Annotated in this window: 51 protein-coding genes (2 of these 51 only partly in view); 17 read left to right on the top strand and 34 right to left on the bottom strand. The window is 65.3% G+C overall.

Annotation, left to right across the window (positions count from 1 at the left end):
- From BRSPCE3_RS32300 to murJ, 13 genes are all read right to left on the bottom strand, one after another.
- On the bottom strand, positions 1 to 225 hold the start of the coding sequence (locus BRSPCE3_RS32300) for a hemolysin family protein (RefSeq protein ID WP_244070602.1). 891 nt of this gene lie to the left of the window's left edge; only the first 225 of its 1,116 coding nucleotides appear in the window; the start codon lies at positions 223 to 225; its stop codon lies beyond the left edge, outside the window.
- 1 nt (position 226) lies between these two features.
- Complete coding sequence (gene ybeY, locus BRSPCE3_RS32295) at positions 227 to 724, bottom strand: rRNA maturation RNase YbeY (protein ID WP_244070600.1); 498 nt, start codon at positions 722 to 724, stop codon at positions 227 to 229.
- A gap of 68 nt (positions 725 to 792) precedes the next feature.
- On the bottom strand, positions 793 to 1,788 hold the full coding sequence (locus BRSPCE3_RS32290; protein ID WP_244070598.1) for a PhoH family protein: 996 nt from the start codon (positions 1,786 to 1,788) through the stop codon (positions 793 to 795).
- A 65-nt stretch (positions 1,789 to 1,853) separates the two neighbouring features.
- The gene (gene miaB / locus BRSPCE3_RS32285) at positions 1,854 to 3,242 is read right to left on the bottom strand and encodes a tRNA (N6-isopentenyl adenosine(37)-C2)-methylthiotransferase MiaB (RefSeq protein WP_244070596.1); all 1,389 of its coding nucleotides are present in this window, start codon (positions 3,240 to 3,242) and stop codon (positions 1,854 to 1,856) included.
- A gap of 59 nt (positions 3,243 to 3,301) precedes the next feature.
- Entirely contained in the window at positions 3,302 to 4,000 is a 699-nt protein-coding gene (locus BRSPCE3_RS32280) for an HAD family hydrolase (protein WP_244070594.1), read from the bottom strand.
- Positions 4,001 to 4,022: 22 nt separating this feature from the next.
- Complete coding sequence (locus tag BRSPCE3_RS32275) at positions 4,023 to 4,475, bottom strand: Fur family transcriptional regulator (protein WP_029082423.1); 453 nt, start codon at positions 4,473 to 4,475, stop codon at positions 4,023 to 4,025.
- A gap of 68 nt (positions 4,476 to 4,543) precedes the next feature.
- Positions 4,544 to 5,029 (bottom strand): ribosomal protein S18-alanine N-acetyltransferase, encoded by a 486-nt coding sequence (rimI, locus tag BRSPCE3_RS32270; RefSeq protein ID WP_244070592.1) that lies wholly within the window; start codon positions 5,027 to 5,029, stop codon positions 4,544 to 4,546.
- Complete coding sequence (gene tsaB, locus BRSPCE3_RS32265; RefSeq protein ID WP_244070589.1) at positions 5,026 to 5,721, bottom strand: tRNA (adenosine(37)-N6)-threonylcarbamoyltransferase complex dimerization subunit type 1 TsaB; 696 nt, start codon at positions 5,719 to 5,721, stop codon at positions 5,026 to 5,028. Before tsaB ends, rimI begins: the two co-directional genes overlap by 4 nt.
- A gap of 88 nt (positions 5,722 to 5,809) precedes the next feature.
- On the bottom strand, positions 5,810 to 6,379 hold the full coding sequence (locus BRSPCE3_RS32260; RefSeq protein ID WP_212019428.1) for a NifU family protein: 570 nt from the start codon (positions 6,377 to 6,379) through the stop codon (positions 5,810 to 5,812).
- A 144-nt stretch (positions 6,380 to 6,523) separates the two neighbouring features.
- Positions 6,524 to 7,018 (bottom strand): universal stress protein, encoded by a 495-nt coding sequence (locus tag BRSPCE3_RS32255; RefSeq protein WP_244070587.1) that lies wholly within the window; start codon positions 7,016 to 7,018, stop codon positions 6,524 to 6,526.
- An 86-nt stretch (positions 7,019 to 7,104) separates the two neighbouring features.
- Positions 7,105 to 7,500 (bottom strand): hypothetical protein, encoded by a 396-nt coding sequence (locus tag BRSPCE3_RS32250; RefSeq protein ID WP_244070585.1) that lies wholly within the window; start codon positions 7,498 to 7,500, stop codon positions 7,105 to 7,107.
- A 12-nt stretch (positions 7,501 to 7,512) separates the two neighbouring features.
- Positions 7,513 to 8,565 (bottom strand): tryptophan--tRNA ligase, encoded by a 1,053-nt coding sequence (trpS, locus tag BRSPCE3_RS32245; RefSeq protein ID WP_244070583.1) that lies wholly within the window; start codon positions 8,563 to 8,565, stop codon positions 7,513 to 7,515.
- A gap of 169 nt (positions 8,566 to 8,734) precedes the next feature.
- Positions 8,735 to 10,273 carry a murein biosynthesis integral membrane protein MurJ gene (gene murJ, locus BRSPCE3_RS32240; RefSeq protein ID WP_244070581.1) on the bottom strand — a complete coding sequence of 513 codons (1,539 nt, stop codon included), beginning with the start codon at positions 10,271 to 10,273 and terminating at the stop codon, positions 8,735 to 8,737.
- A 238-nt stretch (positions 10,274 to 10,511) separates the two neighbouring features.
- Between murJ and BRSPCE3_RS32235 the strand changes: the two genes are divergently transcribed.
- On the top strand, positions 10,512 to 11,513 hold the full coding sequence (locus BRSPCE3_RS32235; protein ID WP_244070579.1) for an adenosine kinase: 1,002 nt from the start codon (positions 10,512 to 10,514) through the stop codon (positions 11,511 to 11,513).
- 162 nt (positions 11,514 to 11,675) lie between these two features.
- Here the strand turns inward: BRSPCE3_RS32235 and BRSPCE3_RS32230 are convergent, their stop codons facing one another.
- Together BRSPCE3_RS32230 and BRSPCE3_RS32225 are read right to left on the bottom strand one after the other, a co-directional pair.
- On the bottom strand, positions 11,676 to 13,388 hold the full coding sequence (locus tag BRSPCE3_RS32230) for an AMP-binding protein (protein WP_244070577.1): 1,713 nt from the start codon (positions 13,386 to 13,388) through the stop codon (positions 11,676 to 11,678).
- A 148-nt stretch (positions 13,389 to 13,536) separates the two neighbouring features.
- Entirely contained in the window at positions 13,537 to 14,730 is a 1,194-nt protein-coding gene (locus tag BRSPCE3_RS32225; protein ID WP_244070576.1) for a serine hydrolase, read from the bottom strand.
- Positions 14,731 to 15,076: 346 nt separating this feature from the next.
- Between BRSPCE3_RS32225 and BRSPCE3_RS32220 the strand changes: the two genes are divergently transcribed.
- On the top strand, positions 15,077 to 15,400 hold the full coding sequence (locus BRSPCE3_RS32220; RefSeq protein ID WP_244070574.1) for a hypothetical protein: 324 nt from the start codon (positions 15,077 to 15,079) through the stop codon (positions 15,398 to 15,400).
- Positions 15,401 to 15,550: 150 nt separating this feature from the next.
- Positions 15,551 to 17,047 carry an NAD-dependent succinate-semialdehyde dehydrogenase gene (locus BRSPCE3_RS32215; protein ID WP_244070572.1) on the top strand — a complete coding sequence of 499 codons (1,497 nt, stop codon included), beginning with the start codon at positions 15,551 to 15,553 and terminating at the stop codon, positions 17,045 to 17,047.
- A 68-nt stretch (positions 17,048 to 17,115) separates the two neighbouring features.
- On the opposite strand, the gene BRSPCE3_RS32210 is transcribed toward BRSPCE3_RS32215, so the two are convergent.
- Complete coding sequence (locus BRSPCE3_RS32210; RefSeq protein WP_244070570.1) at positions 17,116 to 18,015, bottom strand: amino acid ABC transporter substrate-binding protein; 900 nt, start codon at positions 18,013 to 18,015, stop codon at positions 17,116 to 17,118.
- A 137-nt stretch (positions 18,016 to 18,152) separates the two neighbouring features.
- On the opposite strand from BRSPCE3_RS32210, the gene BRSPCE3_RS32205 reads away from it, so the two are divergent.
- Together BRSPCE3_RS32205 and BRSPCE3_RS32200 are read left to right on the top strand one after the other, a co-directional pair.
- Complete coding sequence (locus tag BRSPCE3_RS32205; protein ID WP_244070568.1) at positions 18,153 to 18,854, top strand: GntR family transcriptional regulator; 702 nt, start codon at positions 18,153 to 18,155, stop codon at positions 18,852 to 18,854.
- 58 nt (positions 18,855 to 18,912) lie between these two features.
- The gene (locus tag BRSPCE3_RS32200; RefSeq protein ID WP_244070567.1) at positions 18,913 to 20,283 is read left to right on the top strand and encodes an FAD-binding oxidoreductase; all 1,371 of its coding nucleotides are present in this window, start codon (positions 18,913 to 18,915) and stop codon (positions 20,281 to 20,283) included.
- Between the two features lie 113 nt (positions 20,284 to 20,396).
- Here the strand turns inward: BRSPCE3_RS32200 and BRSPCE3_RS32195 are convergent, their stop codons facing one another.
- The 5 genes from BRSPCE3_RS32195 to BRSPCE3_RS32175 form a co-directional block, all read right to left on the bottom strand.
- Positions 20,397 to 21,635 carry a hypothetical protein gene (locus BRSPCE3_RS32195; protein WP_244070564.1) on the bottom strand — a complete coding sequence of 413 codons (1,239 nt, stop codon included), beginning with the start codon at positions 21,633 to 21,635 and terminating at the stop codon, positions 20,397 to 20,399.
- Between the two features lie 135 nt (positions 21,636 to 21,770).
- On the bottom strand, positions 21,771 to 22,586 hold the full coding sequence (locus BRSPCE3_RS32190) for a hypothetical protein (protein ID WP_244070562.1): 816 nt from the start codon (positions 22,584 to 22,586) through the stop codon (positions 21,771 to 21,773).
- A 240-nt stretch (positions 22,587 to 22,826) separates the two neighbouring features.
- Positions 22,827 to 23,621: a crotonase/enoyl-CoA hydratase family protein gene (locus BRSPCE3_RS32185; RefSeq protein ID WP_244070560.1), complete on the bottom strand. Its 795-nt coding sequence runs from the start codon at positions 23,619 to 23,621 to the stop codon at positions 22,827 to 22,829.
- Between the two features lie 238 nt (positions 23,622 to 23,859).
- Positions 23,860 to 24,774: a phosphoribosylaminoimidazolesuccinocarboxamide synthase gene (locus tag BRSPCE3_RS32180; protein WP_244070558.1), complete on the bottom strand. Its 915-nt coding sequence runs from the start codon at positions 24,772 to 24,774 to the stop codon at positions 23,860 to 23,862.
- 81 nt (positions 24,775 to 24,855) lie between these two features.
- Positions 24,856 to 25,773, bottom strand: coding sequence for a pirin family protein (locus tag BRSPCE3_RS32175; protein ID WP_244070556.1), 918 nt, complete (start codon positions 25,771 to 25,773; stop codon positions 24,856 to 24,858).
- Positions 25,774 to 26,009: 236 nt separating this feature from the next.
- On the opposite strand from BRSPCE3_RS32175, the gene BRSPCE3_RS32170 reads away from it, so the two are divergent.
- From BRSPCE3_RS32170 to BRSPCE3_RS32155, 4 genes are all read left to right on the top strand, one after another.
- A complete protein-coding gene (locus BRSPCE3_RS32170) occupies positions 26,010 to 26,585 on the top strand; it encodes a GNAT family N-acetyltransferase (RefSeq protein WP_244070555.1) in 576 nt (191 codons plus the stop codon).
- 31 nt (positions 26,586 to 26,616) lie between these two features.
- Positions 26,617 to 27,690, top strand: coding sequence for a helix-turn-helix domain-containing protein (locus BRSPCE3_RS32165; protein WP_244070553.1), 1,074 nt, complete (start codon positions 26,617 to 26,619; stop codon positions 27,688 to 27,690).
- 305 nt (positions 27,691 to 27,995) lie between these two features.
- Positions 27,996 to 29,423 (top strand): serine hydrolase, encoded by a 1,428-nt coding sequence (locus BRSPCE3_RS32160; RefSeq protein ID WP_244070551.1) that lies wholly within the window; start codon positions 27,996 to 27,998, stop codon positions 29,421 to 29,423.
- 128 nt (positions 29,424 to 29,551) lie between these two features.
- Positions 29,552 to 29,842: a DUF1330 domain-containing protein gene (locus tag BRSPCE3_RS32155; protein WP_244070549.1), complete on the top strand. Its 291-nt coding sequence runs from the start codon at positions 29,552 to 29,554 to the stop codon at positions 29,840 to 29,842.
- 363 nt (positions 29,843 to 30,205) lie between these two features.
- Here the strand turns inward: BRSPCE3_RS32155 and BRSPCE3_RS32150 are convergent, their stop codons facing one another.
- Positions 30,206 to 31,576, bottom strand: coding sequence for an MmgE/PrpD family protein (locus tag BRSPCE3_RS32150; protein WP_244070547.1), 1,371 nt, complete (start codon positions 31,574 to 31,576; stop codon positions 30,206 to 30,208).
- Between the two features lie 147 nt (positions 31,577 to 31,723).
- On the opposite strand from BRSPCE3_RS32150, the gene BRSPCE3_RS32145 reads away from it, so the two are divergent.
- Positions 31,724 to 32,863, top strand: coding sequence for an aromatic acid exporter family protein (locus BRSPCE3_RS32145; RefSeq protein ID WP_244070544.1), 1,140 nt, complete (start codon positions 31,724 to 31,726; stop codon positions 32,861 to 32,863).
- A gap of 7 nt (positions 32,864 to 32,870) precedes the next feature.
- Here BRSPCE3_RS32145 and BRSPCE3_RS32140 read toward each other — a convergent pair whose 3' ends face one another.
- From BRSPCE3_RS32140 to rpsT, 8 genes are all read right to left on the bottom strand, one after another.
- Positions 32,871 to 33,527, bottom strand: coding sequence for a 2-hydroxychromene-2-carboxylate isomerase (locus BRSPCE3_RS32140; protein WP_244070542.1), 657 nt, complete (start codon positions 33,525 to 33,527; stop codon positions 32,871 to 32,873).
- Between the two features lie 35 nt (positions 33,528 to 33,562).
- Entirely contained in the window at positions 33,563 to 34,960 is a 1,398-nt protein-coding gene (locus tag BRSPCE3_RS32135) for an MATE family efflux transporter (RefSeq protein WP_244070540.1), read from the bottom strand.
- Between the two features lie 150 nt (positions 34,961 to 35,110).
- A complete protein-coding gene (gene murA, locus BRSPCE3_RS32130; RefSeq protein WP_244070537.1) occupies positions 35,111 to 36,403 on the bottom strand; it encodes a UDP-N-acetylglucosamine 1-carboxyvinyltransferase in 1,293 nt (430 codons plus the stop codon).
- Between the two features lie 215 nt (positions 36,404 to 36,618).
- Positions 36,619 to 39,054, bottom strand: coding sequence for a DNA topoisomerase (ATP-hydrolyzing) subunit B (gene gyrB, locus BRSPCE3_RS32125; protein ID WP_244070535.1), 2,436 nt, complete (start codon positions 39,052 to 39,054; stop codon positions 36,619 to 36,621).
- A 547-nt stretch (positions 39,055 to 39,601) separates the two neighbouring features.
- Positions 39,602 to 40,738: a DNA replication/repair protein RecF gene (recF, locus tag BRSPCE3_RS32120; protein WP_244070531.1), complete on the bottom strand. Its 1,137-nt coding sequence runs from the start codon at positions 40,736 to 40,738 to the stop codon at positions 39,602 to 39,604.
- Positions 40,739 to 40,813: 75 nt separating this feature from the next.
- A complete protein-coding gene (dnaN, locus tag BRSPCE3_RS32115; RefSeq protein WP_244070529.1) occupies positions 40,814 to 41,932 on the bottom strand; it encodes a DNA polymerase III subunit beta in 1,119 nt (372 codons plus the stop codon).
- Positions 41,933 to 42,211: 279 nt separating this feature from the next.
- Positions 42,212 to 43,642, bottom strand: a complete 1,431-nt coding sequence (gene dnaA, locus BRSPCE3_RS32110; RefSeq protein WP_244070527.1) for a chromosomal replication initiator protein DnaA — start codon at positions 43,640 to 43,642, stop codon at positions 42,212 to 42,214.
- A 1,239-nt stretch (positions 43,643 to 44,881) separates the two neighbouring features.
- Positions 44,882 to 45,148, bottom strand: coding sequence for a 30S ribosomal protein S20 (gene rpsT, locus BRSPCE3_RS32105; protein ID WP_029079417.1), 267 nt, complete (start codon positions 45,146 to 45,148; stop codon positions 44,882 to 44,884).
- Positions 45,149 to 45,521: 373 nt separating this feature from the next.
- Here rpsT and BRSPCE3_RS32100 point away from each other — a divergent pair, with 373 nt between their 5' ends.
- From BRSPCE3_RS32100 to BRSPCE3_RS32090, 3 genes are all read left to right on the top strand, one after another.
- Complete coding sequence (locus BRSPCE3_RS32100; protein WP_244070525.1) at positions 45,522 to 45,839, top strand: hypothetical protein; 318 nt, start codon at positions 45,522 to 45,524, stop codon at positions 45,837 to 45,839.
- A gap of 116 nt (positions 45,840 to 45,955) precedes the next feature.
- Complete coding sequence (gene msrA / locus BRSPCE3_RS32095) at positions 45,956 to 46,615, top strand: peptide-methionine (S)-S-oxide reductase MsrA (protein WP_244070524.1); 660 nt, start codon at positions 45,956 to 45,958, stop codon at positions 46,613 to 46,615.
- Positions 46,616 to 46,731: 116 nt separating this feature from the next.
- Positions 46,732 to 47,475, top strand: a complete 744-nt coding sequence (locus BRSPCE3_RS32090; protein WP_244070522.1) for a polysaccharide biosynthesis/export family protein — start codon at positions 46,732 to 46,734, stop codon at positions 47,473 to 47,475.
- 71 nt (positions 47,476 to 47,546) lie between these two features.
- Here the strand turns inward: BRSPCE3_RS32090 and BRSPCE3_RS32085 are convergent, their stop codons facing one another.
- Genes BRSPCE3_RS32085 through BRSPCE3_RS32075 form a run of 3 tightly spaced genes read right to left on the bottom strand, consistent with a single transcriptional unit; the run spans position 47,547 to position 49,401 of the window.
- Complete coding sequence (locus BRSPCE3_RS32085; RefSeq protein ID WP_244070520.1) at positions 47,547 to 48,221, bottom strand: dienelactone hydrolase family protein; 675 nt, start codon at positions 48,219 to 48,221, stop codon at positions 47,547 to 47,549.
- 48 nt (positions 48,222 to 48,269) lie between these two features.
- The gene (locus tag BRSPCE3_RS32080) at positions 48,270 to 48,605 is read right to left on the bottom strand and encodes a hypothetical protein (protein ID WP_244070518.1); all 336 of its coding nucleotides are present in this window, start codon (positions 48,603 to 48,605) and stop codon (positions 48,270 to 48,272) included.
- Between the two features lie 10 nt (positions 48,606 to 48,615).
- Positions 48,616 to 49,401 (bottom strand): alpha/beta fold hydrolase, encoded by a 786-nt coding sequence (locus BRSPCE3_RS32075; RefSeq protein ID WP_244070516.1) that lies wholly within the window; start codon positions 49,399 to 49,401, stop codon positions 48,616 to 48,618.
- Between the two features lie 287 nt (positions 49,402 to 49,688).
- Here BRSPCE3_RS32075 and BRSPCE3_RS32070 point away from each other — a divergent pair, with 287 nt between their 5' ends.
- The 4 genes from BRSPCE3_RS32070 (at position 49,689) to BRSPCE3_RS32055 (ending at position 55,282) form a co-directional block, all read left to right on the top strand.
- A complete protein-coding gene (locus BRSPCE3_RS32070; RefSeq protein WP_244070515.1) occupies positions 49,689 to 50,180 on the top strand; it encodes a (2Fe-2S)-binding protein in 492 nt (163 codons plus the stop codon).
- Positions 50,177 to 52,462 carry a molybdopterin cofactor-binding domain-containing protein gene (locus tag BRSPCE3_RS32065; protein WP_244070513.1) on the top strand — a complete coding sequence of 762 codons (2,286 nt, stop codon included), beginning with the start codon at positions 50,177 to 50,179 and terminating at the stop codon, positions 52,460 to 52,462. The genes BRSPCE3_RS32070 and BRSPCE3_RS32065 overlap by 4 nt, the downstream gene beginning before the upstream one ends.
- Positions 52,463 to 52,731: 269 nt before the next feature.
- Positions 52,732 to 53,829, top strand: a complete 1,098-nt coding sequence (locus BRSPCE3_RS32060) for an HD-GYP domain-containing protein (RefSeq protein WP_244070511.1) — start codon at positions 52,732 to 52,734, stop codon at positions 53,827 to 53,829.
- Positions 53,830 to 53,992: 163 nt separating this feature from the next.
- Positions 53,993 to 55,282, top strand: a complete 1,290-nt coding sequence (locus BRSPCE3_RS32055; protein ID WP_244070509.1) for a cytochrome P450 — start codon at positions 53,993 to 53,995, stop codon at positions 55,280 to 55,282.
- Positions 55,283 to 55,297: 15 nt separating this feature from the next.
- Here the strand turns inward: BRSPCE3_RS32055 and BRSPCE3_RS32050 are convergent, their stop codons facing one another.
- A protein-coding gene (locus tag BRSPCE3_RS32050) for an AMP-binding protein (RefSeq protein WP_244070507.1) crosses the window boundary here: on the bottom strand, positions 55,298 to 56,226 show its 3' portion. It continues 652 nt past the right edge of the window; 929 of the gene's 1,581 nt are visible here — the last part of the coding sequence; its start codon lies beyond the right edge, outside the window — the gene reads right to left on this strand; its stop codon occupies positions 55,298 to 55,300.

Below are 56,226 nucleotides of genomic sequence, written 5' to 3'. Positions count from 1 at the left end.
GGTGCGCTCGATCGCCGAGAAGCCGACATCGTCGGGGGTCGAGGCGTCGAGCACCACCTGCAGATCGTCGCGCACCGAGCCGGCCTTCCAGCCGAACAGCGTGCGGATCGCGCGCACCAGCCAGCCTTCGGCGGCGGCCGGGCGCTGCACCTCGCCTTCGTGCACCACGGCGGGCAGGTTGCTCACGTTGCGCGGATTGTCATGGGTTGGTTCGGAATCCGGCATGTCAGGCGGTCCGATCCGCATAGGGGTCGGGAATGCCGAGGGCGGAGAGGATCTCGCGCTCGAGCGCCTCCATGTCCTCGGCATCGTCGTCGTTCTCGTGATCGTAACCGATCAGGTGCAGGAAGCCGTGCACCGCGAGATGGCTCAAATGATGGTCGAACGGTTTCTGCTCTTCATCCGCTTCCCGCCGCGTCGTCTGATAGGCGATCGCGATATCGCCGAGCATGCGCGGGGCATCATCGGGTCCGCCGCCGCCTTCCGGCTGCAGCGCCGGAAACGACAGCACGTTGGTCGGCTTGTCGATGCTGCGCCAGTTGGCGTTGAGGGTGCGAATGCCGGAATCGTCGGTCAGCATCACCGCAAGTTCGGCGTCGGCGACATCGGCATCGGCGATCTCCGCGGCAGCCTCGATCGCGCGATGAATCACCGCGTCGGCGTTGGGCTCGGCCTGCCAGCAGTCGGCGGTGACGAGAACCTCGGTTGCAGGAAAAGCGGACACCTTCGTTTCAAAATCTGCGTTAGGGCCGGAACTCGCATCGCGCGGGCCCGCGGCCGAAGCTATTGGTCTCAAGATCTGGCGTTTGCCGGCTTTTGCGGCAATCCCTCATAGGCGGCCACGATGCGCGCCACCAATTCATGGCGAATGACGTCCTCGGCCTTGAAATGCACCTGTGCGATGCCCTCGACGCCGTCGAGCAGCTTCACGGCTTCGGTGAGCCCCGAGGCCTGGCCGTGCGGCAGGTCGACCTGCGACGGGTCGCCGGTGACGATCATCCGGCTGTTCTCGCCGAGACGCGTCAGGAACATCTTCATCTGCATCGTCGTGGTGTTCTGCGCCTCGTCGAGGATGATGGCGGCATTGGTCAGGGTGCGGCCGCGCATGAAGGCGAGCGGCGCGATCTCGATCTCGTTGCCCTGCAGCGCGCGCTCGACGACGCGGGCATCCATCAGATCGTACAGCGCATCATAGATCGGGCGCAGATACGGATCGACCTTCTCCTTGAGATCGCCGGGCAGGAAGCCGAGCCGCTCGCCGGCCTCGACCGCGGGCCGCGTCAGGATGATCTTGTCGACCTCCTTGCGCTCGAACAGCTGTGCCGCGTGCGCGACCGCGAGCCAGGTCTTGCCGGTGCCGGCCGGGCCGATGCCGAACACCAATTCATGCCGCTTCAGCGCGCGGATATAGGAATCCTGCGCCGCGGTGCGGGCGCGCACCGGACGTTTGCGCAGATTGATGGTTTCAAAGGTCGACTTGGCGGTCTTGTTGTCGAATTCGAACAGCGAGCCCTGCGCGAGCACGGCGCGGATCGCGCCCTCGACTTCGCCCTGGTCGAGATCATGTCCGGCGACGGCCTGGGCATAGAGTGTCTCGAGCACCCGCCGCGCCGCGTCGCAGCCGTCACGGGAGCCTGCGATGCTGACGTGGTTGCCGCGGGAATCGACCACGACACCGAGCCGCCGCTCGATCAGCGCCAAGTTCTGTCCGTAGGGGCCGACCAGCGCGGATGCGGCACGGTTGTCGTCGAAATCGATGACGACCTGAGTCTCAGGTGGCATTTGCATGTCGCGGTCGGGTTTGCGGCTGGGAGCGAGCGAAGACGAATCCGATGCGCTTTTGGGCAAGGATTTCAGGCTCCAATGGTCTGCGAAATGAGGCCGGGCGTTACGGGCGTCGCAAGCTCGCCGATCAGGCTGTAGCGCTCAAGGCTGTTGATCCGCACCGAGCGGACCTGGCCGATGATGTCGGGCGACGCCATCACATGGGCGGGCTGCAGATAGGCGGTGCGGCCGACGATCTGGCCTGGATTGCGCGCGGCGCGCTCGAACAGCACGTCGACCGTTGTGCCGATCGCAGCACGGTTGAAGGCCGATTGCTGGCTGTCGATCAATTCCTGAAGCCGCCCCAAGCGCTCGTCCATCTCGGCTGCTGACACCGTCTCCCGCATCTCCGCCGCCGGCGTGCCCGGCCGTGGCGAATATTTGAATGAATACGCCGCAGCGTACCCGATTTGCGTGACAAGCGCGAGGGTGGCGGAAAATTCTTCCGCGGTCTCCCCGGGGAAGCCCACGATAAAATCTGATGAAAAAGCAATGTCTTGCCGCGCAGCACGGAACCGGTCGATGACGCGCCGGTAGTCATCGGCGGTATGCTTGCGGTTCATGGCGGCCAGGATCCGGTCCGCCCCCGATTGCACCGGCAGGTGCACGAACGGCATCAGTCCGGGCAGATCGCGATGCGCCGCGATCAGGTCGTCATCCACATCGCGCGGATGGCTGGTGGAATAACGCAGCCGGATGACGCCGGGGATGGCGGCGAGCCGCTGCAACAATTTGCCGAGCGACCAGACGCGGCCGTCGGGGCCTTCGCCGTGATAGGCGTTGACGTTCTGTCCGATCAGCGTGAACTCGCGCACGCCGTTGTCGGCGAGCTGCTTCACATCGTCGATGATTTTCGCGACCGGACGCGAGACTTCGGCGCCGCGCGTATAGGGCACCACGCAGAAGGTGCAGAACTTGTCGCAGCCTTCCTGCACCGTGACGAAGGCGGAGATGCCGCGAGCGCGGATCGCATCGGGCTTCGGCTGCGGCAGGAAGCCGAACTTGTCCTCGACCGGAAACTCGGTTTCGAGCGCGCGGCCGTTTTCCCTGGCGCGCTTCAGCAGCTCCGGCAGGTGATGGTAGCTCTGCGGCCCGACCACGATATCGACGGTCGGTGCACGCTGGATGATCTCGGCGCCTTCGGCCTGCGCAACACAGCCGGCGACCGCGATCTTCATCTCGCGGCCGGCCCGCGCGGCCTCGTCCTTGGCGACGCGCAGCCGGCCGAGTTCGGAGTAGACCTTTTCCGACGCCTTCTCGCGGATGTGGCAGGTGTTGAGGATGACGAGGTCGGCGTCTTCGGCGCTCGCGGTCTCGACAAAGCCCTCGCCGGCCAGCGTGTCCACCATGCGCTGTGCATCGTAGACATTCATCTGGCAGCCATAGGACTTGATGTGCAGCTTGCGCGGCGTCGTCATGGAACCCTGAATGCGGAAATGGAAACGGCGCCATCGGGGCGCCGGGGTTCAAATATAGCTTAAATCGCGGAAAATCCAGCGATCGACCGGTGTTTTTGGCCGGCCTGGGCGATCAAATCGGGCAATTGGCGCATATCGGCGAAGGTTACGGCCGCGCCGGCCTGCCGCAGCATGCCCTCGTGTTCCGCGGTGCAGTGGCCGCCGCCGTAAAACCCGAGCACGGTCATTCCGGCGGCGCACCCGCCGGTGACGCCGGCCACGCTGTCCTCGATCACGACGCAGCGCGAAGGGTTCGCGCCCATCTGTCCGGCCGCGAACAGGAACAGATCGGGCGCCGGCTTGCCGCGCTGGACCTGCGTCGCGGAGAAAATATGCGGCGCCAGCTGGTCGTAGAGCCCGGCGCAGGTCAGGCCGTGATGGATCTTCTCCGGCGTGCCGCTGGAGGCCACGCATTTCGGCAAGCCAAGCGCTGATATCGCCGCGCCGACATGGGCGATCGCGTTGAGATCGTCGGCATAGAAACTGAGCGTCGCGTGCTTGACCTCGGCCTCGAAAGTCTCGGGCAGCGCGCGGCCGATCTCGCTCTCGACGATGCGCCGCGCCTCGCGGTCCGACACGCCGAGGAAGCGCTTCAGCACACCGTCGGGCGTGATCGGAAAGCCGTGCCGGGTCAGCGTGTCCGCATGCGCGCGACAGGAGATCACCTCGCTGTCAACCAGCACACCGTCGCAATCGAAGATGACGAGATCGAAGCTCATGGTTCGGCGCTGCGTTGCACGCCTACGACTTGCTGTCTTCGTCGAGCGGGACGCAATAGAGCTCGAGCCGGTGATCGACCAGCTTGTAGCCGAGCTTGCGCGCGATCTCGGCCTGCAGCTTCTCGATCTCCTCGGAGGTGAACTCGATCACCTTGCCGTCGCGCAGATTGATCAGGTGGTCGTGATGGCTCTCGGGCATCTGCTCGTAGCGCGCGCGGCCTTCGCGGAAGTCGTGACGTTCGATGATCCCGGCATCCTCGAACAGCTTGACGGTGCGATAGACCGTCGAGATCGAGATCTTGTCGTCGACTGCGACGCAGCGGCGGTAGAGCTCCTCGACATCCGGATGATCCATGGCCTCCGCCAGCACCCGCGCGATCACGCGGCGCTGTTCGGTCATGCGCATGCCCGTCGCGGCGCAGCGCGCCTCGATGCCGGTATTCTTATGCGCAGGCGGGATTTTCACCGTGGTCATGGGTCTCAGGCCGTATTCTTCAAACCTTGGTTGGCGGAGCAGGGCGCTGTTCTGCCATCGCGGCGATGTTACGACAAGTCGCGCCGCATCAGAAGCGCGTTCAAATGTTCCCCACCGGGCTGCTTGTAATAACGTTCGCGGCGGCCGATCACGCCGAACCCGGCCCTTTCATAAAGCCGCCGCGCCGGCGCATTGTTCTCTTCCACCTCGAGGAAGATGGTGCGGATGCCGCGGCCGGCAAGATGGCCGAGATGGGTCAGCAGCAGGTCGCGCGACAGGCCGCGCCCGCGCTGATTGGAATCGATCGCGATCGACAGGATTTCGGCTTCATCCGCCGCCATCCGCGACACCGCAAAGCCGATCACCCTGCGACCCTGCCGCAGCCGGTGCACCAGCGTGTTGCGCTCGGTCAGCATCGTCTCGAACTCGCCTTCGCCCCAGCCGCGGTGAAACGACGCGCCGTGCAATTGCGCGAGCCGCGCCGCGTCGCGCACCGATGCGGGCTCGACCGCGGGCGGACCGCCGCTCCACCATCGTGACAGCCAACGGGTCATGTCGACGGCGGCGCGCTGATTTCGAGCCGATCCTTCGGCGGCTTTGCGTCGGGCGCGCGCAGATAAAATGGACGCGGCGGCGCGGTTTCGGGATCGACGGCGGCGCCGACCCAGGCGACCCAGATGATGTCGGGCGCGGGCTGCCGGTCGACCTTCACCGGCGGCGCGGCGTCGGCGGGCCAGCGCTCGGCCAGGATGTTTGCGGCGTTGCCGACCAGATGCAGCGCGCCGTGTTGAGAGGCCGCGAGCGCTTCTTCGATCGGCGCCACTTTTGGCTTGATGACGGGACTGCCGTCGCCGCCGACCAGCTGGAAATAGACATGATCGTGGCGTGCATCGATCGCCGACAGGATGGCAGTCTGGCCATTCTCGGCAACCACCGGCGCGGCGTAGGCGGCGAGCGTGGACAGGCCGACGACCGGCTTCGATGCGGATAGCGCGATGCCGCGCGCCGCCGAAAGGCCGACGCGGAGCCCGGTGAAACTGCCGGGGCCGGTGGTGACTGCGATGCGGTCAAGCGCGGCAAAGCCGATGCCGCTCGCCCTCATCACGCGTCCGATCAGCGGCATCAGCGCCTCGGCATGGCCGCGCTGCATCGCCTGCGATTCGATCGCAAGCGTCTTGCCGGTGTCGGTGTCGAGCACCGCCGCGGAGCAGGCGTCGAGCGCCGTATCGATCGCGAGAATGATCATGGGAGGGCGAATAGCGAATAGGGAATGGCGAATTGGCAATTACGGGAAAACGCGACTTGCCATCCGCCACGCGCCATTCGCCGCTCCATCACATCGGCCGGACTTCTTGCACGTCGGGCACGAAGTGCCGGAGCAGGTTCTGGATGCCGTGTTGCAAGGTGGCGGTCGATGACGGGCAGCCGGCGCAGGAGCCCTTCATGTTGAGATAGACGATGCCGTCCTTGAAGCCGCGGAAGGTGATGTCGCCGCCGTCATTGGCAACCGCCGGGCGCACCCGGGTCTCGATCAGATCCTTGATCTGCTCGACCGTCTCGGCATCGGCCTCGTCGAAGAACTCGTCTTCCTCGTCGCGCGCATCATCGCTGCCTGCGGTGCCGTCGGCGAGCAGCGGCGCGCCGGACATGTAGTGCTCCATGATCGCGCCGAGGATCGCGGGCTTGAGGTGCTGCCAGTCGCCGTCCGCCTTGGTCACGGTGATGAAATCGGCGCCGTAGAACACGCCGGTGACGCCGGACACGGCGAACAGCCGTTCGGCGAGCGGCGAGCGCGCGGCGGATTCGGCCGAGGAGAATTCCATGGTGCCGGTGTCGAGCACCAGGCGGCCCGGGATGAATTTCAGGGTGGCGGGATTCGGTGTAGCTTCGGTCTGAATGAACATTTGCTGTCTCCGGCGTCGCCGGTTCAAGGCCGGCGCGTTGGGTTCCCCCATCAAATGGCAACTAAAAAGCCCGCGATCAAGCCGCAAAACAGCGGTTCCAGGCCTGCATCCATGCTCTGGAGCCGGTTTCGGGGCCAATAAGGCTTACGACAGCGCGTCGATCTCGGCGTCGGTCAGGCCGCCCGGCACGATGGTCACCGGGATCGGGAACGCGCCCATGGTCTTGGCCATGGTTGTGATGATCGGCCCGGGGCCCTCGGCGCCCGGATTGGCAGCCAGCACCAGCATGGCGATATCGACGTCCTTGTCGATCACGTCGAGGATCTGCTCGGTCGGGTCGCCCTCGCGAATCACCCGTTCCGGGGTGATGGCGGCAATCCCGTTGGCGCGGCCGGCGGCGCGGTCGAGCGCCTCATTGGCGGCTTCCTCGGCCTCCGCGCGCATGATGTCGGCGACCCCGAGCCATTGCTGGTTCTGGTCCTCCGTCTCGATCACCCGCAGCATCAGGACGCCGCCGCCGACCCGGATCGCCCAGCGGCTGGCGTAATAGACCGCGCGGTCCCATTCCGCGGTGTCGTCAACGATGACGAGGCATTTCGGCTTGTGACCTTGCTCGTAGCTGCGTCGCTGGGCGGTCATGCATGTCCCGGTGCTGAACCAAACCAACCCATGGTGCCACGGCGCGGCTGTTTCCTTCAAGCGGCGTCGACAGGCCGGGGCGCATGCTAGCTTGAACGATCCCAGGGAATGGGGACGGGCGCCTTCGCAAGTGCGATGCTTTTCTCATCGCTCTTCTCGACCGCGATGATGTGCCGGTATTCGAACGGCAATTCGGTTCCGCTCCAAAGCTGATCGTTTTCCGCGATCGAGTGGGGCTCATTGTCCAGGATGCCGATGTAGCCGCCCGGAATGCGTTCACGGACGATCACCCACATTCGCTCGACGGCGACGGCGTCGTCATCCTCGACGTCAATCATGAAGATCAGCTTGGCGAGATCGCCGGGCTGGAGAAAGGACCGCGCCGCCCGATCCGGGATATGAAACGTCGCCGGAGCGGCGCGATGCCTCTCCTCGCCATCATCGAGGCACCATCCATCCCTGTCGAAGTCCGGCGCCCGCATGAGACGCCGTCCCTAGCGCGGGCGGATGAAGCCCACGATGTCCTTGGTCATCCGCATGGTCTCGTCGGCGATGATCCGTGCGCGGTTGGCGCCGTCGGCCAGGATCGCATCGACATGGCCGGGATCGGCGACCAGCCGCTTCATCTCGCCGGCGATCGGTGCCAGTTTCGCGACGCAAAGCTCGACCAGCGCGTTCTTGAAGCTGGAGAACTGCCCGCCGCCGAACTGGTTGAGCACCTCCTGCTTGGAGATGTCGGCGAGCGCCGCGTAGATGCCGACCAGATTGTCGGCCTCGGGACGGGTCTCCAGGCCCTTTTCCTCCGACGGCAGCGGTTCCGGATCGGTCTTCGCCTTGCGGATCTTCTGCGCGATGGTCTCGGCGTCGTCGGTGAGGTTGATGCGCGAATTGTCCGACGCATCCGACTTCGACATCTTCTTGGTGCCGTCGCGCAGGCTCATCACCCGCGTCGCGGGGCCCGTGATGAACGGCTCCGGCTGCGGAAAGTAGAGGCCTTCGTTGAAGCCGTGGCCGCGGATCGAATCGCCGAAGTCGTTGTTGAACTTCTGCGCGATGTCGCGGGACAGCTCGAGATGCTGCTTCTGGTCCTCGCCGACCGGCACATGGGTCGCGCGATAGAGAAGAATGTCGGCCGCCATCAGCACCGGATAGTCGTAGAGGCCGACCGACGCGTTCTCGCGGTCCTTGCCCGCCTTCTCCTTGAACTGGGTCATCCGGCTGAGCCAGCCGACACGGGCCACGCAGTTGAAGATCCAGGTCAGCTCGGCATGGCCGGCAACCTGGCTCTGGTTGAACACGATATGCTTGTTCGGATCGATGCCGGCGGCGATGAAGGCCGCGGTGACCTCGCGGGTGTTGCGCGCGAGCTCGGCCGGGCCGCCCCAGACGTCGACGCCTTGCGTGATCGCATGCATGTCGACGACGCAATAGATGCAGTTGTGGGTCTGCTGCATCTTCACGAAGTTGACGATAGCGCCGAGGTAATTGCCGAGGTGCAGATTGCCCGTCGGCTGGACGCCTGAGAAAACCCGTTCAACGAACGCCATGGTCTAATTCCCGGAAATGGCCGCTTTCAGAAGCGTTTTCGAGCGAAGTGGACACCGGTTCGCGTGAAGAAAACACGTCAAAACTAGAGTCCGGAGCCCCGTTCCGATTCCATCGGAACGGAAAGGGCTCTGGCGCGCTCGTTTGCCACTTAAGCCCCGCGCGCGCAAGTCAGGCGGGGTGTCTTTGCCTCACGGCGTTAACCGCGTCGCGCCACCCGGTGACGCCGAAAGCCTGCAAAAGTAGCCCATAACCCGCGATGCCGGCCGCGATCAGTACGAGAAGGGCCACCGCCTGCACGAAACCGTGGCTGCCCGCCGCCGGCAGGACGCCCTCCGCGAGCCAGAGCAGCGCGCCCATCGCGAGCGCGGCGGCGAGGATACGCGGCAGCCGGCGGCGCGCCGCGGCGTCGATCGAAAAACCGAAGGTCGTGGCACCCTTGCGGATCAGCGCCAGCGCATTGCTCCAGGCGCCGAGCGCAATGCCTGCGGCAATTCCGCTCGCGCCGAACAGATGGCCGAGCAGGAAGGCCGCCGCGATCGCCACCACGATGGCCTTCAGCGTCGCGAGTAATGGCGTCAGCGTGTCCTCGCGGGCGAAGAACGCCGGCGACAGCGCCTTCACCAGCACATGCGCCGGCAGAGCCAGCGTCAGCCAGATCAGGGCCTGCGCGGTCGCCACGGCATCCTCCGCGGTGAATGCACCATGCTCGAACAGCATCCGCACGATCGGTCCGCTCAGCACCATCAGCCCGAGCGTTGCGGGCAAGGCGAGTCCGACCGCGAGCTCGAGGCCGCGCGATTCCGCATGCGCGATCGCGGCCGGCTCGCCGCTGCGCACCGCGCGCGTCATCTCCGGAATCAGCACCGTGCCCATCGCGACGCCGACGATGCCGAGCGGCAGCTCGAGCAGGCGGTTAGCGAAATAGAGCCAGGACACCGCCGACGGCGAGGTCGATGCGATCACCGCGCCTGCCACCATGAGCCATTGCGGCGCGCTGCTCGCGACCATGCCGGGAACCGCGCGGCCGAGAAAGCCGCGCATCTCAGGGTCGAAGGAGACGCGGAGCGGCGCGGCGAGTTTTGCGCCGCGCAGCGCCAGCATCGACAGCTGCAGGAAGCCGGCGACGCCGATCGTGGCCGCCATCACCAGCGCGGCCTGCACCGGATCCTGCCGACGGACCAGCAGCACGGCCATCACCGATATCAGCGCGATGTTGAACAGCAGCGGCGAGAACGCCGTCAGCGCGAAGCGCCCCTGCGCGTTGAGCAGCGCCATCATCACGGTGACGGGGCCGGCGAAGGCGAGATAGGGCAGCATCAGCCGCGCATTGTCGACGGCGAATTGCAGCGTGTCGCGGCCGACGAAGCCTGGCGCGATCGCCGCGATCACCAGCGGCATCAGCGCGCCGATCACCAGCGCGGCGGCGATCACGGCGGCACTGACCGTGCCGAGCACGCGGCCGGCAAACGCTCGCGCCGCCGCTTCACCCTCGCTATCGCGAACCTTGAGCCATGCCGGCACCAAAGCGGCATTCAATCCGCCCTCGGACAACAGCCGCCGCACCACGTTCACAAGCTGAAATGCCGCCAGGAAGGCATCCGCCACCGGTCCCGCGCCGAGCAGCGCCGCGATCACGGAATCGCGCACGAATCCGAGCAGTCGCGAGGCCAGCGTTCCCGTGGAGACCGTGAGGAAGGAGCGGAACATGGGGCTTGTATAGCAGCCACGAGCCCTGCTGCCAGCAGAGCAGCGCGGCACGCGCGTCTCGAAGGGTCGACGGCCACCAGCCGGGCCGTGCATCCTTCGAGACGCGCTACGCGCTCTTCAGGACGACGGGTTAACAGGCGAGATGACGGAACAAGCAGCAGCGGCTTCCCTTGCTGCCCCGAGGCCTAACGTGATAGGTCGCGGCTCTTGTTGGGTGGCGTTAACACAGGGCAGGTCTATGGCTGACGCAAAATATGACGTTCTCGGGATCGGCAACGCGATCTTCGACGTGCTGGTGCAGACCGACGAGGCATTCCTTGCCCGTCACGGCATGACCAAGGGCTCGATGCAGCTGATCGATGAGGCGCGCGCCACCGCGATCTACAGCGACATGGGCGTCGCAACCGAGATATCGGGCGGCTCGGCCGCGAACACCATCGTCGGCGTCGGCAGTCTCGGCGCCCGCGCCGCCTATGTCGGCAAGGTCAAGGACGACCAGATCGGCAAGCTCTACGTCCACGACATCCGCGCCGCCGGCGTGGCGTTCGATACCGCGCCGGCCAAGACTGGCCCGGCCACCGGCTGCTCCTACATCCTGGTGACGCCGGACGGCGAGCGTACCATGAACACCTATCTCGGCGCCGCGCAGGACCTGACGCCCGACGACATCGATCCGGCGCAGATCGCGGCCGCCAGCATCATCTATCTCGAGGGCTATCTCTGGGATCCGAAGAACGCCAAGGACGCGTTCGTGAAGGCGGCCGATATCGCGCATGGCGCCGGCCGCCGGGTCGCGCTGACGCTGTCGGATTCGTTCTGCGTCGATCGCTACCGCGACGAATTCCTTGCGTTGATGCGCAAGGGCACGGTCGATCTCGTGTTCGCCAACGAGTCCGAGCTGCACTCGCTGTACCAGACCTCGGATTTCGACACCGCGCTGAAGCAGTTCGGCAAGGACACCAGGCTCGGCGTCGTCACCCGCAGCGAGAAGGGTTGCGTCGTGATCTCAGGAGAGAGCGTCGTATCGGCACCCGCTTCGCCGATCGACAAGCTCGTCGACACCACAGGCGCCGGCGATCTGTTCGCCGCCGGCTTCCTGGTCGGCCTCGTCCGCAATGTCGGCCATGAGAATGCCGGCCGTCTCGGCGCGCTCGCCGCCGCCGAGGTGATCCAGCACATCGGCGCCCGGCCGCTGGTGTCGCTGAAGGATCTGGCGAAGCAGCAGGGGCTGCTGGTTTAGGCGCCTCTTACCTCGCCCCGCTTGCGGGGAGAGGTCGGAACGCATCGTGAGATGCGTTCCGGGTGAGGGGGAGTCTCCGCACACTCATCTCTATCGCATTCGTGGAGATAGCCCCTCACCCCGACCCTCTCCCCGTAAGAACGGGGCGAGGGGGAAGAAAGATCACGCCGTCTTCGCCGCCTTCAGCCCGAGCCGCTGCTCCACCGCGTCGCGCATCACGAATTTCTGGATCTTGCCGGTCACCGTCATCGGGAATTCCTCGACGAACTCGACATAGCGCGGGATCTTGTTGTGGGCGATCTGGCCCTGGCAGAAGGCGCGCACCTCGTCAGCGGTGAGCGTTTCACCGGGGCGCACGCGAACCCAGGCGCACAGCTCCTCGCCATAGCGCTGGTCGGCGACGCCGAAGATCTGCACATCCTGGATCTTCGGATGACGGTAGAGGAATTCCTCGATCTCGCGCGGATACAGATTCTCGCCGCCGCGGATCACCAAATCCTTGATGCGGCCGACGATGTTGCAATAGCCCTCGTCGTCGATCACGGCGAGGTCGCCGGTGTGCATCCAGCCATTGGCGTCGAGCACCTCGCCGGTCTTTTCCTTCTCGTCCCAATAGCCTGACATCACGCTGTAGCCGCGGGTGCACAGCTCGCCGCGTTCGCCGCGCGGCACTATCTTGCCGTCGAGATCGACGACCTTGACCTCGACATGCGGATGGATGCGGCCGACAGTGGAGACGCGTCGCTCCAGCGGATCGTCGGTCGCGCTCTGGAAGCTCACCGGGCTGGTTTCGGTCATGCCGTAGGCGATCGTCACCTCGCGCATGTTCATCTCGGTGTTGACGCGCTTCATCACCTCGATCGGGCAGGGCGCGCCGGCCATGATGCCGGTGCGCAGCGACGACAGGTCGAAGCGGGAAAACTCCGGATGATCGAGCTCGGCGATGAACATGGTCGGCACGCCGTACAGCGTCGTGCATTTCTCCTGCGCGACCGTGGTCAGCGTCGCCAGCGGTTCGAAACCTTCGCCGGGATAGACCATGGTGGTGCCGAGCGTGACCGAGGCAAGGTTGCCCATCACCATGCCGAAGCAGTGATAGAGCGGCACCGGAATGCAGATACGGTCCTGCTCGGTCAGGCGCATGGCGCGGCCGGTGAAGTAGCCGTTGTTGAGGATGTTGTGGTGGGTCAGCGTCACGCCCTTGGGCGAGCCGGTGGTGCCGCTGGTGAATTGGATATTGACGGGATCGTCGAACTGCAGGCTGTCGCCGAGCGTCGCAAGCTGCTCGCGGTGGCGCTCGCCGCCCATCTGCGCGACCTGATCGAACGCAATGGTCCCCGGTGCCGCAGGTCCGCCGATCTGGATCACGGCGCGCAGTTGCGGCAGCCGCGCTGATCGCAATTGGCCGGGCTCCGAGCTCGCCAGCTCCGGCAGCAGCGTGTTGATCATCTCCATATAGGCCGAGGTCTTGAACGCGGTCGCGGTGACGATTGCGGCGCAGCCGACCTTGCGGAGCGCGAATTCGAGCTCGCTCAGCCGATAGGCCGGGTTGATGGTGACGAGGATCAGTCCCGCCTTGGCGACGGCGAATTGCGTCAGCGTCCATTCCGGCCGGTTCAGCGACCAGATCCCGATCCGCTCGCCGCGTTGCAGGCCGAGCGCGAGGAAGCCGGCGGCCAACGCCTCGACCCGCTCGGCGAATTCGTTCCAGGTCCAGCGCACATTGTGGCTCGGCGAGACCAGCGCCTCGCGCTCGCCCCAGCGCGCACGTGCGCGGTCGAGGCTGCGGCCGATGGTTTCACCGAGCAGCGGCGTATCGGAAACTCCGCAGACATAGCTGTCTGCCTTGCTATCTCCCTTGGGTGTGGCTGCCAAGATCGTCCTCCTCCTGGTCGTGCTCGTGTCGCGGCGCTTTTTTGCGCGATCTTAGTCGTTTGGCGCCGACGGGACAGGCCCGACCTATGGCCGGCATGAAAAATCCCTCCCCGCGAGGGGAGGGATTTCTCGGTGCATGATCGGAACCTCAGGCCGCGCGCTGTCCGCTGCCGGCGTCGAGGCCGGCATAGATGCCCTTCTCGAAGCCTGCGAAGGCTTCCAGGCTGTGCTTGTCGGCGAACGGCAGCAGCTGGGTCAGGATCACGCCGCAGACGTCGCGCGACGGGTCGATCCAGTAATAGGTGTTGGCAAGGCCGGCCCAGGCGAGGCTGCCGGCGCTGCGGCCTTCCGGCGTCTTGGCGGTGTTGATCAGGAAGCTGAGGCCCCACTTCTTGACGATGTCCGGCCAGAGATCGACGTCGTTGGTGTACATCGGCGCCGCGGTGGTCATCTTGTCGACGGTGAGCTCGCCGATGTGGTTCTGCCCCATCGTGGCAACGGTCTCGGCCTTCAGCACCTGGTTGCCGTTGCCTTTGCCCTTGTTGAGGATCATCTGGCAGAACTTGAGGTAGTCGGCCGCGGTCGAATACAGGCCGCCGCCACCCATGTGGAATTCAGGGTTCTGCTCGAGCTCGAACGGGATCGCGGCCAGCGTGCCGTCCTCGCCGCGGGCATGCATGCCGACCAGCCGCTTGCGCATATTGTCCGAGATCTTGAAGGCGGTGTCGTTCATGCCGAGCGGCGCGAACATGTTGTCGCGCAGATAGGCATCGAGCTTCTTGCCGCTCGCCGCCTCCACCGCCTTGCCGACGAAATCGATATTGGTGCCGTATTCCCAGCGGGTGCCGGGATCGGTCATGATCGGCGTCTTCAGCGCGGCGTTCAGGCAAGTGATGATGCCGGGGGTGCCGGTCTTCTCCAGATATTTGCCGAGATTGGCGTCCCACATGTCGTAGGCGAAGCCGGCGGTGTGGGTCATCAGCTGGCGCAGCGTGATCGGCTTCTTCGCCGGCCGCAGCTGCGGCTCGCCCTTGGCGTCGAAGCCGTCGAGCACCTGCACCGCGGCAAGATCCGGCAGCAGCTTGCCGATCGGCTCATCGAGCGACAGCTTGCCCTGCTCGACAAGCTGCATCGCGCCCGCCGACGTTACCGCCTTGGTCATCGAGGCGATCCAGAACACGCTGTCGGCCGTCATCGGATCGCTCTTCGAGAGGTCGCGCTTGCCGAACGCGCCTTCGTAGATCACGTCCTTGCCGGTGGCCGCGACGGCGACCACGCCGGGAATCTCCTTTGCCTCGCTCTTCTGCCGCAATACCTGATCGATCTGAGCCTTGCTCTGCATTGGGGGCGTCCTCCGGTGGGGTTTATTGTTTTGAAGTGGGCGGATCATCCTCCCGCTTTTCCGCTCCCGCAAGGCGGGCGCGACGCGATGGTGTCGCGATGTCGTGAAGGCGGGGCCGGTAGGAACGACCGCGCTCAACAGGTGTTCACCACGCGCGCAGATTTTGCGGTGGACTCCGCACCGGCCCCGGTGACCTCGGAGGGCAGCCACGGTAACGTGATCAAGGAATGATTTTCGCACCTGATTATTTGCATTAACGCATTCAGATCGCTGCATAAACGGTGCGGCGAATTGGGATGGATTTGACGAAAAGATTCGTCATTTCGCGCCTCGCGGGGACGCAGCAATGATTTCGACATGGAGTGAATGGAAGCGCTATCCGCGGCCGGGCCGCGGCGAGAATATCGAGGCGCCGATCAGCCCTGGTCTCTACGAAGTTCGCTACGCAGGTACCGGTGCGCTGCACTCGTTCGAGGCAGTCGAGAATGTCGCGCAGGCGCTGGCGCTGCTGCAGACCGGCGCCAAGTCCTGGTTCGGCCGCCGCGATGCGCGGGCGCAGGCCGACCTCGAATACCGGACGTGCGCGACCTCGACCAAGGCGGATGCCAAGGCTGCGGCCGAGCGGATGATCGGCCGTCGTGAAACCTACATGTCCGGCGGGGCGATCTGAGCGCCGACCTGCGCCGGCGCATCAGGAAAGTTCGTGCGCCAGCCCTCAATATTGCTTGAAGCAGGGTCGCGCCGGCCGCCGGTGCATCGCGCCGGCTTTCCGCTTATATAGGCGGCGAACATCTCCCAAAGAAATCCCAGGAGTAACGCCATGACCCCGCCCGTTGCCGCACGCGCCACGCCATCCGCAGCATCCTCCCTGCAAAGCCGCCTGAAGGATCCGTCGCTGCTGCGCGACCGCTGCTACATCGATGGCGCCTGGGTCGGCACCCCCGAATTTGCCGTCAACAATCCGGCGACCGGCGTCGAGCTGATCAAGATCCCGCAGCTCGGCGCCGACGACGCCACCAAAGCCGTCGAGGCCGCCCAGCGCGCGTTTCCGGCCTGGGCCAAGCTGACCGCCAAGCAGCGCTCCAACATTTTGCGCAAATGGTTCGACCTGATCATCGCCAATCGCGAGGACCTCGCGCTGATCCTGACCTCCGAGCAGGGCAAGCCGCTGGCGGAAGCGCTCGGCGAAGTCGATATCGGCGCCGCCTATGTCGAGTTCTTTGCCGAAGAAGCGCGCCGGGTCTATGGCGAGACGATTCCGACCCAGCGTCCGGATGCGCGCCTGCTCGCGATCCGGCAGCCGATCGGCGTCTGCGGCGCCATCACGCCGTGGAATTTCCCGAATTCGATGATCACGCGCAAAGTGTCGCCGGCGCTGGCCGCCGGCTGCACCGTGGTGCTGAAGCCCGCCAACGAGACGCCGCTGTCCGCGCTCGCGCTGGCGGTGCTGGCCGAAAAGGCCGGCGTGCCGAAGGGCGTGCTCAACATCATCACCGGTGACGCGCCGCCGATCGGCAAGGTGCTGTGCGAACATCCGGCGGTGCGCTTCGTCGGCTTCACCGGTTCGACCAATGTCGGCAAGATCCTGTACCGGCAAGCCTCGGTCGGCGTGAAGAAGCTCGGCCTCGAGCTCGGCGGCAATGCGCCCTTCGTGGTGTTCGACGATGCCGATATCGACGCTGCGGTCGAAGGCGCGATCGTCTCCAAGTACCGCAACATGGGCCAGACCTGCGTCTGCGCCAACCGTCTCTACGCGCAGGACAAGATCTACGACCAGTTCGTGCAGAAGCTGTCGAAGAAGGTCGCCGAGATGAAGATCGGCGACGGTACCGAGCAAGGCGTGACCCAGGGCCCGCTGATCAACTTGAAGGCGGTGGAGAAGGTCGAGCGGCACATCGCCGACGCCGTGAAGGGCGGCGCCAAGGTCGTGACCGGCGGCAAGCGCTCGGCGCTCGGCCGCAGCTTCTTCGAGCCGACCGTGCTGTCGGATGTGCGGCCCGACGCGCTGGTGGCGCAGGAGGAAACCTTCGGCCCGCTCGCGCCGGTGATCCGCTTCAAGGACGAGGCCGACGTGATCGCGATGTGCAACGCCTCGCCGTTCGGCCTCGCCTCCTACTTCTATTCGCGTGACATCGGCCGCGTCTGGCGCGTTGCCGAGGCGTTGGAGTCGGGCATGGTCGGCGTCAACTCCGGCCTGATCACGACCGAGGTCGCACCGTTCGGCGGCGTCAAGGAATCGGGCCTCGGCCGCGAAGGCTCGCGCCACGGCATGGATGAATACGTCGAGATCAAATATGTGATGATGGCCGGCGTCTGATCGCCGCAGAGTATCGCCTAGTCCCGGAGCCCGGTTCTGATCAAATCAGAGCCGGGCTTTTTACTTGATTACACGCCCTTGTCGTTCGGATTGGCGACGGCGTCCTGCAGCGGCGGCGTCATCGGGAAGTTCAGGTTGACGTTCTTCGGCGGGATCGGCCGCGTGAACCATTTGGCATAGAGCTGCTGGAATTCGTTGCTCTTCATCATGGCGATCAGCGTGCTGTCGACCAGCGCCTTGAACTCCGGATCGCCCTTGCGGATGATCAGCCCGTAGGGCTCGGTGCGCAGGCTGTCGTCGATGATGCGCCAGTCGGACGGATTGGGGCTGCCGGCGATCAGGCTGGCGAGCAGGATGTCGTCCATCACGAAGGCCTCGCTGCGCCCGGTGGTCAGCGCCAGGAACGAGGCGGCATGATCCGGGGTGAGGATGTTCTTGGTCTGAAAGTTCTTCGCCTGGGCGCGCGCGCTCAACAGCCCGATCGAGGTCGAGCCCGAAGTCAGTGAGACCGGCCTGCCGCCGAGATCCTCGAAGGTCCTGATCGGCGCGTCCTTCTGCACCACCGCGCGGATGCTCGACACGAAGATCGTGGTGCTGAACGCGACGACCTTCTGCCGCTCCAGCGTGTTGGTGGCGGGACCGCAGACGATGTCGATGGTGCCGTTCTCGATCAGCGGTATCTGAGTAGAGAGTTGGATCGGCTGCAGCCGGGTCTGCAGCGCCGGCAGCTTGAGCTCGCGCTTCACCGCGTCGACGATCCGACCGCAGAGGTCCATCGCGAAGCCGACCGGCTTCTGGTTGTCGTCGAGATAGGAGAACGGTACCGAGACGTCGCGATGGCCGAGCCGGATCTCGCCGGCGTCGCGGATCTTGGCCAGCGTGCCGCCGGGCGATTGGGCTTGTCCCGGCGCGGATGCCGCCGTCGCAAGAAAGACAAGATAGATCAATCGCTTGAGTGATTTATTCATCAGGTGCTCGCGGCCGTCGGAAAGATTGGATACGATAGACAAAGATTTTATACACAGGATTGCATAATCAGCAATCCGATTTTATACAATAGTGGCCCGGCCGGATATATTGGCCCGATTGACCAGAGAGATCTCGGATGGAACCCGCACCCGCCACCAGCCAACGAGCGGCCGGACCCCACGGCTCCGCGCCGGACGCCGTGCGCGAGGCGCTGCGGGCGGCGATCAGCTCGGGCGAGCTTGCGCCCGGATTGCAGCTGCGCCAGGACGAGCTTGCCGCCCGGTTCGGCACCAGCCGCATCCCGGTGCGAGAGGCGCTGCGCCAGCTCGAAGCCGAGGGTTTTGTCACCTTCCTGCCCAACCGCGGCGCGGTCGTCTCCGACCTGTCGATCGACGAGGTGATCGAGCTGCTCGAGATCCGCATCGCGCTCGAATGCCACGCGTTGCGATTGGCGATCCCTGCGATGGGCGAGATCGATCTCGAAGCGGCGACGAAGATCCTGCGCGCCTATGATGCCGAACCCGATCCGGCGCAATGGGGCGCGTTCAACTGGAAATTCCACGCCACGCTCTACGCGGCATGCAACCGCCCGCGTCTGCTCGGCATGATCGAGGCGAATTACGGTCACGTCGGCCGCTTCACCCGGGCGCTGGTGTCGCAGGCGACCGGCAAGGAGCGTCCGCAGCGCGAGCATTACCGGTTGCTCGAATTCTGCCGCGACGGCGAGGTCAAGAAGGCCGTCCGCCTGCTGCGCGATCATATCGAGGAGACGCAGAAGACACTGCGCTCGGCGCAGCGCCAGGCATTGCGCGATGCGGGCCCCGAGCGGCCGGCCTGATCGACATGAGACAGCTTGAACCCTCGCAGGCTCCATGCGGGCCTTTGGGAGATTGCGCGTGAAGACCAACGACGTCGAAATTTTGGTGATCGGTGCGGGTATCGTCGGCATCGCCACGGCCTATTACCTCGCGACCCGGCATGGGCGCTCACGCTTGCTGATCGTCGACGAAGGCCAGCCGATGGCGCTGACCTCGGCACAGTCCGGCGAGAACTATCGCAACTGGTGGCCGCATCCGACGATGGCGGACTTCACCAATCACTCCACCGACCTGATGGAAGAGATCGCGCGCCGCAGCGAAAACCGCATCCACATGACGCGGCGCGGCTATCTGCTGATCACGCGCGAGGCGAAGCCCGAAGAGCTGCTGCAGCAACTTTACGCCGGCTATGGCGCGCAGGCGGACAAGCTGATCCGCCTGCATGACGGCACCAGCCGCGGCTACCTGCCGCCGCACTCGGCCGACTGGCAGAGTGCGCCCGACGGTGTCGACGTCCTGCTCGGCCGCGACCTGATCCAGGCGCACTACCCGACCTTCGACAAGGAGGTCGCAACCGCGCTGCATATCCGACGGGCGGGCGACATCAGCGGCCAGCAGCTCGGCCAGTACATGCTGGAGACCATGCGGCCGCTGGGCGCGCAGTTTCAGCGGGCGACGGTGCTCGGCATCGCGAAGACCGATCGCTTCGCCGTCGACGTGCTGGCCGATGGCGCGCGGCAAACCATCAAGGCCGACATCATCGTCAATGCCGCCGGCCCGTTCGCCGCGCATGTCGCGGCGCTGCATGGCGAGCAGCTGCCGATCGTCAACGTGCTGCAGCAGAAGATCGCGTTCGCCGATCGCAACCGCGCGGTCGATCGCAAGATGCCGTTTGCGATCGATCTCGACGGCCAGACCTTGGCTTGGTCCGACGACGAGCGCGAGGCGCTGTCAGCGGCGCCGGAATTTTCGCGCCTGCTGGCGCCGATGCCGGGCAGCATCCATTGCCGGCCCGACGGCGGCGATCACGGCGAATGGATCAAGCTCGGCTGGGCCTTCAACGCCGAGCAGACCACGGAGCCGGTGCGCGAGCCGGAGCTGAACCCTTATTTTCCCGAGGTGGTGCTGCGCGCCGCGAGCCGGCTGCAGCCCCGCCTCGCGCAATATCTCGGTGCGCTGCCGCGCGATCGTGTGCATTACGGCGGCTACTATCCGATGACGAAGGAGAACTGGCCGCTGATCGGCGCCGCGAAAACGCCGGGCGTGTTTCTTGCGACCGCGTTGTCGGGCTACGGCACGATGGGCGCCTGCGCCACCGGCGATCTCTGCGCCCGCGCCGTCGTCGGCGCGCCGGCACCCGCATTCGCCCGCAGCCTTTCGCTGGCGCGCTATCAGGACCAAGCGCTGATGGACGAGCTCGCGGCAAGCGAAAGCCGCGGATTGCTGTAGTTCAGCCGTAGCCTCGCATCACCGCGTCTATCGGGTACGAAACGATCTTCGGCAAGCCAATGACCGGACTCCGACGTTTCCGGGGCGCGTCGTGCGCGCAGTCAACCTGGCCGTCATTGCCGATAGCGCGCTTTGATGCGCCTGGCCGAGGGGCCGAGCAGAGCCGACAAGGGCGTCCTCACCTTTTCCGGCACCAAAAGCCAGAGGTCGCGCGCCCTGCCGGTGAGAAGGCGAGGTGGCGGCGGTGGCGGACGGAGCGCGATCGGCGCGGTGAGAGGCAATTGCGGGGTCACCGCCGACCAGCTGTCCTGTTGTGCATCGACACGCACCAGCGCGAACGTCGGCCGTCTCTCGCGGGGCGGACCAAGCGTCCTGGCTTGCTCGATCGCCTCATCGATGTCGCTGACAAACCGGTGGTAGCCATACGCGCCTCCCAGAATGACGTCGTGATAGGCACGATCGACCATTTTCTGCAGGCTGGGCACGTCGGCGAGCCGCTTCAGGACGTCATCCAGATTCCTGTAGTCCTTGCGGAGCGGAATGTAGTGCTCGTCGGGCTTGATCACATTGGAGTAGGAACCTTCGAACAATACCAGCCCGGTCTTCAGTGCAAGCGCTTCGAAGAATTTCGGGCTCATTTGGCCCATGCTGACGTTGTTCTCGTGCGGAGCCACGACGCGCGCGTAGATCTCATCGTCGCTGAGGTCTGGATGCGCCCTTACCGTCGCCTCAACACTGCCGCGAATATCACCCCACGCGTCCATGATATTGGCGCCGCTCTCGGTCCCGAGCATCGCTCTCGTATCTGTCATGAAGGTGAACCAGGCGGAGCCGTTGACCCGCTTGTCTTCCTCCCATTCGATGTCGTGGGGGACATTGCGGGCGGCGCATTCAGCCTTCATCCGCTGCGCGATGGTGGATTTTTCGAATCCCAATTGCCCGTACCAGATCGGCAGCTTTCTTCCACGGTAAGCGAGCCAGAGCCGTCGTTCCGCCAGCGGCCTGGCCAACTCGAACGGCAGTTCGTCGGGGACATAGCCGGTCAGGCAGGATCTGAACGTCACGTTCGGGAGTTCGTCGGGCGGATAGAACTTTTCGACGAACGGTTTTGGCACGGTCGTGAAGACCGTGTCGACGCCGAGCTTCCTGATCAAGGCGCATGCCTTCCGCGGCATGTCGTATTCGTCCTGGATCAGCAACACCTTGGGGCCGCTGAAGTTGGACACGAGCTCCACGAACGAGGGCGACATCGTTCCGAACGGCATGCGCACCGAGAAATGAATGACGAGCGCATCGAACAATTCAAGTGGGAAGTCGGCCTTGCAATCGAACGTCGCGGCGGCATAGGCCACGTCATGCCTCGAATGGCGCTGGATCGCCATCAGATGCTGACGGACGAATTCGGTCGCCAGTGCATTCGGGTCGTAGAGAACGAGAATGCTGCGCGATCTGGTCTGAATCACGTTATGCATCGGCCAGCGGCTACCTCAACGATCTCCGGAATGCCGGTCGCGCAGGATGGAAATGGCCGGCGTCGGCCAATCGAACGGATTGCCGTACCGTGTGAGATAGTCCTCGACGGTCGGGAAATAGTACAGGAGATCGGACGGTCGGAATTGCCCCTCCAGCAGCGCGGTGATGAACACAACCCGCGAAGCGCTGAGTTGTTCCGTCGCGCCGATGCTCGCGATCGCATCAGGCGGAACCGGCTTCCCCGATGCGATGTCGTCAAAGCTCGCGATGCAGGCGATGCCGAGGGTCGGATCGATTGCGAGGTGCGGCGTCTTGCCACGCTCGCTCACGAACAGCATCTGGTGATTCCCGACGGCGCCTCCGTCCCAGCCGACAAAGGAGAGCGGCTTGCGATCGGCTTCGCTGAGAAGATGGCGCGAGAAGTAGTAGGTCAGGAGGCCGTAGTTCGAGCAGTCGAGATGCTGCGAGCGCAGCAGCTCGCTGTAGTCTTGCGACGGACAGCCTCTGCCATAGGGCTTGAGATTATGCGCTGCAGTTGAGGCAAATACGTATAAAAGATCCGTGCGGCTCAGGCTCGACCAGGATTGCGGCAAGCATCGCTGCAGGTGTTTCAGCGCCGCCGCTGAAACATCCTGGAGAACATCCGATCGCTCGGACATCGCATCGCCGGTGATTGCGCCGAGGCGCGGCAGTTCGACGATCTTGATCTGGGATAGTGCGCGCGTAGTCCGTAGCGAAGATATTTTCTTTGTGAAACGGAGAAACATTTTGAAATTGAAGGCTGGCGAAAATATTTCGCTCCGCCTTCTTAGCTCAAGTAGCCGCTCCATGACAGTCGCCGCCCCGGGATTGTGTCATCTGAAGATGCAATTCGGCGAGCGCGTTGTCAGGTTAAAAATCGGCAAAGCCTCTCATGGCAGCGCGCGTTCTTCTTCGGTCGGCACGTCACACTTCTCACGTGCGCGGCGCAACGTGCTGATCGCTCGACTGAATCGACGTCACGCCCACGACAGGCGCTGCGGCCCCTGCTGTGCAGAGAGGCCGCCTCGCATGTTTGGGCGCAGATGATCCTATTCCTTGCCGAAGCTGCCGTGACGGCCGATGCCCGAGGCAAAGCGCGTCGCGCCCGCCAGCGTTTCGCCCGAGGCGATCACATCGAGGCCGCCGCGCATCTCGTTCCTGATCGCCTCCTCCTCGTCGAGGTCCCATTGCCGCAGCGCCGACAGCCGATCGGCGCGCATGCAGGTCTGCGGGAATTTCGCGATGTCCCTGGCGAGCGCGACCGCGTGCGCGCGGGTCTCGCCCTTCGGCACCAGGCGGTTGGCGAGCCCCATGCGATGGGCCTCGGCGCCGCCGACCGGGCGTCCGGTGAGGATCAGGTCGATCGCCTGCGAATGGCCGATCAGCCGCGGCAGGCGGATGGTGCCGAGATCAATCAGCGGCACGCCGAAGCGGCGGCAGAACACGCCGAAGGTCGCGTCCTCGGCGACGACACGCATATCGGCCCACAGCGCAAGCTCCATGCCGCCGGCGACCGCAAAGCCCTCGATCGCGGCGATGACGGGCTTGGAGAGCCGCAGCCGGCTCGGCCCCATCGGCGCGATCGTGTTGTGGCCGCCGACCTCGCGCTTCTTCTCGGGATCGCCCGCCGCCACCGCCTTCAAATCGGCGCCGGCGCAGAAATATCCGCCGGTGCCGGTGAATACCGCGACCGACGCGTTCGCATCGGCGTCGAAGGCGAGAAACGCGTCATATAGTTTGCGCGCGGTGGCGCCATCGACGGCGTTGCGGTTATGCGGACGGTTGATCGAGATGATGGTGATGGGACCATCGCGCTCGACGAGCACGGTATCGGCATCGGACATGAGTCGCTCCCTGGGCTGTTCTTGTTGTGCCCGGAGAGTGGCATCAGTGGATGCAATCTCGCAACGGAAAGCGCAATTCCGCAGGATGGGCAAAGCGAGGCGCGTGCCCATATTTCCCCGTCATCCTGTGGAGCCGCGCAGCGGCGCTGCGCGCTCCTCCAGCGACAAAGGCGGAGCCTTTGCGCGGGGGTGACGGTGATAGTGCGAATGCGAGGCGGCAGTCCCGCAAAGCAGCCGGCTAGACCTTCAGCTCGCTTCCCGTCACGCGGCGATACGCCTCGAGATAGCGCTTGCTGGTGGCATCCACCACGCTCTCTGGCAGCGGTGGGGCGGGGGCGTCGCCGTTCCAGCGGCCGGCGTGGCGCTCGACGTCGAGATAGTCGCGCAGCGGCTGCTTGTCGAAGCTCGGTTGCGGCTGGCCGGGCGTGTAGGCGTCGACCGCCCAGAACCGCGACGAATCCGGCGTCATCACCTCGTCGATCAGGATGATGCGGCCGTCTTTGTCGCGGCCGAACTCGAACTTGGTGTCGGCGATGATGATGCCGCGGGCGCGGCTGGTCTGCTCGCCATAGCCATAGACATCGCGCGCCATCTTCTCCAGCGTCGCTGCGGTTTCCGCGCCGACGATCTCGCGTACGCGCGCCACCGTGATGTTCTCGTCATGACCGGCCTCGGCCTTGGTCGCCGGGCTGAAGATCGCGGGCTCGAGCTTCTGGCTCTCGACCAGGCCGGCCGCGAGCTTCTCGCCGGCCAGGGTGCCGTCGGCGGCATATTCCTTCCAGGCCGAGCCGGAAATGTAGCCGCGGATCACGCATTCGATCGGGAACACGGTGGTGCGCCTGCACAGCATCGCGCGGCCGAGAATGTCGGCGCGATGGTCCTTCAACTCCGGCACCGCGCGGATGATCTCGTCGGCATCGGCGCTGATCATGTGATGCGGCACGGTGCCTTCGAGCTGCCGGAACCACCAGGCGCTGATCTGGGTCAGCACCGCGCCCTTCATCGGAATGGTTTCCGCCATCACCACGTCGAACGCCGAGATGCGGTCGGTGGTGAGCAGCAGCACCCGGTCATCGCCGACGGCGTAGATATCGCGCACCTTGCCGCGGCCGATCCGGGGCAGGGGCAAATCGCTGGATAGCATCGCGGTCATGGGCGTGGTCTTTCGAAAGAAAGGCGCCCGCACGAGGTGTGCGGGCTGCCGGGGGTCTCAAGAGATAGCACAGGAATTAGCTCACTCCGGCAGCGGAATGAACTCGTGTTCGTGCGGAACCTGCGCGAAACGCCCGGTTTTCCAGTCCTGTTTGGCCTGCTCGATCCGCTCCTTCGACGAGGAGACGAAATTCCACCAGATATGGCGCGGCCCTTCCAGGGCGTCGCCGCCCAAAAACATCATGCGGGTCGGCCGCAGCGTCTTCACGGTGATGCGGTCGCCGGGCCGGAAGATCAGCAGCCGCGGCCCCTCGTGGCGGTCGCCCGCGATCTCGACCTCGCCGTCGACGATGTAGATCGCGCGCTCCTCATGATCGGGGTCGAGCGGCAGGCTGGTGCCGGCCTGCGCCGTGACCTCGGTATAGAACCACGGCGAGACCATGCTGACTGGCGAGCTGATGCCGAACGCCGAGCCCGCGATGATACGCGCGGTGAAGTCGCGCTCGGAGATCATCGGCAGATCGCCGGCGCCATAATGCTGGAACGAGGGCGCGATCTCCTCCTTGCCTGCCGGCAGCGCGATCCAGCTTTGCAGGCCGAGCATCTTCTGGCCATCGCGGCGCTGCACGTCGGGGGTGCGCTCGGAATGCGAGATGCCGCGGCCCGCGGTCATCAAATTCATCGCGCCGGGCTGGATCTCCTGGATGTTGCCCTCGCTGTCGCGGTGCATGATGCTGCCGTCGAACAGATAGGTGACGGTGGCGAGCCCGATATGCGGATGCGGCCGCACGTCCATGCCCTTGCCGGCAAGATATTGCACCGGGCCGAAATGGTCGAAGAAGATGAAGGGCCCGACCATCTGCCGCTTGCCATGCGGCAGCGCGCGCCGCACCGCAAAGCCGTCGCCGAGATCGCGGGTGCGCGGCACGATGATCAGATCCAGCGCGTCGCAGGTCTGGGGATCGCCGAGTTCGGGATCGGTCGAGGGCTGCCAGCTCATGGTAATACTCCTTTGTACTTTACTCCGATCATACCCCAATCGTCGTCCCGGCCAAGCGAAGCGCGAGCCGGGACCCATAACCACCGATGCCTATGTTGCGAAGGCTGCGGCCCCAGCCCTACTCACCAAGTGATATCGGTGGTTATGGGTCCCTGCTTTCGCAGGGACGACGAGTTTATTTTGGTCTGCACCTGTTCTCGACAGCAGCAGTACAATCTTAGAAACTGGAGACGGTCATGGTTTCTCTGATCAAGCCTGGCGCAAGGCTGCTGCAGGTCGATGGGCCCGTGATCGAGACGGCGCGGCTCGTCCTGCGGCCATGGCGCGCATCCGACATCGCTGAGAACACGAAAATGCTGTCCGATCCCGGGACGGCGCGCTTCATCACGCCGGATCATCAGCCCGTCACCTCCGAGCTGAAGGGCTGGCGCAATGCCGCGGTCATCTCCGGTCATTGGGCGCTGTACGGCTTCGGCATGTTCGCGGTCGAGGAGAGATCGTCCGGCCGCTACATCGGCCGCGTCGGTCCATATTATCCGCCGGAATGGCCGGGCTTCGAGGTCGGCTGGGGCATTGCCAAGGAGTGTCGTGGCAAGGGCTATGCGGTGGAGGCGGCGCGCGCCGCGATCGACTTTGTGTTCGAGAACTTCACCGTCGACCGCGTCATCCATTGCATCGATCCGGCCAACGGCGCCTCGCAGGCCGTGGCGCTGCGGCTCGGCGCTGTCAATGAGGGCCCGGGCGAGCTCGAGGGCGATGTCGTCGATATCTGGGTGACGTCGCGTCAACGCTGGCAGCGCGGGCCATCTTGAAAAACCACGTCCAACCGACGATTGTTCGGCCATGACATCGGCTGCTTCAGATTGGGCCGCACTCGAACTCTGCCTGCGCAGCGCCAGCGTGGCGCTGCTGCTGGTGCTTGCCGCCTTGCTGCTCACTGATTTCCGCAAGGCCCTTTCGGGCCGGCTTGCGGCCGCCTTCGCGCTCGGCGCGGTCGCGCATGCGGTGACCGCGTCGATCGGCGCCGGGCCGCCGGTCTCGGACTGGCATGCGCCGCTGATCGCGCTCTCGACCGGCGATATCGTGGTGTTCTGGCTGTTCACGCGCGCGCTGTTCGACGACGCGTTTGTGCTGCGCTGGTGGCACGGCCTGATCTGGGCCGCGGTCGTGGCCTACAGCTTCGTCAGTTGCATGTGGATTGCGCCCGCCGGTCACGCGCGGATCGCGATCACCATGGTCAATTCGCTCACGCTCGTCTTCATCGCGCTTGCGGTGGTACAGACCATCAGCTCGTGGTCGGCAGATCTGGTCGAGCGCCGCCGCCGCGTCCGCGTCTTCATCGTTGCCGCGTCTGCGCTGTACGGCGGAATGAACGCGCTGCTGCAGATCGGCTATGCCGGCAGCCGCGTGACGGTGGAATGGGCCAATCTGGTGAACGCGGCCGTGCTCACCGCCATCGTGGCCGCGATCACCTGGGCGATGATGCGCGTCGACGGCGCCGACCTGTTCACGGTGCCGGCCGAGCCCGTCGTGCTGTTGAAGCCGGCTGCGGTGGAGGAGGCGGCGGACCAGAGACTGGTCGACGCGCTGATGCGGCTGATGGCGGATGAGCGCATCTATCGCCACGACAACGTCACGATCGGCACGCTGGCGACCCGGCTGAAAATCCCGGAATACCGGCTGCGGCGGCTGATCAACCAGCGGCTCGGCTACCGTAACTTCAATGTCTTCCTCAACAACCACCGGATCGAGGAAGCCAAGGCGGCGCTCGCCGATCCCACGCAGGCCGAGGTTCCGGTCATCACCATCGCGATGGATGCCGGCTTCCAGTCGCTCGGCCCCTTCAACCGCGCCTTCAAGGCGACGACAGGCGTCACCCCGACGGAGTATCGGAAGCTGAAGGTGGGTGTGGCGTGAGACGCTGCCGCGGGCTCCGCTGCACCCTCTCCCCTTGTGGGAGAGGGTGGCGCCGAAGGCGCCGGGTGAGGGGTCTGTCTCCGCGGATGGAGACCCCTCATCCGGCGCGGATTGCATCCGCGCCACCTTCTCCCACAAGGGGAGAAGGGAAGGGGCGTCTCCGCAGCTATCTGTAATCCCTAGCTAATTCCAGAATCGGCCAGCCCTCCCTAATCCTCGGCTAGCCCGATTTCCAAATCCGGCGAGCGCCCTCGCGTCCGCTGCGGCCTGATCCCGGCCACGCACCCATTGCGCCGGAGGATCCCGTGACCCGTCGAAAGCTCGTTCTCATTCTCATTGCCAGCACCGCGTTCGGCGCGCTGGCGCTGTCCGCCGCCCGCGCCCGCGATGTGCCCAGGGTTGCGACCGGCTTTGTCGCCAATGTGGTCTGCTCGGAGACCTTCGTCAGCGGGCTCGACCCCAGGCGAAACCTGAGGGAGACCACCGACGCGATGCCCGGCACCGGCCTGATCACCTGGGCGATGGACACCGAGGTCGATCTCGACCGCAAGGACGTCACCGTGACGCTGTTCGGGCTCGGCCGCAGCCACGCGGTCTATCGCGAGGGGGTGGGCTGCACGCTCGAACATGGCGAGGCGTTGGCGAAAATTCCGCTGCCGCCCGCCAAGCCAGAGGCCGCGCTGCTGCCCGAGATCGCCGGTCCCGCGCTCGTCGCGCCGCAGAGCCCGCAGCTTGCGGCCGCGCTGGATCGCGCCTTCGCGGAGCCGGCCGAGCCGCCGTTCCGCCGCACCCGCGCGGTCGTCGTGATGAAGGACGGCCGCATCGTCGCCGAACGCTACGCGGACGGCATCGGCACCGACACCCCGCTGCTCGGCTTCTCCGCCACCAAATCGGTGATCTCGGCCCTGATCGGAATCCTGGTGCGCGACGGCAAGCTCGCGGTCGACAAGCCAGTGCCGATCGCGGCCTGGCAGGACCCGAACGATCCGCGCCACGCCATCACGGTCGATCAGCTCTTGCGCCACACGGCTGGGCTTGCGCTCGGCAGCTCGCTGCAGGCCTCGCTGGCATCCGTGCTCGAGCCGGTCAACCGGATGAAGTTCATGGAGCCGGATATGGCCGCCTTCGCCGAGAGCATTCCGCTCGAGACCGCGCCGGGCCAAGCATGGAATTATCACGACGGCAATTATCTGATCCTCTCGCATCTGATCCGCAACGCGGCCGGCGGCCATGCCGCCGATGTGATGCGCTTCGCGCGCCGCGAGTTGTTCGATCCGCTCGGCATGCGCAACGTTGTGATGCAATTTGACGCGGCAGGCACGCCGGAAGGATCGGGCGCGATGATGGCGAGTGCGCGCGACTGGGCGCGTCTCGGCCAGCTCTACCTCAATGACGGGATGGCTGGCGACAAGCGCATCCTGCCCGAAGGTTGGGTGAAGTACTCCGCATCGCCGACGCCGAACGGCTGGGTCGGCATCGGCGCGGGCTTCTGGACCAATCTCGGTGACAGCTTTGGTGCCAACTACCGCGTCAAGCACGGCTGGCCGCGCGACGCCTTCTTCGCCAAGGGCACGATCGGGCAATATGTGATCATCGTGCCGTCGCAGCACCTCGTCATCGTGCGGCTCGGCCGCTCGCCGAACATGCCGCTCCAGGCGGACGGAGTGTTCGACCTGGTTCGGGACGTCGTCACGGCGACCTCGACCGGTGCGCGGCTCGCGGGCGGCAATTGACCGGCACGTCACACAACGCCCGCGCGATCGTGAGTTGAATCTCCGCTCCAGGAATTTTCTGATGCCGTGGCGCATCTCGCAAGGGACGCGCCACAGCTTCCTGAAACGTGCCTCAGCCGGGGACCATCATGCCGAAAGCCTACTGGATCGTGCACGTCACGGTGCACGATGAAGCGCGCTATCCCGAATATCTCGCCGCCGCGATGCCGGTGTTCGCCAGATACGGCGCCCACTTCATCGTGCGCAACGGCCCCTACGAGGTGATGGAAGGCGCAACGCGCCAGCGCAATTTCGTCATCGAATTCAAGGATCGCGCCACCGCGATGGAATGCTACAACTGCCCCGACTACCAGGCCGCGAAAGTGATCCGGCAGAAATATTCGGACGGCGATTTCGTGATCATCGATGGCGCGGACTAGGCTCTCCGTCATTCCGGGGCGCGAGCAGCGCGCGACACTCCCGCAACTGCCATCGCCCGGCTCGACCGGGCGATCCAGTACGCCGCGGCTTCTCGGCTCAAGCACAGCCGCCTCTGGAATACTGGATCACCCGCTTTCGCGGGTGATGACACCGAACAAGCTGTTTGACCGATTGAATCCAGGACGACCCTCATCGTCGTCCTGGCGAAGGCCAGGACCCATTACCGCAAATGGGAATTGTTGCGCGAGGCTGGGGCCACAATCCCGTTCATGATCAAATGCGGTGGTTATGGGTCCCTGCTTTCGCAGGGACGACAGTGGTGGGTGCGGCGCGCGCAGCCTGTGCAGCAGTGATCGATCCGCCTATTGCCGTCCGAGCTGCGTCGCCTTCTCCACGCGGTCGAACCGCTCCAGGGTGAGGATCGCATCCGCGAGCTGGTCGGCGCGCTTGTCGAGCACCGGGCGGGCCAGCGTCAGGAATTTCTGCTGCATCGCCTTGGCATCGGGGAACGAGGTCGGCTCGCCGGAGGGATCGGCGTAGAGGCGCTCGTGGGTGCCGTCATCGGTCGTGATCGAGACGCGGGCGCCGAACGGGTGGGTGCGGCCGACCTCGAGGCGGTCGTCCTGCACCACGTCGAACTTGTCGGCGAGTGCGTCGATTGCCGCATCGCCAAGCCGCTCGTAATCGTCCCAGCCGAAATGGCCCTGGTCGAGCGCGATCGCGCCGGTGAAGAACATCGAGAACTGGCCGCCGACCACCGAGGTCGGGTGGCGCTTGGTGGCGGCGTCGCCGGTCAGCGTGATGCCGTTGCGGTGCAGGCCGATCTCGACCTTCTTGATCTGGTCCGGCGTCAGATTGTGCTCGCGCCGCATCGCGATCAGCGCGTCGATCGCGGCATGGGTGTAGCGGCAGCTCGGATACGGCTTCACGCCGATCTTCAGCGTTTCATAGGTGCTGCCGAGGCCGGCCACCGCCTTGTCCGGATGGGCGTCATCGGTATAGCCGACCAGCAGGCCATGCTTGCCTTCGACCGCCTCGCTCGAGCCGATGAAATCATTGCGCGCGAGCGTCGCGGCGATCACGCCGTTCATCGCGGCGGCGCCGACCTGGTAGCGCTTGTTCCAGGCGCCATTGACCAGGAATTGCAGCGAGCCCGCGGCCTGGCTGCCGGAGACGCCGAACGCCGAGATGATCTGCTCCTTCGATAACCCGAACAGCTTGGCTGCCGCGGCGGCAGCGCCATAGGTTCCGGCGGTCGCGGTCGGATGGAATCCGCGGGCGTAATGCGAGGTCGGATCGAGCGCATTGCCGAGCCGGCAGCACACTTCATAGCCGGCGACGATCGCGGTCAGCACGTCGCGGCCGGAGGCAGAGACCATCTCGCCGACCGCGAAGGCCGCGGGCACCACCGGTGCGCTCGGATGCAGCGAAGAATCGGCGTGGGTGTCGTCGAAGTCGAGCGAATGGCCGAGCGCGCCGTTGAGCAGCGCCGCCACCGCCGGCGTCCAGGTCTTGCTGTCGCCGAACACCGTGGCCTCGCCCTTGCCGTCGAGCGCCAGCGCCTCCAGCATCTTCATCAGCGCGGGGGTCGATTCCGCATCGCGGCGGGCGCGAATGGTGCTGCCCAGGAAATCCAGCGTCAAAACCTTGGCGCGTTCCAGCACCTCCGGCGGAATGTCGGAATATTTCAGGTCGGCGACATAGGCGGCGAGCGTTGCGGTTTCGTGGGCCATCGTGTTTCCTCAATTTTGCGGCGCAGGGTAGGCGGGCGGGTTTGGCCTTTCAAGCCACCTTGCCGCCGCGGGCAGCAGCCATGCTTCGGGTCGCTGGACTTCAAGTCATGTAACACGGGCCTTTCCATTGATTGCGGATCAGGGTGCATGAGGACCTTCGCAAAACGCATGTTCGACAAGCTTTGGAGCCGCAAGACGCAGCTGGCGCTGGCGGTCCGGATCGCGTCCGCCGGCGTGGCGGCCTATGTCATCGCGGTGGCGCTGAACCTCATGCTGCCGCTCTGGGCGGTGCTGACCTCGCTGATCGTCACGCAAATGAGCGTCGGCCGCTCGCTGAAGGCGACGCGGGACTACATGCTCGGCACCATCGGCGGCGCCATCTATGGCGGCGCGATCGCGGTGCTGATCCCGCATTCCGGCGAGGGCAGCCTGCTGGCGCTGCTGGTGCTGGCGATCGTGCCGCTGGCCTTCATCGCCGCGCTCAATCCGAGTCTGAACTCGGCGACGGTGACGGCGGTGATCGTGCTGCTGCTGCCGACGATGCATCACTCCAACCCGCTGGACTCCGCGATCGACCGCGTGCTGGAGGTCACGGTCGGCGCGCTCACCGGACTTCTGATCTCGTTCCTGGTGCTGCCGTCGCGCGCGGTCAGCCAGATCCGGGTCAATGCATCGAAGCTGTTGGAACTGCTCTCGGCGGCGTTCGCCGAATTGCTGGCCGGCCTGACCCGCGGTCTCGACAATGACGCGCTGCACCGGATCCAGGACGGCATCGGCTCCGCGGTGACCAATCTGCACGCGACCGGGCTGGAGGCCGAGCGCGAGCGCTCGATGCATCTGTCATCGGGGCCGGATACCGGCCCGCTGCTGCGGACCATCCAGCGGTTGCGGCACGATGTGGTGATGATCGGGCGCGCCTGCGTCGTGCCGTTGCCGGCCGATATCCAGGCCAGGCTGGCGCGGCCATTGGCCGAGGTCAGCAAGGCGATCGTGGCCTACATGGTGGCGGTCGCGACTGCCCTGCGGGCCGGCAGCGGCCCGGCCGACATGGCGCCGGTCGATGCGGCGCTGCATGCCTACAGCGAGGAGGTTGCCGCGGTGCGCCGGGACGGCCTGATCCGCGGCCTGCCGGTCGATGCCGCCGAACGGTTCTACGCGCTCGGCTTCTCGCTCGACCAGATGCGGCAGAACCTCAACGACCTCAAGCGCTGCCACGGCAATTGGTGCACCAACGAGGATGCCCCGGAGAAGATCGTCGCCGGCACGCCGGAGAAGACAGCGGCGTGATCTCGGACTATGCCGTGCGGCGGGTCAGGCCCTTGCTCTCCATACGCCAGATCAGGAGATCGATACGGTCCTGACCGAAGAACGGTTCGTTCTCGAACACGAAGGTCGGTACACCCCAATGGCCGGATGCGGCGTGCGCCGCCTCGTTGTCCTTGATGATCTGCTCGTAGCGATCGGGATCGGCGGTGACAGCCGCATCCATCGCCGCGAGATCGAACCCGGCGGCATCGGCGGCTTTGGCCAGATGGTCGCCCTCGTTCCAGCCCTTCACCGAGCCGTCCCACAGCACGCGGCTGATGGCAGAGGTGAAGGCGAGCGAGCGTCCCTCGAGCTGGGTTGCGGCGCCGAGCCGGGTCAGGCGGTGGATGTAGGGCTGGTGCTCGGCGACGTCGAGCGTCGTCATGTCCTGCACGATCGGGTCCGGGCGCGGAAAGCGGAACGGGATGTTGTCATGCTCGGCGACGCGACGGGAGTCGAGCACGACATAGCGGGCGAATTGCGGATTGGTCCGCTTGAAGAAGCCGGGCACCCGCACCGCGAGCGGATAGACCGGCCGCAGATTCACTGCGACGTCGTAGTCGGCCACCATCTGCCGTGTCTTCGGCAGCGCAAGATAGCTGTACGGGCTGCGGAACGAGAAGAACAGGTCGACCGACAGGGTCATGCGCTAGCCTCCGTTCGGTGCGACCTCGTCGACCCTCATGCCGTCAGTCTGCGGGCCAGCAGGCGGAAACGCAAGATAAGGAGCGTCGCATAGACCGCAGTGCCGAGCGACAGCCCGATCCAGACGCCGGGCGCCGCGAGCCCGGCCCAGAAGGCGAGCGCAGAGGCCGATACAAAGCCGATCAGCCAATAGCTGATGACCGCGAACAGCAGCGGCACCTGGGTGTCGTTCATGCCGCGCAATGCGCCGGCGGTGGTGGTCTGCACGCCATCGGCGATGAAGAAGGTCGCGCCGATCAACAGCAGCATCGCGGTGAGCTGCGCGGTGGCGTCGGAGGCCTCGCCGAGGAACAGCGCCGCGATCTCGAACCGGCCCAGGATCACCGCGAGCGTCATGATGCTCATGAACACGCCGGAGAGCGCGACCGCGACAAAGCCGGCACGCTGCACCGCATCGGGATCGCGGCGGCCGACCGCCTGGCCGACCCGCACCGTGGCGGCCATGCTGACGCCGAACGGCACCATGAACAGGATCGCCGCGATCTGCAGCGCGATCTGGTGCGCCGCCAGCGCCGTGGTGCTGATCAGCCCCATCAGCAGGCCGGCCGCGCCGAACAGGCCGTATTCCAGCAGGAAGGCGATCGAGATCGGCGCGCCGATGGCGACGAGCTTGCCCAGCAACGGCCAGTCGATGCGCCAGACGCGGCTGAACACGTGGTACTTGCGGAACGGACGGCGGCGCGCCGCAAACCACACGCCGGCAAGGAAGGTGCCGAGATTGACGATCGTGGTCGCAAGCCCGGCGCCGAACATGCCAAGTTCGGGCATGCCCCATTTGCCGTAGAGCAGGAGGTAGACCATCAGCGCATTGGCCGGGATCGCGGCAAGCGTGATCCACAGCACCGGCTCCGGCCGGTTCACCGCGCTCATGAAGCCGCGGATCGCGATGAACCACAGCGCCGGCAGGATGCCCCAGGCGAGCCCAAACAGATATTGCTGCGCCAGATGCGCGGTGGCCTGGGTCTGGCCGAGCGCGAGCAGGATGCGCTCGCCATGGAACGGCAATGCCATCAGCGGCAGCACCATGAAGAACCCCGCCCACAGGCCGACGCGGAGCGCGCGCCGCATCACGCGCGGGTTGCGGGCGCCGAACGCCTGCGCCGCCAGCGGCGAGACCGCCGACATCATGCCCATGCCGATGGTGAAGCTGACGAAATACACGGTATGCGCCAGCGCCGCGGCGGCGACGTTCTCGCTGCCGAGCCGGCCGATGAAGGCGAGATCGGTCGTCATCATCGCGATCTGCCCGAGCTGCGTCAGCGCAAGCGGTACCGCGAGCTTCAGCGTTTCCGCGAGCTCGGCCGCGAGCAGCTTGCGAGGGACGGCAACGGCCGCGTTCGGCGCGGCCGGGTCGATCTTGTCGATGCAGGTCATGACGGCACGCTTTGCACGGCAAACCGGCCAGAAGGATGGCCAAGCTGCCCGAACGCGACGATCTCACGCAGGGATCGTCGCATTCCAAATTGTCGTTTGAGCATGATCTGACCGGAAAACCGCTTCGCACTTTTCCGGATCATGCCTGGATTAGGATCGCGCGGGTATCCGCTTGATCTTGGCACCGAGCGCGTTGAGCCGCTCGTCGATCCGCTCATAGCCGCGCTCGATCTGGTCGGCATTGTTGATGGTGGAGGTGCCGTTGGCGCAGACAGCGGCCAGCAGCATCGCCATACCGGCGCGGATGTCGGGCGAATTCATCGGCGCACCGCGCAGCCGGCTCGGACCGGCCACGATCGCGCGGTGCGGATCGCACAGCACGATGCGGCCACCCATCGCGATCAGATTGTCGACGAAGAACATCCGCGACTCGAACATCTTCTCGTGCATCAGGATGATGCCGTCGCACTGCGTCGCGGTGACGATCGCGATCGACATCAGATCGGCCGGGAACGCGGGCCAGGGCTGGTCCTCGAGCTTCGGCACATGGCCGCCGAAATCGTCGTGGATCTTCATGGTCTGGTTCGACGGCACGACGAGGTCGTCGCCCTCGATGCCGCAGACGATGCCGAGCCGCTCAAAACCCATCCGGATCGAGCGCAGATGCTCGACGCCGGCGCGCGCGATGCGCAGCGGCGAGCGGGTCACCGCGGCAAGCCCGATCAGCGACCCGACCTCGATATGGTCGGGCTGGATCGCGAAACTCGTGCTGCCGAGCGTCGCCGGCCCGTGCACGATGATGGTGTTGGTGCCGACGCCTTCGATCTTGGCGCCCAGCGCAATCAGGAAGTTGGCGAGGTCCTGCACATGCGGCTCGGACGCCGCGTTGCGCAGATAGGTGGTGCCGCGAGCGGCGACGGCGGCGACCAGCGCGTTCTCCGTCGCGGTGACGCTGGGCTCGTCGAGGAACACGTCGGCGCCCTTCAGGCGCGCGGCGCGAAATTCCAGCCGGTGCGTCGCGGTGACCGTGGCGCCGAGCTGCTCGAAGGCCAGGAAGTGCGTGTCGAGCCGGCGCCGGCCGATCACGTCGCCGCCGGGCGGCGGCAGCGCGACCTCGCCGCAACGCGCGAGCAGCGGCCCCGCGAGCAGGATCGAGGCGCGGATCCGCGCGCACAGCGCCGGATCGAGATCGGCGGCGCGGATTTCCTTGGCATGGATCTGCAGCGTGTTGCGCTCGGTCCATTCGGCGCTGGCGCCGACCGAACGGCACAGCTCGACCAGCGTTTCAGTGTCGCGGATCCGCGGCACGTTGGTCAGCGTGACCGGGTGCTCGGTGAGCAGCGCAGCTGCGATGATCGGCAGCGCGGAGTTCTTGTTGCCCGATGGCTCGATGGTGCCCGAAAGGCGGCGGCCGCCTTCGACGATGTATTGGATCGGCGGCACGCGGATGTCCCCTAACGCATTATCCAGACTTGGATTCGAACTCGGCCACGCGAAATTCCGTAACGGAATCAATGGCTGTCCGGCACCGTAACACAACTCCCGGCGCGGCTTCCACCCGAAAGGTAGCAGCGCGACGGCGTCGGTCGCGCGGTCACGGAGACGTCATGCTCGCCGAGCCATCGCGTCGGCAGGCGCAAGCCGGCCGGCCGCGATCATCAGATGTCGATGGTGGCGCTGAGCGAGTTTTCCTGGATGAAGTCGCGGCGCGGTTCGACCACGTCGCCCATCAGCTTGGTGAAGATGTCGTCGGCCTCGTCGACCTCCTTGATCTTCACCTGGAGCAGCGAGCGCGCCTCGGTGTCCAGCGTGGTCTCCCACAGCTGCTCCGGATTCATCTCGCCGAGACCTTTGTAGCGCTGCAGCGAGATGCCCTTGCGCGCAGCGTCGGTCACGGCCTCGAACAGGTCGATCGGCCCATGGATGGTCTGCTCGGCATCCTTGCGACGCAGCTTGCCGGCGCGGACGTAGATCTCCTGCAGCCTGGTCGCATATTCGTCGAGCTTGCGTGCGTCGGCCGAGCCGAGGAAGGCGTCGTCGATCACGGCCGCTTCCTTGACGCCGCGCACCGTGCGCTCGAAGTGGAAACCCTGGCCTTCCGTGAAGGTGCCGACCCAGCCGCGCTCGACCTCTTCGGCCACGGCGTCCAGCCGCTTGGCGATGTATTCGGCCGCCGAGTTGGCGGTCGCGATATCGCTGGTGATCCTGGGGTTCAGCACGCCTGCGATCGCGGCCTGCTCGATGACCGCGCGGTTGTAGCGGCTGTGCAGGTTGCGCAGCACGGAGCGGATGATCCGCGCGTCTTCGACCAGCGACAGCAAATCGCGGCCCGAGCGGTCGTCGCCGGAGGCCGGCTTGAAGACGCATTCGTCGAGCCCGGTCGAGATCAGGTAATCCTCCAGCGCGCGCTCGTCCTTCAGATACTGCTCGGACTTGCCGCGCGAGACCTTATAGAGCGGCGGCTGGGCGATATAGAGAAAGCCGCCGTCGATGATCGAGCGCATCTGGCGATAGAAGAAGGTCAGCAGCAGCGTGCGGATGTGGGCGCCGTCGACGTCGGCGTCGGTCATCACGATGATCTTGTGGTAGCGCAGCTTGTCGACCGAGAAATCATCGCTGATGCCGGTGCCGAGTGCGGTGATCAGGGTGCCGATCTGTTCGGACGACAGCATCTTGTCGGGGCGCACGCGCTCGACATTGAGGATCTTGCCGCGCAGCGGCAGCACCGCCTGGAACTCGCGGTTGCGGCCCTGCTTGGCGCTGCCGCCTGCCGAGTCGCCCTCGACGATGAACAGTTCGGACTTGGCGGGGTCCTTCTCCTGGCAGTCGGCGAGCTTGCCGGGCAGCGAGGAGACGCTGAGCGGGCTCTTGCGGGTCAGCTCGCGGGCTTTTCGCGCGGCCTCGCGGGCTGCGGCGGCCTGGATCACCTTGCCGACGATTTCCTTGGCTTCCTTCGGATTCTCCTCGAACCAGGCGGCAAGCGCCTCGTTGAGGACGTTCTCGACCACCGGTCGAACCTCCGAGGACACCAGCTTGTCCTTGGTCTGCGACGAGAATTTCGGATCGGGCACCTTCACCGACAGCACCGCGGTGAGACCTTCGCGGCAGTCGTCGCCGGTCAGCGCGATCTTTTCCTTCTTCGCATTGGCCTCGGCATAGCCGTTGACCTGGCGCGTCAGCGCGCCGCGGAAACCGGCCAGATGGGTGCCGCCGTCGCGCTGCGGGATGTTGTTGGTGAAGCACAGCACGTTCTCGTGGTAGCTGTCGTTCCACCACAGCGCGGCCTCGACGCCGATGCCGTTGGCTTCCGAGCGCACCATGATCGGCTTCGGCACGATCGCCTTCTTGTTGCGGTCGAGATATTTGACGAATTCCTCGACGCCGCCGGAATAGTGCATCTCCTCGCGCTTCTCGACCGCGTGGCGCATGTCGGAGAGCACGATGTTGACGCCGGAATTGAGGAAGGCGAGCTCGCGCAGCCGGTGCTCGAGCGTCGCGAAATCATATTCGATGTTCTTGAAGGTTTCGGGCGAGGCGAGGAAGGTGACCTCGGTGCCGCGTTTGCCCGGGGCATCGCCGACCACCTTGAGCGGCGCCACGGCGTCACCGTGCGCGAATTCGATGTAGTGCTCCTTGTCGTCGCGCCAGATCCGCAAGCCGAGCTTGCTGGACAGCGCGTTGACCACGGAGACGCCGACGCCGTGCAGGCCGCCGGAGACCTTGTAGGAGTTCTGGTCGAATTTGCCGCCGGCATGGAGCTGGGTCATGATGACCTCGGCCGCCGAGACGCCTTCTTCCTTGTGGATGTCGACCGGAATGCCGCGGCCGTCGTCGTACACGGTGACGGAATTGTCGGCGTTGAGCGTGACCAGGACGCGGCTCGCATGGCCCGCCAGGGCTTCGTCGATCGCATTGTCGACGACCTCGTAGACCATGTGGTGCAGGCCGGACCCGTCGTCGGTGTCGCCGATATACATGCCGGGCCGCTTGCGCACGGCATCGAGGCCCTTCAGCACCCGGATCGATCCCGCGTCGTATTCGCCCGATGCGGGATGCTCAGATTCGGCAGGGGTCTGCCGGGCAGGTTCTGTCATGTGAGGCCTTCGAGGATGTCCCGAATCAGCTGCACAAAATGAGGCGCTGATTCCGCTATTTGTGCCATGAAAGAGGTGTTGCGCCTAGCGCAAAGTCTCTGTCTGCAAAGTATTGAATAGATGGGATTTTTTAGGCCTTTTTCAAGGTCTTCAAAGGCCGATTCCGGGGGCTCTGAAAAGCCCGATTCGAGGGCGGATTCGGAGCCCTTGTCGAGGCCGATTCTGCGCCGCCGGAAACATCATCGGACCAGGCTGAATTGGAGCGGCTACGGAGGCTCGCTTCGCCCCGCCCGGCATAGGCAAACCGGGGGGCGGCGAGGGATGCCGGCGTAATTTCGGAATATTAGAATAATGCTCCTGAGTTGCCCGACGTGTCAAGCTGCCTGGTCGAATGCTGGCCGCCGGCTACTTTGCATGGGGTTGTTTTCGATATTTTGGCGATGCGCTCCGCAACAACGCCATCGCTTCAGATGGCCCAAGAGCGTTTTCGAGCGAAGTGGGTACCGGTTCGCGTAAAGAAAACGCGTCGAAACACGAACCTAGCCAATCAGCCGCGCCGTGTGGCGCGGCCGGATTCGACGTCGAAAATCTCCCCGCGCGGGCCGATATCGACGAACGCCGCGGGATCGGCGCCGGTCATCCAGACCTGCGCGCCGAGCTTGGCGAGTTCCTCGAACAGCGCCTTGCGGCGGTTCGGATCGAGATGGGCGACGACCTCGTCGAGCAGCAATAGCGGCACGATGCCGGTCATCTCCGCGACCATCGTCGCATGCGCCAGCACCAGCCCGATCAGGAGCGCCTTCTGTTCGCCGGTGGAAGCATCGCGCGCCGGCATGTTCTTCGGCGCGTAGAGCACCTGAAGGTCGGTCAGATGGGGGCCGTCCAGCGTGCGCCCGGCGGCGGCGTCGCGTGGCCGGCTGGCGCGCAGGATTTCGCGGTAGCGGTCTTCCACTGCGGTCGCGGGCTCCTGCAGCAGTGCGTTCTCCATCCAGCCATCGAGCATGATCTCGGCGGACGGGAACGCCGAGGCCGCGCCGCGCGCGCGCAGCATCACGGCGAGCTTGGCCGCGGTCTGGCCGCGCGATGCGGCGACCGCGACCGCAAGCTCCGCGGTCTCGCGCTCGATTGCATCACACCAATGGTCGTCGTAATTGCGCACCTCGAGCAGCCGGTTGCGCGAACGCAGCGAGCGCTCCAGCGCCGACACCCGGCTGGAATGCTCGGAATCGATCGCCAGCACCAGGCGGTCGAAGAAGCGCCGCCGTTCCGACGCAGCGCCCATGAACAGGCCGTCCATCGCCGGCGTCAGCCAGACGATGCGCAGATGATCGCCGAACGCGGTTGCGGAACCCACCGGCTCGCGATCGATCCGGCAGCGCCTTGAGTTGCTCGCCTCGCCGGTCGGGGGATCGATGCCGGTGCCGAGCGTGGCGAGGCCGAGCGCGCCCTCGACTTCGGCGGAAACCGCCCAGGAGCCGTCGCCCTGATTGTCGGCGATGTCCTCCAGGGTGGCGCGGCGCAGGCCGCGGCCCGGCGACAGGAACGAGACCGCCTCGATGCAATTGGTCTTGCCGGCGCCGTTCGGCCCGACCAGCACCACCATGTCGCCCGCGACCTGCAGCGTCGCCGCCCGGTAATTGCGGAAATGCGTCAGCGACAGGCGATGAATGCGGGACGGGGTCATCTCAGCTCGTCATTGCCGGGCAGTCGTGCCCAGCCACGACGCAATCTAGTGCCGATGCGCGCGAAGAGAAGTGCGTCACACCCGCATCGGCATCAGCACGTAGAGTGCGCCCTTGCTGTCCTTGTCCTGCACCAGGGTCGGCGAGCCGGGATCGGCGAGCTTCAGCACCGCGACCTCGCCCTCGATCTGGGCGGCGATGTCGAGCAGATAGCGCGAGTTGAAGCCGATATCGAGCGCGTCGGAGGCGTACTCGACCTCGATTTCTTCGGTGGCGCTGCCGGAATCCGGGTTGGTGACCGAGAGCACCAGCTTGCCAGCGGACAGCGCGAGCTTCACCGCGCGGCCGCGTTCGCTGGAGATGGTCGAGACGCGGTCGACGGCGGCCTCGAAATCCTTCTTGTCGACGACCAGTTCCTTGTCGTTGTTCTGCGGGATGACGCGGCCATAGTCCGGGAAGGTGCCGTCGATCAGCTTCGAGGTCAGCACCACATTGCCGAGCGTGAAGCGGATCTTGCCGTCCGACAGCTCGATCGCGATCTCGGCGTCGTCGCCCTCGATCAGCCGCTGCACCTCGCCGACGGTCTTGCGCGGTACGATCACGCCGGGCATGCCGGTTGCGCCTTTGGGCAGCGCGAGGTCGATCTGGGCCAGGCGGTGGCCGTCGGTCGCAACGCCGCGCAAGGTCGCTGCCTTGGCGCTGCCGGCGGCGTGCAGATAGATGCCGTTGAGGTAATAGCGGGTCTCTTCGGTCGAGATCGCAAACTGCGTGCGGTCGATCAGGCGCTTGATGTCGGAGGCCGGCAGCGAGAACGAATGCGTCATGTCGCCGGCGGCAAGGCCCGGGAAGTCGCTCTCGGGCAGGGTTTGCAGCGTGAAGCGCGAGCGGCCGGCGCGCACTGCGAGCACCGAGCGGTCGCCGTCGGCCTCCAGCACGATCTGCGAGCCGTCCGGCAGCTTGCGGACGATGTCATAGAACATGTGCGCGGGCACCGTGGTCGAGCCGGCGGTTCCGGTCTCGGCGGCCAGGGTCTCCGTCACCTCGAGATCGAGGTCGGTCGCCTTCAGCGACAATTTGGCGCCCTCGGCGCGGATCAACACGTTGCCGAGGATCGGGATGGTGTTGCGGCGCTCGACCACGCGATGGACGTGACCCAGCGATTTCAGCAGTTGCGCGCGCTCGACGGTGACCTTCATTGCAATACCCGCCAGATCCCTCAGATGGAAAAGCCGGGCGGCCGTTCAGGGCAGCACCGCGGCATTGGAAACCCGAAAAGCCGGATCAATACCGGATTTGATCAAACCCACGGGGGGACCGCAAGGTGGCGCGGATGGGCGGCCGGTGCAAGGGATAGAGGCGCGAAACGGGCCCCGTTCCCCACGTTTTGGGTCGGAAAAAAGTTTAGCCCTCCCCTCTTGCTAAGGGGAGGGCCATGGAACGCGCCGGCCTGACGCGGCCGCCTTATTCCTGCAGTCCTATTCCTGCAGCTGACGCTTCAGCGATTCGACTTCCTCCGACAGCGTCGTGTCCTTGGCGACCAGTGCCTCAATCTTGCGCACGGCGTGCAGCACCGTGGTGTGGTCGCGGCCGCCGAAGCGCCGGCCGATCTCCGGCAGCGAGCGCAGGGTCAGCGTCTTCGCCAGATACATCGCAACCTGGCGCGGGCGCACCACGTTGGCGGTACGGCGGGACGACAGCAAGTCGGAGCGGCTGACATTGTACTGCCGCGCGACCACGCGCTGGATGTCCTCGATCTTGATCCGCTTCGGCTCCTGCGGGCGGATCAGGTCGCGCACCTCGCGCTCGGCCATTTCCAGCGTCACCGGCTGGTTGTTGAGCTTGGAATGCGCCAGCAGGCGGTTGATCGCGCCTTCGAGGTCGCGGCCGTTATGGGTGATGGTGCGCGCCAGATAGTCGAGCACTTCCTCCGGCACCTCGAAGCTCGCGTGGTGGACGCGGGCGGCGGCGACGCGCGACTTCAGGATGCCGAGCCGCAGTTCTTCGCCGAGCGAAGCCATCTCGACCACGAGACCGCCGGCGAGCCGCGAGCGCACCCGGTCGTCGAGGCTTTCCAGATCCGAGGGCGGACGGTCGGCCGCGATCACGACCTGGCGGCCGGCATCGATCAGCGCGTTCAGCGTGTGGCAGAACTCGGCCTGCGTCGACTTGCCCTGCAGGAACTGCAGATCGTCGATCACCAGCACGTCGATGCCGCGCAGCGCCTCCTTGAACGCCAGCGCCGTCTGCGTCTTCAGCGCCGCGACGAAGCCGTACATGAACTTCTCGGCGGTGAGATACAGCACCTTGCGCTCGCCGCCGGAATTGCCGGCCCAGGTCACCGCCTGCAGCAGATGGGTCTTGCCGAGGCCGACGCCGGCATGAATGTAGAGCGGATTGAACATCACGGGATCGCCGCGGCGTCCTTCAGCGACCTGGCGCGCGGCCGCATGGGCCAGCGTGTTGGAGCGGCCGACCACGAAGCTTGCGAAGGTCAGGCGCGGATCGAGCGGCGAGCCGCCGAGCGCGTCATGGCTGGCGGACACCGGCGCGGTCGCGACCGAGCGCAGTTCAGGCGCGGGACGACCGTCGTGGCGCTCGACACGGCGCGCTTCGACCGGAGCAACCGCTTCCCTGGCCGGGGCCATCGCACGGATCGCGGAGCGCACGGTGAGGTCGATGCGATGCACTTCGGGCATCTCGGCCTGCCAGCAGGAGAGCACGCGCTCGGCGTAATGCGCCTGGATCCAGCTCTTGAGGAACCGGGTCGGAACCGACAGGTGCACGCTCTCATCGTGCACGCTCTCCAGATCCATCCGCGCAAACCAGCTCGTGTAAACGTCCTCGCCAACGCTCGTCCGCAAACGTCCCTTCACGCGCGACCAGCGATCCTGTTCCGTGTTCGTCATTGCTTTCGTACTTCCAAGTCTGAGAGATAATTGTTGCGAAAGCGCCGCGCAGGGCTCCTGCCACGACGCGACCTCCAGCGGGCGCGGTCTGCTCCGGACAAAGCTCTCCCGTGTGGCGGCCATGCGCCACGCGACAGATCAGCTGTTTGGAGAAGATGCGTCCCGCGAGGTCAGCGCGTACTCGACGGCCGCTGCGGGTAAGAGCCAACGTCCGAGGGGTTGATTACGGCACCACTGGAAATCTGCACTTCAATTGTCGTTGGTTCGACTGCAGTGATGATACCGTAAGGCATAAGTCCTCCCCCTCCCACCGCGACGTATCGCGGCAAGTTGTCAGCTTGCTGGTGTCTAAAATTCGAACTGCCGCTACCGAACACCGAAATGCCCGGCGCTTCGCCGCCGCGTGTCGTCGTCAACCCGTTCGCTTGCGCCGCGTTCCCGCTGCCAGATTCCGACTGACGTCCTGGTCTCTCTTGTTCGATCCCCCAAATTGCCGGGGACATCGCCGGAGATATTTTGACACAGGTCGGTCGTCCGTCCTCATATCGCTATGAGCCGTCAATCCAGCTTCGCTTGGAAAGCGTCGCTAACGCACACACCGCCGCCGATTTGTGCGTCCGCCCCAGGGTCTCAAACCGCGCTGATCTGGAGAGCCGTGGGCGTCGCGAACAAGAAATAAATACACCAAGCGCATTTTCTGACAATCCGTGGATTCGACGGGGATCGTGACTCTTCGCGACTGTTGCGGCGTTGCCGATGCTGAGTTGCGAAAGCAAGTTTTTGAATCAGCGCACAGAATCACGCGTGTCACAAACGACGGTGCAATACCAAAAATTTTTCATAGAAAATTTACATTTGGTCTCGCGCCGGTCATTTTTCCAATCGCTGTCCGGCGCTATGTGCATAAGTAATTCGCGAGACGTGATTTTTCACGATTACTTTTGCAGGGTAACCCCGCTTCGCAATTTTCAGCGCGAAATGTTCGCGCGCTATTCCATCTATCCAGCTTAGCGCACAACAATCTCTGCGCGAGTGCGCTGCGTTAAGCATGTTGAGCCGGTAGAACTACGGACGCGACGAAACATGACACGCAGTTCGTTGCGCGGCAACGTGCATTGTTCTCGCGCTATGAAACTTCCACGACAAAAGACGAGACGAAAACAAAAAGCCCGGCGTGAGCCGGGCTTCGTGACAGATGCGTTTTCGGTCAGCTCGTGCGACGAGCTTTACGCGATGAGCTTACTTCGCGAGCTTGGCGATGCTCTGCGTGAGGCGCGACACCTTCCGGCTCGCGAGGTTCTTGTGAATGATGTTGCGCTGCGCTGCCTTCATCAGTTCGGGCTCGGCCTTGCTCATCGCCTTGAGTGCCGCCTCGCGGTCGCCGCTCTTGATCGCTTCCTCGACGGTGCGCACCGCGCCACGCATCTGCGTGCGGCGCGACTTGTTGACGATGGTGCGGCGGGCAATCTTGCGGGTCGCCTTCTTGGCGGAGGTGGTGTTGGCCATGGTTCTCTAACTGTCCTTCGGCGGTGATCGCTCGGTGGTCGGGCTTGCGCGCACCGGCCGGTTCAAATCTCAACTCTGATGTAGTTGTCCAAGGTGGCTTTCTTGGGTGTCCTTGAGGCGGCCATCCGAAGAGCGCAAAATGCTGCCCCCGCATGCGGCACTGTCCAAAGAACAGCGGCGGCAGGATTGCGCCCGCCGCCATCGGCCGGTCTTATAAATGGCGCAGGCAGCACCGTCAACGCTTTCGGGACCGAAAAACGGCCTGAAATCGGGCCTTTCAGGCCCGGATAAGCCGCTGAAGAGGTTGAATTTCCGGGAGGCGCCCGGTAAGGCCTGACGACGCGTGGGGCGCGACAGGGAGTTTGGGTGACGCATGATCCGCGGCTTTTTCCGTCTGATCGGCCTTCTGCTGCTGGCTGGCAGCTTCATCTTCATGGTCTATGACGGGGCCCGCTTCGTCGCCGACCAGAGCCTGCGGTTCACCCAATTCGGCCAGTTCTGGAACGACATCCACCAGTCGAGCCAGCAGGCGTTCCATGCCTGGGTGGATCGTGTCGCGCCCTGGCTCTGGAACAGTGTGATCCGCCTGGTGCTGGAGCAGCCGGTGTTCGCGGTGCTCGGCATCGCCGGCATCCTGCTGATGGTCCTGTTCCGGCCGCGCAAGCCCCTGATCGGCTACGCGCGCGACTGACCGGGCGGCGGCGCTCCGTAACGGGGCTGCCATCATCTGCGTAAGGACATATATAGGTGACAGCCGGCCCGCTGGCCGAAGCCCGCGTCGGCCGATGTCCCGCCCGGAGGTAATCCATGTTGTTCATGCGCAAGACCACCGCGTTGCCGAGCGCCACCGAGGCGCTGCCGGGCCGCGCCACGCCGATCCCGACCGCGACCACCCATTTCGTCAACGGCAGCAAGTTGCTGCCGCCCTATCCGCAAGGTCTCGAGCAGGCCGTGTTCGGGCTCGGCTGCTTCTGGGGCGCGGAGCGCAAGTTCTGGGAACTCGGCGACGGGATCTACACCACCGCGGTCGGCTATGCCGGCGGCCACACGCCGAATCCGACCTATGAGGAGGTGTGCTCGGGACGCACCGGCCACACCGAAGTGGTGCTGGTCGTGTTCGACCCGAAGAAGATCGCCTACGAGACGTTGCTGAAGACGTTCTGGGAGAGCCACAACCCGACGCAGGGCATGCGCCAGGGTAACGACATCGGCACGCAATATCGCTCCGCGATCTACACGTTCGGCGACGCGCAGCGGAAAGCTGCGGACTTGTCGCAGGCCATGTATCAGAAGGCGCTTGCCGCCAAGGGGCTCGGCGCGATCACAACGGAAATCGCGCCGGCCGGCGAGTTCTATTTCGCCGAGGACTACCACCAGCAATACCTCGCCAAGAATCCGGCGGGCTATTGCGGGCTCGGCGGCACCGGCGTGTCCTGCCCGATCGGCGTCGGCGTCAGCGCCGCCTGATGTTCCAAATCGATGGGAGGCCGGGCCTTCCGGCTTCCCGTTCGATCCTCGAAAACCGTTTATTAACCATAAGTGGTGCAAGACTGGGGCTGTCTCGTAGTTGAGGGATAGGTCCGGTGCCGGTTGCACACGCGTTACGATTGCCGATCACTGCCGTTGTGGCTGCGCTCGCGCTGTCTGGCTGCATGAGCACGTCCGGCCCCGTTGCTGTCGGCCCGCAAGGCGTCGATGCCGTCAGCTACGGTCCGGCCTACGCATCCGCTCCGGTTGCTGACGGAGGCGGCGGCGCCATCAGCGCATTGCGTTCGGCTTTCGCCAGCACTTCCCCTGGTTATGGCTATGCTGCGCCGGCCGCCCCGGTGGTTTATGCCGCTGCACCGGGTGGGCCCGCCGGTTACGACAACTCCTATCATCTCGGCCCGGGCGACAAGCTCCGCGTCGTGGTCTACGGCCAGGAAGGCCTGACCAACTCCTACGCGATCGATGCTGCCGGCGCGATCACGATGCCGCTGATCGGCTCGGTGCCGGCCCGCGGCCGCACGCCGGCCGGCCTCGCCGGCGAAATCTCGGCGCGGCTGCGCAACGGCTTCATCCGCGAACCGTCGGTGGCGGTCGAGATCGAGTCCTATCGGCCGTTCTTCATCCTCGGCGAAGTCCAGGCCCCCGGCCAATATCCCTACGTGCCGAACATGACCGTCGAGAGCGCAGTCGCGATCGCCGGCGGCTTCTCGCCGCGCGCCCGCCGCGACAGCGTGACGCTGACGCATACGGATGCGTCCGGCGCCGGCCGCTTCGTGGTGCCGATGGGTACGCCGATGAGCCCGGGCGACACGGTGTTAGTCGGCGAACGCTGGTTTTAGCGACATTTCTCCGCCGTCATTCCGGGCTCGCGCTTCGCGCGCGCCGGAATGACGATGGTCAGAGATGCGTTCTAGCGCTTCAGATGCTTCCCGAAAAATTCCATGCTGCGCGGCCAGGCGATGTCGGCGCTGGCCTTGTCGAAGCTGGCGCGCTCGTCGCAATGGAAGCCGTGCTGTGCGCCGGGGTAGATGAAGACCTCGACCTCGGGCCGCTTCGCCTTGATGGTCTCGACATCGCTCAAGGGAATGCCGGCATCCTTCTCGCCGAAATGCAGCTGCGTCGGCACCGCCGGCCTGTCGTCGGCGAAGCGGATGATGGCGCCGCCATAATAGCCGATCGCGGCCGACAGCCCGGTCAGCTTGGTCGCGGCCGCATAGGCGATGCTGCCGCCGAGGCAGAAGCCGATGATGCCGACCGGTCCGGCCGACTTCACCGCGTCGATCGCCGCCTGGCTGTCGCGCAGCATCGCGGCAAAGTCCGGATTGGCGACGAACTTCCGCGCCTCGGCAACTTCGTCGGGCGAGTAGCCGCTCTGGAAGTTCGGCGTGATGCGGTCGAAGATCGCGGGCGCAATCGCGACGTAGCCTTCCTTGGCCAGCCGGTCGCAGACCGAGCGGATGTGGTGATTGACGCCGAAGATCTCCTGGATCACGACCACCGCGCCCTTCGGCGCGCCGGCAGGATCGGCACGATAGGCGCCGAGTTCAAATCCGTCCGACGCTTTCAGCTTGATGTCTTGTCCCATGGTCCATCCTTGTCATGTTGGGGGTTGCATGAAGGTCATCGATGAGGTTTAGCGCCACATCCAGTTCTCGCCCCAGTCGGCCTTCCAGCCGGTCAGCCGGTGCTTGCGGAATTGCAGGAAGAGACGGTCGTGGTGCGGGAACAGTCCGCTGCCGCCGAGGTCGCGGAAGGTCAGGAAGATCTCGTTGCCGGGCCGGCCGCTGACATAGGTGAAAGGCGTGCCGAGCGCGCGCTGCGCATCCGCGACACCCATGCCGAACACCAGCGGGGTGTTGTTCGACAGCGTCGCGGTGAACGTGGACGGGGCTGTTACGAACGGCAGCTTCTGCGCGCTCGCAACGGTCGTGGCCACAGTCAGCAACAGGGCGACGGCGATCGTCTTCATGGCTTGTCCTTCATCCGGCCTTTCCCAGCGCGCCGGCCTCGAGGCCATCCAGGAACGGCTGCACGGCGGCGATGAAGGCCTGCGGCTGGTCGATGTTGACGGCATGGCCGGCGTTCGGGATCACCGCCTTCTGCGCGCCCGGGATCTTTGCCGCCATGTAGTCGGACGCCGCCAGGAACGGCGTGTCGTCGGCGCCGACCACAACCAGCGCTGGTACCTTGATCGCAGGCAGCGACTCGATCACCCGTGCGTCGCGCTGCGCCAGCATGCCGCGCGCCGCGAGCGCGAGCCCCCTGGCGTTGCGATGCGTGACCGATGCGCGCTCGGCGCTGAGCGATTTCAGCACCTCGAGCCCTTCGCGATCGAAGCGGTCGCCGGTGTCGCGGGCGCGCTTGTTCCAGGCCTCGCGCGCGTCGTCCTTCTTGAAGCCCGGGCCGGTGTCGATGATCAGAAGCGCGCGCACCCGCTCCGGATGGGCGCGGTGAAAGGCGAGCGACATGTAGCCGCCGAGCGACAGCCCGCCGACGATCGCCTGGTCGGCGCCGGCGGCGTCGAGCAGGGCGGCGATGTCGCCCACGGTCAGGGCTTCACTATAAGCATCGGGATCGTCGGGGTAGTCGGACTGGCCGTGCCCGCGCATGTCCCAGAGGATCAGCTTGTGCCGCTTCGACAGCGCCTCGATCTGTCCCTGCCACATCGTGGAGGTCGACGAATAGCCGTGGGTGAGGATCAAGGGCGGACCGCTGCCGTGAATCTCATAGTAGATATCGACGCCGCTCCGGTTGAGCTTGGCCATTGACGGGCTCCTTCTGTTGTCGATGTCGGGGCCGGCAGCGCTACCGACCTTGGTAGGAGTGATCGATACGGCATCAATGCTGGCATTTCAAAAACTTCATGCCGTTGCCGCATCGCACAACGAGTAGTTTTCGATATTTATTCTTTTCGAGCAATTCCAAATTGGATTGCCTCCGGCCGGGAACCGGATCATTGTTTCGGCAACTGTCGCTTACCCGGTGGGCGCCAGCCATGACCCAACAGTGAGTTGCCGCCGTAAGCGGCTTCCGACACCGGAAGGGGAGAGAGATGCCAAATCTCAATATCAACGGACGGAATATGTCCGTCGAGGCGGCCAATGACACGCCGCTGCTTTGGGTCATCCGCGAGCAATTGCAGATGACGGGCACCAAATTCGGTTGCGGCGCCGGTCTCTGCGGCGCCTGCACGGTTCACCTCAACGGCGAAGCGGTGCGGTCCTGCCAGACTTCCGTCTCCGACGCCGTCGGCAAGAAGATCACCACCATCGAAGGTCTCTCCGCCAAGGGCGATCATCCCTTGCAGAAGGCCTGGGTCGCCGAGCAGGTGCCGCAATGCGGCTACTGCCAGTCCGGCCAGATCATGCAGGCGGCGGCGCTGCTGTCGAAGAACACCAACCCGACGAAGGAAGAAGTGGTCGCGCATATGGACGGCAATCTGTGCCGTTGCATGACCTATTCACGAATCCAGAAGGCGATCATGCGCGCTGCGTCCGACATGCGCACCGCATCGGCCACCGGATCCGAGCGGAGGGCCACATGAACAAGCACGTGAAAAACCTCGCCCCTGAGACGACCGATCTCAGCCGCCGTTCCTTCCTGGTCGGCACCGCTGCAACCGGCCTCGTGCTCGGTTACGCCGGATCCGGCATCGATCAGGCGCTCGCGGCGCCCGCGCCGGCCAATTTCGAGCCGAGCGTCTGGTATTCGATCGCGCCCGACGGTCTCGTCACCGTGACCTGCGGCAAGGCCGACATGGGCCAGCACGTCGCCTCGACCATGGCGCAGATCGTCGCCGAAGAGCTCGGCGCGAGCTGGAAGGACATGCGGGTTCAGCTCGCCTCCAACGATCCGAAGTTCAACGATCCCGTGCTCGGCGCGCAGATCACCGGCGGCAGCTGGTCGACGATGATGAACTTCGACGCCATGAGCCGCGCCGGCGCAGCCGGCCGTATCGCACTGACCGAGGCGGCGGCGACCGCGATGGGCGTGCCGGCCAGCGAGCTGGTGGTGCGCGCGTCGACGATCAGCCATCCGAAGTCGAAGAAGTCGATGTCGTTCGCCGACGTCGTGAAGAGCGGCAAGGCGACCAAGACCTTCACGGCTGATGATCTGAAGGCGATCAAGCTGAAGACGGCCGACCAGTACACCATGATCGGCGTCTCGGTGCCGCAGCTCGACATTCCATTGAAGGTCAACGGCACGGCCAAGTACGGCATCGACGTGATGCTGCCGGGCATGGTCTACGGCGCTTTGGTCACCCCGCCGGTGCGCTACGGCGCCACCGTGAAGTCGGTCGACGATAGCGCGGCCAAGAAGGTGCCGGGCTTCATCAAGGCCGTCACGCTCGACGACAAGACCACCACCACGACCGGCTGGGTGGTCGCGGTCGCCAACACCTATGCCAACGCCAAGAAGGCGGCCGAGGCGCTGAAGATCAGCTATGACGGTGGTCCGAACGCCAAACTGTCGAGCGAGTCGCTGTTCGCCGAGGCCAAGCGGCTTCAGGGCTTGAGCGATTCCGGCGAGTTCTTCGTCAAGGACGGCGATCCGAACGCGGCCTTCGGCTCGGCGGCCAAGGTGCTGGAGGCGGATTACACCACCAACATCAACATCCACGCGCCGATGGAGCCGATGAACGCCACCGCGGAGTTCAAGGGCGACATCCTGCACATCTATTCCGGCAACCAGTTCGCGACGCGCTCCGGTGCGATCGCGGCCGGCGCCGCCGGGATCGATCCGAAGTTCGTGGTGATGCACCAGATGTGGCTGGGCGGCGGCTTCGGCCGGCGTCTCGACGCCGACATGATGGTGCCTGCGGTGCAGGCGGCCAAGGCTACAGGCAAGCCGGTCAAGGTCATCTACACGCGCGAGAACGACATGACGATGGACTTCTCGCGTCCGTTGACCTTCCAGAAGATCAAGGCCGGCGTGGACGGCGACGGCAAGATCGTCGCATTGAGCCACGACGTGGTGTCGGCCTGGCCGACCCAGCGCTGGGGGATCCCTGATTTCCTGACGCCGTCGGTCGACAAGAAGGGGCCGCTCGACTCGTTCACCGTGAACGGGTCGGACTTCTTCTACACCGTGCCCAACCACTATGTGCGGGCGATCAAGAACGAGATGGCGCACAACGCCACCCCGTCGGGTCAGCTCCGCTCGGTGGCGCCGGGCTGGACGTTCTGGGCGGTCGAAAGCATGATCGACGAGATCGCGCATGCGACCGGCAAGGACCCGGCACAGCTGCGCATCTCGCTGCTCGACGGCAAGGGCAAGAATGACGGCGGTGCGCAGCGTCTCCGCAACACCTTGCTCGCTGCGATGGGTCTTGCCGGCTACGGCACCAAGCAGCTGCCCAAGGGCGAAGGCATGGGCGTGGCCTGCGTGTCGTCGCAGGAGCGCGCCACGGCGAGCTGGACTGCCTGCGTCGCCCATGTCGCCGTCGCCCCGTCGGGCGAGGTGACGGTGAAGAAGCTGACGGTTGCGACCGACGTTGGTACGCAGGTGAATCCCGACGGCATCCGGGCCCAGGTCGAGGGCGCGGCGCTGTGGGGCATGTCACTGGCGCTGTTCGAGAAGGCGACGTTGAAGGACGGCGGCATCGAGCAGACCAACTTCGATACCTACACGCCGCTTCGGATGAGCCAGCTGCCGGAAGTCGCGGTCAACGTCATCGCCAATGGCGAGAAGGCGACCGGCGTCGGCGAGCCTGCGGTGACGGTGGTGGCGCCGGCGATCGGCAACGCCGTCTTCAACGCGGTCGGTGCCCGCGTCCGCGGCCTGCCGATCACCGCGGAGGCCGTCAAGGCTGCGATGAAGGCGTAATGGCCTGAACCAATGAGGACGCCGGGGAGCGCTGCGCTCTCCGGCGTTTTTCTTTTGCGGCGCTCGCGGGTGAAGTCGCAAAATTCATGATTCACCGGCGATGCGTCCGGTTCGATTGATTTCCGGCTTGCCTGATTTTGCAGGCGGATTCCACGTTCCCTCAAATTGTATCCATTGCGCTCAACCGCCGTTCAGCATCCCCATTAAGCCGGAGGGAACGCATCGTCAGGTAGCGTCCACCCGTCGGTCGTTACCGCGACGGGGATTCCATGACTGCCTTGGCCAATAACCAGACTTCGAAACGCCGTCTCCTGCTGGCGTCAGATCGAAGCGATCAGAGCAACGAACTCGCCAGCATCCTGCGCTCGGTGGGCGAGGTGGATACCGTCCCGACCTCGGATATTCCCGAGCAGCCGGCCCGCGATCTCTCCGGCATCGTCGTCGACATCAACCTGCGCTCGCCGGAAGCCGTGCAGCTGGTGCGCGCCAAGCTGCAGGCGGACGCCTATCGCGAGATGCCGCGGCTGTTCGTGCTGGCGGATGCGTTGCATCACGCCTCGATGCAGGCCTGGGCGCTCGGCGCCACCGACACGATCTCGCGGCCGTTCGATGCGCGCGGCATCCTGCAGCGCATCCGCGCCGCGTTCCCCGACGACAGCGGCTATGACGAGACCGACCGCGGCAAGGCGCTCAACCGCGGCGTCGAGGCTGCGCATGGCGTGATGGTCAAGATGTTCGAGCGGATGCGCGCCGGCGAGCCGCTCAAGTTCGAGGACATCGTTGCGGCCGAGAACAAGATCCTGAAGGCGATCAAGCACAATTCGCTCCGCGAATGGCTGACCACCGTCGGCTGCCATCACCAGGAGACCTATCGCCACTGCCTGTTCGTGACCGGCTTCGCGGTCGCCTTCTCGCAGCATCTCGGCATGCGCGACGACGACCAGCGCCGGCTCGCCCGCGCAGCCCTGCTACACGATGTCGGCAAGGCCTTCGTTCCGGTCGCGCTGCTCGACAAGCCCGGCGCCTTGACGGTCGAGGAAATGGCCGAGATGCGCGAGCATCCGCGCCGCGGCTACGAGGCGCTGTCGGCGCAGGGCGGCTTCCCGCCGGAAATGCTCGACGTGATCCTGCACCACCACGAATTCCTCGACGGCACCGGCTATCCGAACGGGCTGAGCGGCAACCAGATCAGCGACATCGTCCGCGTCACCACGATCGTCGACGTCTATGCCGCTTTGGTCGAGAAGCGCGCCTACCGGCTGCAGTTCACCCACGCCAAGGCGTTCTCCATGATGGAGGAGATGGGCGGTAAGCTCGACCAGCAATTGCTGCAGGCGTTCCGCCCGGTGGCGTTCGGGCATTATTGAGCCCTCAACCCCCGTCATTGCTTCGTCGCTTCGTCGTCGCAATGACGTGTGCGGCGCGGCCTAGCCAATCAACGCAAGTCGTGCTCCTTACCTCCGCCTAGATTCCGGTGATCATCGGCGCGACCGATGCGGAGGCGCCTGACTTGGGCGGGTGAGGACGATCATGGACACGGCAACCACCGGGGATCTCGACATCCCCGCCAATATCGCGGAAACCTTGGTCGATCCGGTCGCCTATGCCGACGACCGCATCCACGACAGCTATCGCTGGCTGCGCGCCAACAACCCGCTCGGGGTCGCCCGGCCGGAGCGCTTCGATCCGTTCTGGGTGGTGACTAAGCACGCTCATATCCAGGCGATCAGCCGGCAGAACGAGTTGTTCCACAATGCCGACCGCCCGACCACGCTGACGACCCAGGCGCTCGAGGAGCGCGTACGCAAGATCACCGGCGGCCCCAATCTGGTGCGCTCGCTGGTGCAGATGGACGCGCCCGACCATCCGAAATACCGCGCGCTGACCCAGGGCTGGTTCATGCCGGCCAATCTCGGCAAGTTCGAGGGCCGCGTCCGCGAGATCGCACGCGCCACGGTGCAGCGCATGCTCGACCGGGGCGGCGCCTGCGACTTCGTCGAGGACGTCGCGCTCGGCTATCCCCTGCACGTCATCATGGAGATTCTCGGCGTGCCCGAGGCGGACGAGCCGCGCATGCTCAAGCTGACGCAGGAGCTGTTCGGCCCGCAGGATCCCGACACCGCGCGGGTCCGCGACGCACTGAGCGCGGAACAGGTCTCGGCGATGTTGCAGGCGATCATCGCCGATTTCTCGGCCTATTTCCGCAAGATCACCGAGGAGCGCCGCCAGAATCCGCGTGACGATCTCGCCACCGTCATCGCCAACGCGAAGATCGGCGGCGACTACATGCCGGAGCACGATCAGACCAGCTACTACATGATCGTCGCGACCGCGGGCCACGACACCACCTCATCCTCGACCGCGGGCGCGATCTGGGCGCTGGCCAGGGACCCCGCGGAGTTCGCCAAGGTCAAGGCCAACCCGGAGTTGATCCCGGGCCTGGTCGACGAGGCGATCCGCTGGATGACGCCGGTCAAGCATTTCATGCGGTCGGCCACCGCGGATACCGAGCTCGGCGGCCGCAAGATCTCCAAGGGCGACTGGCTGATGCTGTGCTACGCCTCGGGCAATCGCGACGAGGAGGTGTTCGAGGACCCCGATCGCTTCCGCAGCGACCGCAAGCCCAACCGCCATGTCGCGTTCGGCTACGGCGCGCATCTCTGCCTCGGCCAGTATCTGGCCAAGCTCGAGATGCGCATCCTGTTCGAGGAGCTGCTGCCGCATTTGAAATCGCTGTCGCTCGACGGCGAGGTGAAGATGACGCAGGCCTATTTCGTCAACGGTCCGAAGAAGCTGCCGATCCGGTTCGAGGTGAACTGACGCGGCGAGGCCGCGTCATTCCAGCATCTTCCGCAACTCTGCCTTCGCGACCTTCTCCAGCGTCGAGCGCGGCATTTCGTCGACGAAGCGGATCTCACGCGGCACCTTGAAGTCGGCGAGTGCGGAGCGGCACGTGGTCATGACTCTGTCGTGCAAATCGGCCGGCAGCGCAGCAACGCCGGCCTGCGGGATGATGAAGACGACCGGCACCTCGTCCAGCATCGGGTGCTTCTTCGCCACCACGGCGGCCTCGCGGACGCCCGGCACCACCGCGATCACCTGCTCGATTTCGGAGGCCGCGACATTCTCGCCGCCGACCTTCAGCATGTCCTTGGAGCGATCGCCGAACTTGATGTAGCCGCGCTCCAGCATGGTGACGCGGTCGCCGGTGATGAAATAGCCGTGCTCGTCGAAGCTCTCGCGCGTGGCCTTCTCGTTGTGCAGATATTCGGCGAACAGCGACAGGCCGGGAATGCCCTTGATCAGCAGATTGCCGGTCTCGCCGACGCCGGTCGGCGTGCCGTCATCGTTGACGATGCGGATTTCATATTCCGGTGCGGCGCGGCCGATCGACATCGGCGTGTTGGGCTGATCGACCTCGCCGATGATGCCATGGGTGATGGTCTCGGTCATGCCCCACCAGCCGATGATCTTGATGCCGAACACGCTAAACGCCGGCGGCTCGTTCACCGCGGTGCCCCAGAGCCGGAACTTGTGCTGCTTCGGAACCTCGTGCTCCAGCAGCGCCTTCATGCAGAACGGGATCGTCGAGGTCCAGGTCGCGCCGTGCTCGAGCGCCACCGGCCAGAACCGGCTCGCCGAGAAGCGCGGCTGGATCACGCAGGTGCCGCCGACCCACAAGATAGCCAGCATCGAATAGGCCAGCGCGTTGGTGTGGAACAGCGGCAGATAGGTCTGGTGCACGTCTGTCGCGTGCAGATCCT

It is taken from the genome of Bradyrhizobium sp. Ce-3, assembly GCF_022835695.1.
Taxonomy (GTDB): domain Bacteria; phylum Pseudomonadota; class Alphaproteobacteria; order Rhizobiales; family Xanthobacteraceae; genus Bradyrhizobium.
The sequence above is the reverse complement of the archived record's forward strand: the minus strand, read 5'-3'. Positions and strand labels throughout refer to the sequence as shown.

What these genes read in the sequence shown, in the direction of transcription:
- BRSPCE3_RS32290 (WP_244070598.1), bottom strand. Translation starts at nt 1,788, where the DNA reads ATGCAAATGCCACCTGAGACTCAGGTCGTCATCGATTTCGACGACAAC.
- miaB (WP_244070596.1), bottom strand. Translation starts at nt 3,242, where the DNA reads ATGACGACGCCGCGCAAGCTGCACATCAAGTCCTATGGCTGCCAGATG.
- BRSPCE3_RS32280 (WP_244070594.1), bottom strand. Translation starts at nt 4,000, where the DNA reads ATGAGCTTCGATCTCGTCATCTTCGATTGCGACGGTGTGCTGGTTGAC.
- BRSPCE3_RS32275 (WP_029082423.1), bottom strand. Translation starts at nt 4,475, where the DNA reads ATGACCACGGTGAAAATCCCGCCTGCGCATAAGAATACCGGCATCGAG.
- rimI (WP_244070592.1), bottom strand. Translation starts at nt 5,029, where the DNA reads ATGACCCGTTGGCTGTCACGATGGTGGAGCGGCGGTCCGCCCGCGGTC.
- tsaB (WP_244070589.1), bottom strand. Translation starts at nt 5,721, where the DNA reads ATGATCATTCTCGCGATCGATACGGCGCTCGACGCCTGCTCCGCGGCG.
- BRSPCE3_RS32260 (WP_212019428.1), bottom strand. Translation starts at nt 6,379, where the DNA reads ATGTTCATTCAGACCGAAGCTACACCGAATCCCGCCACCCTGAAATTC.
- BRSPCE3_RS32255 (WP_244070587.1), bottom strand. Translation starts at nt 7,018, where the DNA reads ATGACCGCCCAGCGACGCAGCTACGAGCAAGGTCACAAGCCGAAATGC.
- BRSPCE3_RS32250 (WP_244070585.1), bottom strand. Translation starts at nt 7,500, where the DNA reads ATGCGGGCGCCGGACTTCGACAGGGATGGATGGTGCCTCGATGATGGC.
- trpS (WP_244070583.1), bottom strand. Translation starts at nt 8,565, where the DNA reads ATGGCGTTCGTTGAACGGGTTTTCTCAGGCGTCCAGCCGACGGGCAAT.
- murJ (WP_244070581.1), bottom strand. Translation starts at nt 10,273, where the DNA reads ATGTTCCGCTCCTTCCTCACGGTCTCCACGGGAACGCTGGCCTCGCGA.
- BRSPCE3_RS32235 (WP_244070579.1), top strand. Translation starts at nt 10,512, where the DNA reads ATGGCTGACGCAAAATATGACGTTCTCGGGATCGGCAACGCGATCTTC.
- BRSPCE3_RS32225 (WP_244070576.1), bottom strand. Translation starts at nt 14,730, where the DNA reads ATGCAGAGCAAGGCTCAGATCGATCAGGTATTGCGGCAGAAGAGCGAG.
- BRSPCE3_RS32220 (WP_244070574.1), top strand. Translation starts at nt 15,077, where the DNA reads ATGATTTCGACATGGAGTGAATGGAAGCGCTATCCGCGGCCGGGCCGC.
- BRSPCE3_RS32215 (WP_244070572.1), top strand. Translation starts at nt 15,551, where the DNA reads ATGACCCCGCCCGTTGCCGCACGCGCCACGCCATCCGCAGCATCCTCC.
- BRSPCE3_RS32210 (WP_244070570.1), bottom strand. Translation starts at nt 18,015, where the DNA reads ATGAATAAATCACTCAAGCGATTGATCTATCTTGTCTTTCTTGCGACG.
- BRSPCE3_RS32205 (WP_244070568.1), top strand. Translation starts at nt 18,153, where the DNA reads ATGGAACCCGCACCCGCCACCAGCCAACGAGCGGCCGGACCCCACGGC.
- BRSPCE3_RS32190 (WP_244070562.1), bottom strand. Translation starts at nt 22,586, where the DNA reads ATGGAGCGGCTACTTGAGCTAAGAAGGCGGAGCGAAATATTTTCGCCA.
- BRSPCE3_RS32185 (WP_244070560.1), bottom strand. Translation starts at nt 23,621, where the DNA reads ATGTCCGATGCCGATACCGTGCTCGTCGAGCGCGATGGTCCCATCACC.
- BRSPCE3_RS32180 (WP_244070558.1), bottom strand. Translation starts at nt 24,774, where the DNA reads ATGACCGCGATGCTATCCAGCGATTTGCCCCTGCCCCGGATCGGCCGC.
- BRSPCE3_RS32175 (WP_244070556.1), bottom strand. Translation starts at nt 25,773, where the DNA reads ATGAGCTGGCAGCCCTCGACCGATCCCGAACTCGGCGATCCCCAGACC.
- BRSPCE3_RS32170 (WP_244070555.1), top strand. Translation starts at nt 26,010, where the DNA reads ATGGTTTCTCTGATCAAGCCTGGCGCAAGGCTGCTGCAGGTCGATGGG.
- BRSPCE3_RS32165 (WP_244070553.1), top strand. Translation starts at nt 26,617, where the DNA reads ATGACATCGGCTGCTTCAGATTGGGCCGCACTCGAACTCTGCCTGCGC.
- BRSPCE3_RS32155 (WP_244070549.1), top strand. Translation starts at nt 29,552, where the DNA reads ATGCCGAAAGCCTACTGGATCGTGCACGTCACGGTGCACGATGAAGCG.
- BRSPCE3_RS32150 (WP_244070547.1), bottom strand. Translation starts at nt 31,576, where the DNA reads ATGGCCCACGAAACCGCAACGCTCGCCGCCTATGTCGCCGACCTGAAA.
- BRSPCE3_RS32145 (WP_244070544.1), top strand. Translation starts at nt 31,724, where the DNA reads ATGAGGACCTTCGCAAAACGCATGTTCGACAAGCTTTGGAGCCGCAAG.
- BRSPCE3_RS32140 (WP_244070542.1), bottom strand. Translation starts at nt 33,527, where the DNA reads ATGACCCTGTCGGTCGACCTGTTCTTCTCGTTCCGCAGCCCGTACAGC.
- BRSPCE3_RS32135 (WP_244070540.1), bottom strand. Translation starts at nt 34,960, where the DNA reads ATGACCTGCATCGACAAGATCGACCCGGCCGCGCCGAACGCGGCCGTT.
- gyrB (WP_244070535.1), bottom strand. Translation starts at nt 39,054, where the DNA reads ATGACAGAACCTGCCCGGCAGACCCCTGCCGAATCTGAGCATCCCGCA.
- recF (WP_244070531.1), bottom strand. Translation starts at nt 40,738, where the DNA reads ATGACCCCGTCCCGCATTCATCGCCTGTCGCTGACGCATTTCCGCAAT.
- dnaN (WP_244070529.1), bottom strand. Translation starts at nt 41,932, where the DNA reads ATGAAGGTCACCGTCGAGCGCGCGCAACTGCTGAAATCGCTGGGTCAC.
- dnaA (WP_244070527.1), bottom strand. Translation starts at nt 43,642, where the DNA reads ATGACGAACACGGAACAGGATCGCTGGTCGCGCGTGAAGGGACGTTTG.
- rpsT (WP_029079417.1), bottom strand. Translation starts at nt 45,148, where the DNA reads ATGGCCAACACCACCTCCGCCAAGAAGGCGACCCGCAAGATTGCCCGC.
- BRSPCE3_RS32100 (WP_244070525.1), top strand. Translation starts at nt 45,522, where the DNA reads ATGATCCGCGGCTTTTTCCGTCTGATCGGCCTTCTGCTGCTGGCTGGC.
- msrA (WP_244070524.1), top strand. Translation starts at nt 45,956, where the DNA reads ATGTTGTTCATGCGCAAGACCACCGCGTTGCCGAGCGCCACCGAGGCG.
- BRSPCE3_RS32085 (WP_244070520.1), bottom strand. Translation starts at nt 48,221, where the DNA reads ATGGGACAAGACATCAAGCTGAAAGCGTCGGACGGATTTGAACTCGGC.
- BRSPCE3_RS32080 (WP_244070518.1), bottom strand. Translation starts at nt 48,605, where the DNA reads ATGAAGACGATCGCCGTCGCCCTGTTGCTGACTGTGGCCACGACCGTT.
- BRSPCE3_RS32075 (WP_244070516.1), bottom strand. Translation starts at nt 49,401, where the DNA reads ATGGCCAAGCTCAACCGGAGCGGCGTCGATATCTACTATGAGATTCAC.
- BRSPCE3_RS32070 (WP_244070515.1), top strand. Translation starts at nt 49,689, where the DNA reads ATGCCAAATCTCAATATCAACGGACGGAATATGTCCGTCGAGGCGGCC.
- BRSPCE3_RS32065 (WP_244070513.1), top strand. Translation starts at nt 50,177, where the DNA reads ATGAACAAGCACGTGAAAAACCTCGCCCCTGAGACGACCGATCTCAGC.
- BRSPCE3_RS32060 (WP_244070511.1), top strand. Translation starts at nt 52,732, where the DNA reads ATGACTGCCTTGGCCAATAACCAGACTTCGAAACGCCGTCTCCTGCTG.
- BRSPCE3_RS32055 (WP_244070509.1), top strand. Translation starts at nt 53,993, where the DNA reads ATGGACACGGCAACCACCGGGGATCTCGACATCCCCGCCAATATCGCG.